The 53,951-nt window shown below is 70.0% G+C and carries 61 protein-coding genes and 4 tRNA genes (2 of these 65 cut by a window edge); 22 read left to right on the top strand and 43 right to left on the bottom strand.

Features of this window, described 5'->3' with window-relative positions; genetic code table 11:
* The 8 genes from nusG to ACFVW6_RS03760 form a co-directional block, all read right to left on the bottom strand.
* Positions 1 to 260 carry the 5' portion of a transcription termination/antitermination protein NusG gene (nusG, locus tag ACFVW6_RS03795; RefSeq protein WP_355273838.1) on the bottom strand. 535 nt of this gene lie to the left of the window's left edge, so the window shows 260 of its 795 coding nt (coding positions 1–260); its start codon is at positions 258 to 260; its stop codon lies off the left edge, out of view.
* A gap of 112 nt (positions 261 to 372) precedes the next feature.
* Positions 373 to 744 carry a preprotein translocase subunit SecE gene (gene secE, locus ACFVW6_RS03790; RefSeq protein ID WP_378823860.1) on the bottom strand — a complete coding sequence of 124 codons (372 nt, stop codon included), beginning with the start codon at positions 742 to 744 and terminating at the stop codon, positions 373 to 375.
* A 31-nt stretch (positions 745 to 775) separates the two neighbouring features.
* Positions 776 to 848: transfer RNA gene (locus tag ACFVW6_RS03785), tRNA-Trp, on the bottom strand.
* 197 nt (positions 849 to 1,045) lie between these two features.
* Complete coding sequence (locus ACFVW6_RS03780) at positions 1,046 to 2,113, bottom strand: fused (3R)-hydroxyacyl-ACP dehydratase subunits HadA/HadB (RefSeq protein ID WP_378823862.1); 1,068 nt, start codon at positions 2,111 to 2,113, stop codon at positions 1,046 to 1,048.
* A 144-nt stretch (positions 2,114 to 2,257) separates the two neighbouring features.
* Positions 2,258 to 2,428, bottom strand: a complete 171-nt coding sequence (gene rpmG / locus ACFVW6_RS03775; protein ID WP_019049401.1) for a 50S ribosomal protein L33 — start codon at positions 2,426 to 2,428, stop codon at positions 2,258 to 2,260.
* Positions 2,429 to 2,464: 36 nt separating this feature from the next.
* Positions 2,465 to 2,540: transfer RNA gene (locus ACFVW6_RS03770), tRNA-Met, on the bottom strand.
* A gap of 58 nt (positions 2,541 to 2,598) precedes the next feature.
* A tRNA-Thr gene (locus ACFVW6_RS03765) sits at positions 2,599 to 2,671 on the bottom strand.
* Positions 2,672 to 2,981: 310 nt separating this feature from the next.
* Positions 2,982 to 3,064 (bottom strand) — tRNA-Tyr (locus tag ACFVW6_RS03760).
* A 177-nt stretch (positions 3,065 to 3,241) separates the two neighbouring features.
* On the opposite strand from ACFVW6_RS03760, the gene ACFVW6_RS03755 reads away from it, so the two are divergent.
* Complete coding sequence (locus ACFVW6_RS03755) at positions 3,242 to 3,733, top strand: YajQ family cyclic di-GMP-binding protein (RefSeq protein WP_316576178.1); 492 nt, start codon at positions 3,242 to 3,244, stop codon at positions 3,731 to 3,733.
* Positions 3,734 to 3,751: 18 nt separating this feature from the next.
* Here the strand turns inward: ACFVW6_RS03755 and htpX are convergent, their stop codons facing one another.
* Together htpX and ACFVW6_RS03745 are read right to left on the bottom strand one after the other, a co-directional pair.
* A complete protein-coding gene (htpX, locus tag ACFVW6_RS03750) occupies positions 3,752 to 4,615 on the bottom strand; it encodes a zinc metalloprotease HtpX (protein WP_378823865.1) in 864 nt (287 codons plus the stop codon).
* Between the two features lie 37 nt (positions 4,616 to 4,652).
* On the bottom strand, positions 4,653 to 5,675 hold the full coding sequence (locus tag ACFVW6_RS03745) for a polyprenyl synthetase family protein (protein WP_355273851.1): 1,023 nt from the start codon (positions 5,673 to 5,675) through the stop codon (positions 4,653 to 4,655).
* A gap of 145 nt (positions 5,676 to 5,820) precedes the next feature.
* Between ACFVW6_RS03745 and ACFVW6_RS03740 the strand changes: the two genes are divergently transcribed.
* Genes ACFVW6_RS03740 through ACFVW6_RS03730 form a run of 3 tightly spaced genes read left to right on the top strand, consistent with a single transcriptional unit; the run spans position 5,821 to position 7,981 of the window.
* Positions 5,821 to 7,086 (top strand): geranylgeranyl reductase family protein, encoded by a 1,266-nt coding sequence (locus tag ACFVW6_RS03740; RefSeq protein ID WP_378823867.1) that lies wholly within the window; start codon positions 5,821 to 5,823, stop codon positions 7,084 to 7,086.
* Between the two features lie 7 nt (positions 7,087 to 7,093).
* Positions 7,094 to 7,555 (top strand): AraC family transcriptional regulator, encoded by a 462-nt coding sequence (locus tag ACFVW6_RS03735; RefSeq protein WP_357342603.1) that lies wholly within the window; start codon positions 7,094 to 7,096, stop codon positions 7,553 to 7,555.
* A gap of 9 nt (positions 7,556 to 7,564) precedes the next feature.
* Positions 7,565 to 7,981, top strand: coding sequence for a VOC family protein (locus ACFVW6_RS03730; RefSeq protein ID WP_378823869.1), 417 nt, complete (start codon positions 7,565 to 7,567; stop codon positions 7,979 to 7,981).
* Positions 7,982 to 8,023: 42 nt separating this feature from the next.
* Here ACFVW6_RS03730 and ACFVW6_RS03725 read toward each other — a convergent pair whose 3' ends face one another.
* On the bottom strand, positions 8,024 to 8,521 hold the full coding sequence (locus ACFVW6_RS03725) for a DUF2505 domain-containing protein (protein WP_355273860.1): 498 nt from the start codon (positions 8,519 to 8,521) through the stop codon (positions 8,024 to 8,026).
* A gap of 117 nt (positions 8,522 to 8,638) precedes the next feature.
* Between ACFVW6_RS03725 and ACFVW6_RS03720 the strand changes: the two genes are divergently transcribed.
* From ACFVW6_RS03720 to ACFVW6_RS03705, 4 genes are all read left to right on the top strand, one after another.
* Positions 8,639 to 8,986: a DUF3592 domain-containing protein gene (locus tag ACFVW6_RS03720; protein WP_378825598.1), complete on the top strand. Its 348-nt coding sequence runs from the start codon at positions 8,639 to 8,641 to the stop codon at positions 8,984 to 8,986.
* 72 nt (positions 8,987 to 9,058) lie between these two features.
* On the top strand, positions 9,059 to 10,201 hold the full coding sequence (locus ACFVW6_RS03715) for a glycosyltransferase family 1 protein (RefSeq protein WP_355273863.1): 1,143 nt from the start codon (positions 9,059 to 9,061) through the stop codon (positions 10,199 to 10,201).
* Positions 10,202 to 10,234: 33 nt separating this feature from the next.
* Positions 10,235 to 10,948: a demethylmenaquinone methyltransferase gene (locus ACFVW6_RS03710; protein WP_355273866.1), complete on the top strand. Its 714-nt coding sequence runs from the start codon at positions 10,235 to 10,237 to the stop codon at positions 10,946 to 10,948.
* A gap of 185 nt (positions 10,949 to 11,133) precedes the next feature.
* The gene (locus ACFVW6_RS03705) at positions 11,134 to 15,357 is read left to right on the top strand and encodes a molybdopterin-dependent oxidoreductase (RefSeq protein ID WP_378823872.1); all 4,224 of its coding nucleotides are present in this window, start codon (positions 11,134 to 11,136) and stop codon (positions 15,355 to 15,357) included.
* Here ACFVW6_RS03705 and ACFVW6_RS03700 read toward each other — a convergent pair whose 3' ends face one another.
* Positions 15,358 to 16,401: an aldo/keto reductase gene (locus ACFVW6_RS03700; RefSeq protein WP_365008358.1), complete on the bottom strand. Its 1,044-nt coding sequence runs from the start codon at positions 16,399 to 16,401 to the stop codon at positions 15,358 to 15,360.
* An 82-nt stretch (positions 16,402 to 16,483) separates the two neighbouring features.
* Here ACFVW6_RS03700 and ACFVW6_RS03695 point away from each other — a divergent pair, with 82 nt between their 5' ends.
* Entirely contained in the window at positions 16,484 to 17,095 is a 612-nt protein-coding gene (locus tag ACFVW6_RS03695; protein ID WP_378823874.1) for a TetR/AcrR family transcriptional regulator C-terminal ligand-binding domain-containing protein, read from the top strand.
* A 6-nt stretch (positions 17,096 to 17,101) separates the two neighbouring features.
* Here the strand turns inward: ACFVW6_RS03695 and ACFVW6_RS03690 are convergent, their stop codons facing one another.
* Together ACFVW6_RS03690 and ACFVW6_RS03685 are read right to left on the bottom strand one after the other, a co-directional pair.
* A complete protein-coding gene (locus tag ACFVW6_RS03690; RefSeq protein ID WP_378823876.1) occupies positions 17,102 to 17,860 on the bottom strand; it encodes a hypothetical protein in 759 nt (252 codons plus the stop codon).
* Positions 17,861 to 17,903: 43 nt separating this feature from the next.
* A complete protein-coding gene (locus ACFVW6_RS03685; protein ID WP_378823877.1) occupies positions 17,904 to 18,503 on the bottom strand; it encodes a TIGR03086 family metal-binding protein in 600 nt (199 codons plus the stop codon).
* A 156-nt stretch (positions 18,504 to 18,659) separates the two neighbouring features.
* Between ACFVW6_RS03685 and ACFVW6_RS03680 the strand changes: the two genes are divergently transcribed.
* On the top strand, positions 18,660 to 18,899 hold the full coding sequence (locus ACFVW6_RS03680) for a hypothetical protein (RefSeq protein WP_378823879.1): 240 nt from the start codon (positions 18,660 to 18,662) through the stop codon (positions 18,897 to 18,899).
* 10 nt (positions 18,900 to 18,909) lie between these two features.
* Here ACFVW6_RS03680 and menD read toward each other — a convergent pair whose 3' ends face one another.
* From menD to ACFVW6_RS03665, 3 genes are all read right to left on the bottom strand, one after another.
* The gene (gene menD / locus ACFVW6_RS03675; protein ID WP_355273884.1) at positions 18,910 to 20,541 is read right to left on the bottom strand and encodes a 2-succinyl-5-enolpyruvyl-6-hydroxy-3-cyclohexene-1-carboxylic-acid synthase; all 1,632 of its coding nucleotides are present in this window, start codon (positions 20,539 to 20,541) and stop codon (positions 18,910 to 18,912) included.
* A 264-nt stretch (positions 20,542 to 20,805) separates the two neighbouring features.
* The gene (locus tag ACFVW6_RS03670; protein ID WP_355273887.1) at positions 20,806 to 21,117 is read right to left on the bottom strand and encodes a hypothetical protein; all 312 of its coding nucleotides are present in this window, start codon (positions 21,115 to 21,117) and stop codon (positions 20,806 to 20,808) included.
* Positions 21,118 to 21,494: 377 nt separating this feature from the next.
* Positions 21,495 to 21,941, bottom strand: coding sequence for a DUF6918 family protein (locus tag ACFVW6_RS03665; protein ID WP_378823880.1), 447 nt, complete (start codon positions 21,939 to 21,941; stop codon positions 21,495 to 21,497).
* 141 nt (positions 21,942 to 22,082) lie between these two features.
* Here ACFVW6_RS03665 and ACFVW6_RS03660 point away from each other — a divergent pair, with 141 nt between their 5' ends.
* The 5 genes from ACFVW6_RS03660 (at position 22,083) to ACFVW6_RS03640 (ending at position 26,680) form a co-directional block, all read left to right on the top strand.
* Positions 22,083 to 22,976, top strand: coding sequence for a 1,4-dihydroxy-2-naphthoyl-CoA synthase (locus ACFVW6_RS03660; RefSeq protein WP_355273893.1), 894 nt, complete (start codon positions 22,083 to 22,085; stop codon positions 22,974 to 22,976).
* A gap of 14 nt (positions 22,977 to 22,990) precedes the next feature.
* Positions 22,991 to 23,383, top strand: coding sequence for a VOC family protein (locus ACFVW6_RS03655; protein ID WP_378823882.1), 393 nt, complete (start codon positions 22,991 to 22,993; stop codon positions 23,381 to 23,383).
* Between the two features lie 279 nt (positions 23,384 to 23,662).
* Positions 23,663 to 24,796 carry an o-succinylbenzoate--CoA ligase gene (gene menE / locus ACFVW6_RS03650; RefSeq protein ID WP_378825600.1) on the top strand — a complete coding sequence of 378 codons (1,134 nt, stop codon included), beginning with the start codon at positions 23,663 to 23,665 and terminating at the stop codon, positions 24,794 to 24,796.
* 76 nt (positions 24,797 to 24,872) lie between these two features.
* Positions 24,873 to 25,859: an ATP-binding cassette domain-containing protein gene (locus ACFVW6_RS03645; protein ID WP_378823885.1), complete on the top strand. Its 987-nt coding sequence runs from the start codon at positions 24,873 to 24,875 to the stop codon at positions 25,857 to 25,859.
* Positions 25,856 to 26,680 (top strand): ABC transporter permease, encoded by an 825-nt coding sequence (locus ACFVW6_RS03640; RefSeq protein WP_378823887.1) that lies wholly within the window; start codon positions 25,856 to 25,858, stop codon positions 26,678 to 26,680. Before ACFVW6_RS03645 ends, ACFVW6_RS03640 begins: the two co-directional genes overlap by 4 nt.
* Before the next feature lie 30 nt (positions 26,681 to 26,710).
* Here the strand turns inward: ACFVW6_RS03640 and ACFVW6_RS03635 are convergent, their stop codons facing one another.
* Positions 26,711 to 30,397, bottom strand: coding sequence for a BTAD domain-containing putative transcriptional regulator (locus ACFVW6_RS03635; protein ID WP_378823889.1), 3,687 nt, complete (start codon positions 30,395 to 30,397; stop codon positions 26,711 to 26,713).
* Positions 30,398 to 30,513: 116 nt separating this feature from the next.
* On the opposite strand from ACFVW6_RS03635, the gene ACFVW6_RS03630 reads away from it, so the two are divergent.
* Positions 30,514 to 30,972, top strand: a complete 459-nt coding sequence (locus tag ACFVW6_RS03630) for an SRPBCC family protein (protein WP_378823891.1) — start codon at positions 30,514 to 30,516, stop codon at positions 30,970 to 30,972.
* Between the two features lie 28 nt (positions 30,973 to 31,000).
* Positions 31,001 to 31,870 (top strand): 1,4-dihydroxy-2-naphthoate polyprenyltransferase, encoded by an 870-nt coding sequence (locus ACFVW6_RS03625; RefSeq protein WP_378823893.1) that lies wholly within the window; start codon positions 31,001 to 31,003, stop codon positions 31,868 to 31,870.
* Here the strand turns inward: ACFVW6_RS03625 and ACFVW6_RS03620 are convergent.
* From ACFVW6_RS03620 to ACFVW6_RS03595, 6 genes are all read right to left on the bottom strand, one after another.
* Positions 31,867 to 32,253, bottom strand: a complete 387-nt coding sequence (locus ACFVW6_RS03620; protein WP_218716646.1) for a phage holin family protein — start codon at positions 32,251 to 32,253, stop codon at positions 31,867 to 31,869. The two genes, ACFVW6_RS03625 and ACFVW6_RS03620, sit on opposite strands and share 4 nt — an antisense overlap.
* 62 nt (positions 32,254 to 32,315) lie before the next feature.
* Positions 32,316 to 32,891, bottom strand: coding sequence for a Clp protease N-terminal domain-containing protein (locus ACFVW6_RS03615; protein WP_378823897.1), 576 nt, complete (start codon positions 32,889 to 32,891; stop codon positions 32,316 to 32,318).
* Positions 32,891 to 33,112 carry a helix-turn-helix domain-containing protein gene (locus tag ACFVW6_RS03610; protein WP_378823899.1) on the bottom strand — a complete coding sequence of 74 codons (222 nt, stop codon included), beginning with the start codon at positions 33,110 to 33,112 and terminating at the stop codon, positions 32,891 to 32,893. The genes ACFVW6_RS03615 and ACFVW6_RS03610 overlap by 1 nt, the downstream gene beginning before the upstream one ends.
* A gap of 50 nt (positions 33,113 to 33,162) precedes the next feature.
* Positions 33,163 to 33,705, bottom strand: a complete 543-nt coding sequence (locus ACFVW6_RS03605; RefSeq protein WP_355273916.1) for a dihydrofolate reductase family protein — start codon at positions 33,703 to 33,705, stop codon at positions 33,163 to 33,165.
* A 51-nt stretch (positions 33,706 to 33,756) separates the two neighbouring features.
* Positions 33,757 to 34,842: a PLP-dependent cysteine synthase family protein gene (locus ACFVW6_RS03600; protein ID WP_355273919.1), complete on the bottom strand. Its 1,086-nt coding sequence runs from the start codon at positions 34,840 to 34,842 to the stop codon at positions 33,757 to 33,759.
* On the bottom strand, positions 34,839 to 35,165 hold the full coding sequence (locus ACFVW6_RS03595; protein WP_355273922.1) for a DUF4229 domain-containing protein: 327 nt from the start codon (positions 35,163 to 35,165) through the stop codon (positions 34,839 to 34,841). Before ACFVW6_RS03595 ends, ACFVW6_RS03600 begins: the two co-directional genes overlap by 4 nt.
* 165 nt (positions 35,166 to 35,330) lie before the next feature.
* Here ACFVW6_RS03595 and ACFVW6_RS03590 point away from each other — a divergent pair, with 165 nt between their 5' ends.
* From ACFVW6_RS03590 to ACFVW6_RS03580, 3 genes are all read left to right on the top strand, one after another.
* Positions 35,331 to 35,540 (top strand): BldC family transcriptional regulator, encoded by a 210-nt coding sequence (locus ACFVW6_RS03590; RefSeq protein WP_019049435.1) that lies wholly within the window; start codon positions 35,331 to 35,333, stop codon positions 35,538 to 35,540.
* A 115-nt stretch (positions 35,541 to 35,655) separates the two neighbouring features.
* Entirely contained in the window at positions 35,656 to 35,850 is a 195-nt protein-coding gene (locus tag ACFVW6_RS03585) for a hypothetical protein (protein ID WP_355273925.1), read from the top strand.
* 70 nt (positions 35,851 to 35,920) lie between these two features.
* A complete protein-coding gene (locus ACFVW6_RS03580) occupies positions 35,921 to 36,577 on the top strand; it encodes a hypothetical protein (RefSeq protein ID WP_355273928.1) in 657 nt (218 codons plus the stop codon).
* 205 nt (positions 36,578 to 36,782) lie between these two features.
* On the opposite strand, the gene ACFVW6_RS03575 is transcribed toward ACFVW6_RS03580, so the two are convergent.
* The 8 genes from ACFVW6_RS03575 to hemL form a co-directional block, all read right to left on the bottom strand.
* Positions 36,783 to 36,998, bottom strand: a complete 216-nt coding sequence (locus ACFVW6_RS03575; RefSeq protein ID WP_378823904.1) for a hypothetical protein — start codon at positions 36,996 to 36,998, stop codon at positions 36,783 to 36,785.
* Positions 36,999 to 37,120: 122 nt separating this feature from the next.
* The gene (gene ccsB, locus ACFVW6_RS03570) at positions 37,121 to 38,086 is read right to left on the bottom strand and encodes a c-type cytochrome biogenesis protein CcsB (protein ID WP_378823906.1); all 966 of its coding nucleotides are present in this window, start codon (positions 38,084 to 38,086) and stop codon (positions 37,121 to 37,123) included.
* Positions 38,086 to 39,720 (bottom strand): cytochrome c biogenesis protein ResB, encoded by a 1,635-nt coding sequence (locus tag ACFVW6_RS03565; RefSeq protein ID WP_378823910.1) that lies wholly within the window; start codon positions 39,718 to 39,720, stop codon positions 38,086 to 38,088. The genes ccsB and ACFVW6_RS03565 overlap by 1 nt, the downstream gene beginning before the upstream one ends.
* On the bottom strand, positions 39,720 to 40,532 hold the full coding sequence (locus ACFVW6_RS03560) for a cytochrome c biogenesis CcdA family protein (RefSeq protein ID WP_357342562.1): 813 nt from the start codon (positions 40,530 to 40,532) through the stop codon (positions 39,720 to 39,722). The genes ACFVW6_RS03565 and ACFVW6_RS03560 overlap by 1 nt, the downstream gene beginning before the upstream one ends.
* Positions 40,532 to 40,699, bottom strand: a complete 168-nt coding sequence (locus ACFVW6_RS03555) for a hypothetical protein (protein ID WP_355273943.1) — start codon at positions 40,697 to 40,699, stop codon at positions 40,532 to 40,534. The genes ACFVW6_RS03560 and ACFVW6_RS03555 overlap by 1 nt, the downstream gene beginning before the upstream one ends.
* A 56-nt stretch (positions 40,700 to 40,755) precedes the next feature.
* Complete coding sequence (locus ACFVW6_RS03550) at positions 40,756 to 41,397, bottom strand: TlpA disulfide reductase family protein (RefSeq protein ID WP_378823913.1); 642 nt, start codon at positions 41,395 to 41,397, stop codon at positions 40,756 to 40,758.
* Positions 41,394 to 42,020, bottom strand: a complete 627-nt coding sequence (locus tag ACFVW6_RS03545; RefSeq protein ID WP_355274646.1) for a histidine phosphatase family protein — start codon at positions 42,018 to 42,020, stop codon at positions 41,394 to 41,396. The genes ACFVW6_RS03550 and ACFVW6_RS03545 overlap by 4 nt, the downstream gene beginning before the upstream one ends.
* A 107-nt stretch (positions 42,021 to 42,127) precedes the next feature.
* Entirely contained in the window at positions 42,128 to 43,426 is a 1,299-nt protein-coding gene (hemL, locus tag ACFVW6_RS03540) for a glutamate-1-semialdehyde 2,1-aminomutase (RefSeq protein ID WP_378825602.1), read from the bottom strand.
* A gap of 253 nt (positions 43,427 to 43,679) precedes the next feature.
* Between hemL and ACFVW6_RS03535 the strand changes: the two genes are divergently transcribed.
* A complete protein-coding gene (locus ACFVW6_RS03535) occupies positions 43,680 to 44,066 on the top strand; it encodes a hypothetical protein (protein WP_365008417.1) in 387 nt (128 codons plus the stop codon).
* Here the strand turns inward: ACFVW6_RS03535 and ACFVW6_RS03530 are convergent.
* The 6 genes from ACFVW6_RS03530 to ACFVW6_RS03505 all read right to left on the bottom strand — a co-directional run bounded on the left by ACFVW6_RS03530 (position 44,063) and on the right by ACFVW6_RS03505 (position 48,060).
* Positions 44,063 to 44,284 carry a hypothetical protein gene (locus tag ACFVW6_RS03530; protein WP_355273954.1) on the bottom strand — a complete coding sequence of 74 codons (222 nt, stop codon included), beginning with the start codon at positions 44,282 to 44,284 and terminating at the stop codon, positions 44,063 to 44,065. The genes ACFVW6_RS03535 and ACFVW6_RS03530 overlap by 4 nt on opposite strands.
* Before the next feature lie 83 nt (positions 44,285 to 44,367).
* Positions 44,368 to 44,637: a hypothetical protein gene (locus ACFVW6_RS03525; protein WP_355273957.1), complete on the bottom strand. Its 270-nt coding sequence runs from the start codon at positions 44,635 to 44,637 to the stop codon at positions 44,368 to 44,370.
* Positions 44,634 to 45,074 carry a hypothetical protein gene (locus tag ACFVW6_RS03520; RefSeq protein ID WP_378823918.1) on the bottom strand — a complete coding sequence of 147 codons (441 nt, stop codon included), beginning with the start codon at positions 45,072 to 45,074 and terminating at the stop codon, positions 44,634 to 44,636. The genes ACFVW6_RS03525 and ACFVW6_RS03520 overlap by 4 nt, the downstream gene beginning before the upstream one ends.
* Before the next feature lie 278 nt (positions 45,075 to 45,352).
* On the bottom strand, positions 45,353 to 45,865 hold the full coding sequence (locus ACFVW6_RS03515; protein ID WP_355273963.1) for a hypothetical protein: 513 nt from the start codon (positions 45,863 to 45,865) through the stop codon (positions 45,353 to 45,355).
* Positions 45,862 to 46,839, bottom strand: coding sequence for a porphobilinogen synthase (gene hemB, locus ACFVW6_RS03510; RefSeq protein WP_355273966.1), 978 nt, complete (start codon positions 46,837 to 46,839; stop codon positions 45,862 to 45,864). Before hemB ends, ACFVW6_RS03515 begins: the two co-directional genes overlap by 4 nt.
* Before the next feature lie 42 nt (positions 46,840 to 46,881).
* A complete protein-coding gene (locus ACFVW6_RS03505; RefSeq protein ID WP_378823921.1) occupies positions 46,882 to 48,060 on the bottom strand; it encodes a serine hydrolase domain-containing protein in 1,179 nt (392 codons plus the stop codon).
* Between the two features lie 222 nt (positions 48,061 to 48,282).
* Between ACFVW6_RS03505 and ACFVW6_RS03500 the strand changes: the two genes are divergently transcribed.
* Positions 48,283 to 48,567 (top strand): hypothetical protein, encoded by a 285-nt coding sequence (locus ACFVW6_RS03500; protein WP_355273972.1) that lies wholly within the window; start codon positions 48,283 to 48,285, stop codon positions 48,565 to 48,567.
* A gap of 56 nt (positions 48,568 to 48,623) precedes the next feature.
* Here the strand turns inward: ACFVW6_RS03500 and ACFVW6_RS03495 are convergent, their stop codons facing one another.
* The 5 genes from ACFVW6_RS03495 to ACFVW6_RS03475 form a co-directional block, all read right to left on the bottom strand.
* Positions 48,624 to 50,195: a bifunctional uroporphyrinogen-III C-methyltransferase/uroporphyrinogen-III synthase gene (locus tag ACFVW6_RS03495; protein WP_355273975.1), complete on the bottom strand. Its 1,572-nt coding sequence runs from the start codon at positions 50,193 to 50,195 to the stop codon at positions 48,624 to 48,626.
* A complete protein-coding gene (gene hemC, locus ACFVW6_RS03490; RefSeq protein ID WP_355273976.1) occupies positions 50,192 to 51,262 on the bottom strand; it encodes a hydroxymethylbilane synthase in 1,071 nt (356 codons plus the stop codon). The genes ACFVW6_RS03495 and hemC overlap by 4 nt, the downstream gene beginning before the upstream one ends.
* On the bottom strand, positions 51,259 to 52,656 hold the full coding sequence (locus ACFVW6_RS03485; protein ID WP_355273979.1) for a glutamyl-tRNA reductase: 1,398 nt from the start codon (positions 52,654 to 52,656) through the stop codon (positions 51,259 to 51,261). Before ACFVW6_RS03485 ends, hemC begins: the two co-directional genes overlap by 4 nt.
* The gene (locus tag ACFVW6_RS03480; protein ID WP_378823925.1) at positions 52,653 to 53,522 is read right to left on the bottom strand and encodes a redox-sensing transcriptional repressor Rex; all 870 of its coding nucleotides are present in this window, start codon (positions 53,520 to 53,522) and stop codon (positions 52,653 to 52,655) included. Before ACFVW6_RS03480 ends, ACFVW6_RS03485 begins: the two co-directional genes overlap by 4 nt.
* Before the next feature lie 206 nt (positions 53,523 to 53,728).
* Positions 53,729 to 53,951: the 3' portion of a glutaredoxin family protein gene (locus tag ACFVW6_RS03475; RefSeq protein WP_355273984.1), read on the bottom strand. Its footprint extends 59 nt past the window's final position; only the last 223 of its 282 coding nucleotides appear in the window; its start codon lies beyond the right edge, outside the window — the gene reads right to left on this strand; its stop codon occupies positions 53,729 to 53,731.

The following is a 53,951-nucleotide window of genomic DNA, read 5'->3' as shown; positions in this document are numbered from 1 at the left end:
GTCTCGAGGTTGGTCTTGACCTTGTTCTCGTAGCCGGCGTAGGAGTGCACGACGTACCAGTCGCCGGGGACGCGGCGCAGCTTGGCCTTCATCGACTCGACCGGGTCGGCTTCGGGGTCTTCCTCGGTGGCGACGGCCTCGACGACGGTCTCGTCGGCGTCAGCGAGCTCGGTGGTGGCCTCGACCTCGTCGGTGGCGTTCTCCGCCACGGCGTCGTCGACCGGGAACTCGTCGTTTGTTTCGTTCTCCGGGGTGCTCACTGGGGCACTCGCTTCCTGTGTCGTCACTACATCCTCTGGGCCGGGTCGGGGGCGCGGAGCGCACACTCCGCCGTTCCGGCCCGGGATCGGCTACCGGCGTCGGTGTCGGCGATCAGCCGAACAGCCAGTCGACACCCTTGATGAACGCCGTATCCAACCCGAATATGAACGCGACCATGAAGACCACGAACACCAGAACGACGGTCGTGTAGGTGACCATCTGCTTCCGGTTGGGCCAGATCACCTTACGCAGTTCCGCGATGACCTCTCGCAGGAACTTGATCAGCCGCTTGAACGGGTTGCCCGTGGACTTCCCCGCAGTCTTGTCCGCCTTGCGAGAGGACCGATCCAGCGTGGCCACCGAACCGGTGTCCACCGGCGCATCCGACGTGCGCGCACGGCGAGCTGTCCGCTTGCCGCTCGGCCGAGTGGCAGCGGCGGTATCGTCGCCGTCTTCGGCGCGAGTATCCCGCTCGTCGCTCACGTCGATCCTTCCTCGTCGCTGGCATTCAGGGCAGGGGCGACAGGACTTGAACCTGCAACCTGCGGTTTTGGAGACCGCTGCTCTGCCAATTGAGCTACGCCCCTTCGGTTGGACCAGCCTGAGCTGTAGTGCCCAACCACAGTCGATATTCGATTATCGAGCTCTGGTGCCACACAACATGCGCGCCGCTTCCATGGGGATCAGATCCCCGGGAAGATCAGCGCGCAGCAGCCGGTGACCCCAGAGTCCCGAGTGTACGTTACCGCGTGCGGTATTTGCCAATCCGGGACAGCCGACCAGGTCAGGACAGCTGAACGGTAGCCGTGGCCCGCCCGAAGATCTTCTTGCCCGCTGACTTCGCCGTGATGGCGACGACCGCGGTCCTGGTCTCCGGATCGACCGACTTCACCTTACCGGTGAACTCGACCTCGGCCGGTGCGTCGGACCCGACGTAGACCGGGCTCGTGAAGCGGACGTTGTACTCCTTGACCGCGCCGGGATCGCCGAGCCAGGAGGTGACGAAGCCGCCGCCGAGACCCATCGTGAGCATGCCGTGCGCGACCACGTCGTCGAGGCCGACGAGCTTGACGATCTCGTCGCTCCAGTGGATCGGGTTGGCGTCGCCGGAGACACCCGCGTAGTTCACCAGATCGCCACGGGTGAGCCGGACGGTGCGCGGGGGCAGTTCATCGCCGGCCGTCACGCTGTCGAAGGACAGGGCGTTGGCACTGAAGAACGGCTCCGGCTGCTTGGTGACCGGATCCGGGGTGATCTCGGTGGGCAGGTCGGCGGGCGCGTGATGCGCGGGCTCCTCGAGGCCGTGCATCAGGATGTTGCGCACCGCGTCCGACATCGTGGGATCGATGTCACCGCCGCTGCGGCCGATGAGCGTGGTGTAGGTGGTGAGCACCAGCTCGTCGTCCTGCGCGGTGACGATGTTCTTGGTCACGATGATGTCGCCGCCGAAGGCCTGCCGGAAGGAATGCAGGTACACATCACAGGTCAGCTGGTCGCCCACCCGGATGGGGCGGTGGAATTCCAGGATCTGGTCGGTCTGCATGATCTGGCTCAGGTCGTAGCCCGTGACGATCTGCTCGAACAGCTTGCGCTGGGCCAGGATGCCGACCAGCGAGATGAAGGTGAGCGGGGCGAGCAGGCCGTCGTGGCCGTGCTCGCGCGCGACCTCTTCCTCCCAGTGCACCGGGTGGTAGTCCTGGACGGCACGGGCGTATTCGCGCACCTTCTCGCGGCCGACCTCGTAGTAGTCGTCGACGCGGTAGTGGTGGCCGACCATCGCTGCGGCGTGCGCGGCGGGATCGACCGGTGCGGCGGCTGCGGCGGTGACCGCTTCGTCGGTTCCGGTGTTCACTGTCACACCGTGGACCTTACTCACACGTAGCCGGGTCACAACGTCGAGCGGGGTGTATTCACCCGCTCGGCCGGGTACTGTATCGCCCCCGCAAACGCACGAAAGGCCGGACTCTCGTCCGGCCTTTCGGCAAAGCTTGGTGAATCAGCGCGACTCGCGGTGCGCCCGGTGGGTTCCGCAGTTCGGGCAGAACTTCTTCAGCTCGAGGCGGTCCGGGTCGTTGCGCCGGTTCTTCTTGGTGATGTAGTTGCGGTGCTTGCACTCTTCGCAGGCCAAGGTGATCTTTGGCCGGACATCGGTGGACTTCGCGGCCACGATTTGCCTTCTTTCCGGTCTGGGCTGAGTCGTTATTGGTAGCGATGGCCGGACTTGAACCGGCGACACAACGATTATGAGTCGTTTGCTCTACCGACTGAGCTACACCGCCACGGCGGACCTGTTACGGTGGGCCGGCGGGAATGTCGGTCACCACCGGCAATCCGGCGAGCCCCCTAACGGAATCGAACCGTTGACCTTTTCCTTACCATGGAAACGCTCTGCCGACTGAGCTAAGGGGGCATGACTACGTGGCACAAGGTGTCTTGGCCGGCGAACCGATCCGAGCGACCCCGTGCTCCGGCGTCCTGAAAGAGATTACACACTTCCACCGAAGAGCACCAAATCGCCAGGTGAGACCCTATTTTTACCCCCTCGCAACCCACTGATCACGCACGAACATGGGTAACTCCCCCACCACCTCGCCCCCAGCGAGAACGACGCGAGCCCGAGAACGAACAGTCGACCTACCGGAAGACCCGCAAAATCTCGGAGAGGCGGGCCAGCACATACCAAAGAACCCCGCCGATCTGATGATCGACGGGGTTCGATGTGGCAGATGTAGGATTCGAACCTACGTAGGCTTTCACCGACAGATTTACAGTCTGCTCCCATTGGCCGCTCGGGCAATCTGCCTTGTGCGCCGTTTCCGGTGCGCTGAGCAGCTTACAACGAACCCACACCCACAATGCAAACCGCCTGCACAACGACCCTGCGAGCACGGTCGACGGGGGCATACGGGTACAACTGTCTCGGTGGCCGGCACACCTGTCGGCCCACCCGTTGGCAGACCGTGAGGGACAGGAGCGCAGTGTGGCTGATTCGTCATTCGACGTGGTGAGCAAGGTCGATCGTCAGGAGGTCGACAATGCGCTGCACCAGGCGGAGAAGGAGCTGAACTCCCGCTACGACTTCAAGGGCACCGATGCGGCGATCGCGTGGTCGGGCGAGGAAGCCATCGTGCTGACCGCGAACGCCGAGGAGCGGGTCAAGGCCGCGCTCGAGGTGTTCAAGGAGAAGCTGATCCGCCGCGACATCTCGCTGAAGGCGTTCGACGCGGGCGAGCCGCAGGCCTCGGGCAAGGTGTTCAAGATCACCGGCACGCTGGTGCAGGGCATCGACACCGAGAAGGCGAAGAAGATCTCCAAGAAGATCCGCGACGAGGGTCCCAAGGGCGTGAAGGCGCAGATCCAGGGCGAGGAGCTGCGGGTCAGCAGCAAGAAGCGCGACGACCTGCAGGCCGTGATCTCGCTGCTCAAGGGCGAGGACTTCGGCATCGCCCTGCAGTTCGTGAACTACCGATAGTCGGCGGCACGGCGGCGCTCAGTGCCGGTGGGTGCCGCCCGCCATCTCTTCCAGTCGCTTGATCCGCTCCGCCATGGGCGGGTGCGTCGAGTACCAGCGGGCGATGCGGTCGCCGGCGCGGAACGGGTTGGCGATCATCAGGTGCGATTCGCTGGTGAGTTTGGGGTCCGGCGGCAGCGGGGCCACCTGGACGCCGCGTTCGATCTTGCGCAGGGCCGAGGCCAGCGCCAGCGGGTCACCGGTGAGTTCGGCGCCGGACTGATCGGCCTGGTACTCGCGGGAGCGGGACACGGCCATCTTGATCAGGCCCGCCGCGATCGGGCCGAGCAGCGAGACCAGCAGCACGGCGATGATGTTCGGGCCCTGTCCGTCCCGGCTGCCGAACGAACTCGCGAAGAAGGCCATATTGGCCAGACCGGTGATGATCGAGGCCATCGCGCCCGCCACCGACGAGATCAGGATGTCGCGGTTGTAGACGTGCGAGAGCTCGTGCCCGAGCACCGCGCGCAGCTCCCGCTCGTCGAGCAGCTGCAGGATGCCGCTGGTACAGCACACCGCGGCATGGCGGGGATTGCGCCCGGTCGCGAACGCGTTGGGGGCGTTGGTCGGGCTGATGTAGAGCCGCGGCATCGGCTGCCGGGCCGTGGTCGCCAGCTCGCGCACGATCCGGTACATGACCGGCGCTTCCAGTTCGCTGACCGGTTGCGCGTGCATCGCCTTGAGCGCCAGTTTGTCGCTGTTGAAGTAGGCGTAGGCGTTCATGCCGACGGCCAGCACGATCGAGATGATCAGGATCGTCGGGCTGCGGAACATCGCCCCGATGGCGACGATGAGCGCCGACAGCCCGACCATCAAACCGAAAGTTCTGATCCCATTGGGCATGATCGGAGAACGTGTCTGCGGCCGGGATAGTTCCTGGTCAGCCGACCCGTTCGATGGTGTAGCGGACAAGGCGGGTGAGGGCCTCGTTGGCCGGGCCGGCCGGGAGGGCGGCCAGTTCGGCGTCGGCGAGGTCGGCGTATTCCTGGAGCTTGGCCTTGGCCTTGGCCATGCCGGGTGAGCGGCGCAGCAATTCCAGCGCCTCCTCGACCTCGGCGTCGGTGTCCAGCGGGTGGTCGAGCAGCGTGCGCAGGCGGTCGCTGTCGGCGCCGGACTCGCGCAGGGCGTAGAGGACGGGCAGGGTGTGCACGCCCTCGCGCAGGTCGGTGCCGGGGGTCTTGCCGGACTGCTCGGCCGAGGACGAGATGTCGATGATGTCGTCGGAGATCTGGAAGGCGGTGCCGACGGCGTCACCGAGGCGGGCCAGCCGCTCGACGTGCTCGGGGCCCGCGCCGGAGAAGGTGCCACCGAAGCGGCCCGCGGCGGCGATGAGCGAGCCGGTCTTCTCCCAGACCACGCGCAGGTAGTGCTCGACCGGGTCCTGGGTCTGCTTGGCACCCATGGTTTCCCGCATCTGGCCGGTGACCAGCTCGGCGAAGGTCTCGGCGATGATCCGGACCGCGTCGGGGCCGAGCGTCGAGGTGAGGCGGGAGGCGTGGGCGAACAGGTAGTCGCCCGCCAGGATCGCGATGTTGTTGCCCCACCGCGCGTTGACGCTGACCGCGCCACGCCGCTGGGGCGCCTCGTCCATCACGTCGTCGTGGTAGAGCGTGGCCAGGTGCACCAGCTCCACCACCGTGCCCGCGGTGACCAGGGCCGGATCGGTGGGATTGGGACCGAGCTGACCGGTGAGCACGGTGAACAGCGGCCGGAAGCGCTTGCCGCCCGCGCGCGCGAGATGCAGCGCCGCTTCCTGCAGGAATTCCGCACCGTCGGAGAGTTCGTCGACGAGCAGTTTCTCGACCGCGGCCAGCCCGTCGCGCACGGTGGCGGCGAGTTCGGGATCGACGAGATCGACCCCGGCAACCACGGTGCTCTCGTCGCTCACAGCCGATGTGCTCATTATCTTCTCCCAGCGATGCGTCCGACCCCGACGGGTAGCAACCTAGCGTGTTCCGGCGCCAGGGCCGATGAACACGGTCACACAGTGACTATTCCCGGTGTACCCGACACTCTCGCACAGCGGCCGGGGGTGCCAGTATTGAGCCATGGGTTCACCGGATCTCACCCCCGCCGACCACGCGCCGCTGCCCGCCCACGTCGAGGTGCTGGTGGTCGGGGCCGGACCAGCGGGATCGGCGTCGGCGGCCTGGGCCGCGCGGGCCGGACGCGATGTCCTGCTGCTCGATTCCGCGGTCTTCCCCCGGGACAAGACCTGTGGTGACGGCTTGACACCGCGGGCGACCGCCGAGCTGGAGCACCTGGGTCTGGGCGAGTGGCTGCGCGCGCACACGGTGAACCACGGGCTGCGGATGGCCGGCTTCGGCCGGGAGGCGCTGCTGCCCTGGCCGGGCGGGTCGTTCCCGACCTACGGGAGTGCCGTTCCCCGAACCGAACTCGACGACAAACTGCGCGAGACCGCGATCAAATCGGGTGCGCGGATGGTCGACGGCGCCAAGGTCACCGAGGTGCTGCGCGAGGGCGAGCGGGTCGGCGGGGTGACCGTGCGGATCGGCGAGACCACCCACACCGTGCACTGCCGGGTGCTGGTGGTGGCCGACGGAGTGCGCTCCCCCATCGGAAAACAGCTGGGCCGCACCTGGCATCGGCGCTTCGCCTACGGCACCGCCGCGCGCGCCTACATCAAGTCGGGGCGCAGCGACGATCAGTGGATCTCCTCGCACCTGGAACTGCGCAATGCCGCCGACGAGCTGGTCCCCGGCTACGGCTGGATCTTCCCGCTGGGCAACGGCGAGGTGAATATCGGCGTCGGCTCGCTGGCCACCGAGCAGCGGCCCTCGCACATCGCGCTCAAGCCGCTGATCGAGCACTACACCCGGCTGCGCCGGGAGGAGTGGGAGCTCGAGGGCGAGCTGCGCGCGGTCGCGTCGGCGCTGCTGCCGATGGGCGGAGCGGTCTCGACGGTGGCCGGGGTGAACTGGGTCCTGGTCGGCGATGCCGCGGGCTGTGTGAACCCGCTCAACGGCGAGGGCATCGACTACGGCCTCGAAGGCGGGCACCTGCTGGCCGGGCTGCTCGACGAGCCCGATCTGAGCCGGGTCTGGCCGCGTCTGCTGCGCGAGCGCTACGGCCGGACCTTCTCGGTGGCGCGCAGGCTGGCCGGGCTGGCCACGCACCCGAAGATGGTCCCGCTCGGCGGCCCGCCGGTGATGCGCTCGAAGTACCTGCAGCGCACGGCGGTTCGGGTGATGGGCAATCTGGTGACCGACGAGGACGTCGACCTCACCGCGCGCGCCTGGCGAGCCGCGGGCCTGGCCTCGCTGCGCGCCGACGAACTGCCACCGTTCAGCTGACAACGCCGTGAGCGGGACGGCGCGTCGACCGGTCCTGGCCCTGCTGCCGCATCTGCGCAGGGCCCGCGATCTGATCGATCAGCGCTACGCCGACCCGCTCGATCTGGACGACCTCGCCCGCGCCGCCGGGGTCTCCAAGTACCACTTCCTGCGCGCGTTCACGGCCGTGTACGGGCGCACGCCGGGCGCCTATCTGGCCGAACGGCGGATCGAGCGGGCCCAGGATCTGCTGCGGGCGACCAACCTGACCGTCACCGAGGTGTGCATGCTGGTCGGGTACTCGAGTCTCGGCTCGTTCAGCAGCAGGTTCCGTCAGCTGGTCGGGGTCACGCCGAGTGAGTATCAGGCCAGGTTCGCCGACGGCGCGCCGCACATTCCGGGCTGCTACGTCTTCATGCACGGGCTCTCCGACCGGGTCCGGCCCGACACCGCAATTTCGGAGAAGCCCGGCGGCACCGGCCCGTCCTAGCCTCGGGTCATGACAACGATCACGAACGTTTCCCTGGTCACCGTGTATGTGACCGATCAGGACGCCGCCAAGCAGTGGTACGTCGACAAGCTCGGATTCGTCGAGACGGCGGATGTGAGCATGGGCGACAACGGCTTCCGCTGGGTGACCGTCGCCCATCCGGAGCACACCGAACTCGAGGTCACGCTGATGGTGCCAGGGCCGCCGCTGACCGACGACCTGGCCGAGGCGATCCGGCGGGCCCTCGCCGACGGCACGCACGGCGCGCTCGGGCTGCGCACCGCGGACTGTCAGAAGACCTTCACCGAGCTCACCGCCAAGGGCGTCGAGTTCATCCAGCCGCCCGCCGCGCGGCCGTACGGCACCGAGGCCATCATCCGCGACAACTCGGGCAACTGGCTGGTCCTGGTCGAACCGAGCGCGTGAGCGCGGTGCCGCCCGGCCCGGCGGGCGGCACCTTCCGACGATCTATTTGGTGGCGAAGCGGTTCTCGATGAACTTGCGTTCACTGTTGAGGACGCGCTGGTGCAACTGCTCGGCCAGCGGCTCGATCGCGCCGCCGACCAGCGGCACCTTCACGGTGACGGTGCCGACGACCTCGATCTCACTGCCCTCGGCGGTGGGACGCAGTTCGTAGGTGCCCGACATCTCGGTATTGATGCCGCCGGTCTTGCCGGTGAAGCTGCCCTTGGCGATCTCGCCCTGCAGCGGCTGCCAGTTGTCGGTCCTGGACAGCACCAGATCGCTCTTGAGCACCTTGCGGACCAGGCCGGGGACCTTGTCCCGGCCGGGCGTTTCAGTCATATGGAGGCGAATCGAACCCGGCCCGTCGGGATGGGAGAGTTCGAGGGTCGCGGTCTCGGCGGCAGCGAATCGCTCCTGCCAGACCGCATCGTCGACGAGTGCCCGGTGGAGATCTTCGACCGGGACTGCGTAGGGCACGGTGAAGCTGAATTTTCGGGACATGGCGGCAACGGTACTGTGTGCCGGGTGTCGGATGTGAGCCTGTCGGAGCGGCGGACCAAGCGCCTGCGACGGGCGCGGACGTCGGTGCTGGGCGTGGCCACCGTGATCAGCGTGCTGATGGTGCTGCTGGTTCTCGCGGCCTGGCGCAACGACTTCGAGATCGAGCATCATCGCGGCACCACCTCCGGTGAGGTGCTCTCGGCGGGCAGACTGCGGTCGGCGGTCATGTACGTGACGCCCGACAGCGTCACGCACAATCCGAAGGTCGGCATCCTGTATCCGACCAATCTGACGGCCGGGCAGCGGATCAATGTCGAGTACAGCACCCGCGACCCCGATCTGGTCCGGGTCGCCGGGCGCGACGCCAGGGTGGCGATCATCCCCGCGGCGTCGGTGATCGTGGTGGTCTGGGCGCTGGCGCTGCCGGTGCTGTGGCTCCTCCGGCGCAAGCAGCGCGAGGCGTAACTTCGCCTGCTGTTCGTCCCGGCTTCACGTCGGTGTGGGGGTGTCGCGCGGTGTGGCGGTCACCCTGAGGTGGTGCGCGTAGCCATCGTGGCGGAGTCCTTCCTGCCGAACATGAACGGCGTCGTCAACTCCGTGTTGCGGGTGTTGGACCACCTGGACCAGCACGGACACGACGCGATGATCGTGGCACCCGACACCCTGCGCGGCGCGCCACCCGCACCCCGCTTCCACGGCCGCTTCCCGGTGCACCGCGTGCCCGCGATGATGGTGCCGAAGGTCAGCTCGCTGCCGGTGGGGCTGCCGCAGCCCGGGATCACCGCCGCGATCGCCGCCTTCGATCCCGATGTGGTGCATCTGGCCTCGCCGTTCCTGCTCGGCGCAGGCGGGCTGGCCGCGGCGACCCGGCTCGATCTGCCCTCGATCGCGGTGTATCAGACCGATGTCGCCGGTTTCGCCAAGAGTTACGGCCTCGGCCTGGCCGCCCGCGCCGCCTGGGCGTGGACGCGCCGGATCCACGAGGGCGCCACCCGCACGCTGGCGCCGTCCTCGGCGGCCGCCCAGGACCTCGCCGAGCACGGCATCCCCCGGGTGCACCGGTGGGGACGCGGCGTCGACATCGATCGGTTCAATCCCGCCGCGCGCAGCGCCGACCTGCGGGCGAGCTGGCTGGGCGGCGAGGACCGGCTGGTGGTCGGCTTCGTGGGCAGGCTCGCCCCGGAGAAGCACGTCGACCGGCTCGCGGCGCTGGCGGGCGATCCGTCGATCCAGCTGGTCGTGGTGGGTGACGGCCCGGAACGGGCGCGGCTGAGCAGGCTGATGCCCGGCGCGGTGTTCACCGGCGAGCTCGGTGGCAGCGAACTGGCCACGCATTACGCGAGCCTGGACGTGATGGTGCATCCGGGCGAGCACGAGACGTTCTGCCAGGGCGTGCAGGAGGCGCTGTCCTCCGGTGTGCCCGTGATCGGCCCGGACGCGGGCGGGCCGCGCGATCTGATCGCGCACTGCCGCAACGGCTATCTGCTGCCGGTCGACCGCTTCGCCGAACTGCTGCCCAGCGCGGTGTCGGCCCTGCGCGACCAGGGCCAGCGCGCCCGGTTCGCGACGGCGGCCCGCAAGTCGGTGCTGCACCGCACCTGGCCCGCGATCTGCACCGAACTGATGACCCACTATGCCGAGGTGACCGGCATGCGGGACCGATTGCCGCGCTCGGCGTAGAGCGCCGGGACGCGCGCCGGATAAGCTCGAATCGTGGCGACAACAGAGCAGCGGGAACCGATTCGGGCATCGCTGGACAAGCAACCCCACGAGGTCGCGTCGATGTTCGACGGTGTGGCCAAGCGCTACGACCTCACCAACACGGTCATCTCCGCGGGCCAGGATCGATACTGGCGGTGGGCGACGCGGCGCGCGCTCGGATTGCGGCCGGGTGAGCGGGTTCTCGACCTCGCCGCGGGCACCGGCGTCTCGACCGTCGAACTCGGCAAGTCGGGCGCCTGGTGCGTGGCCACCGACTTCTCCCAGGGCATGCTGGCCGCCGGCCGGTTCCGCCAGGTGCCGATGGTCGCCGGTGACGCGATGGCCCTGCCCTTCGCCGACGACTCCTTCGACGCGGTGACCATCTCCTTCGGCCTGCGCAATGTCGCCGATATCGACCTCGCGCTGCGCGAGATGCTGCGGGTGACCAAGCCGGGCGGCCGGGTGGTGGTGTGCGAGTTCTCCACGCCGGTGTTCGGGCCGTTCCGCACCGTCTACATGGAGTACCTGATGAAGGCGCTGCCGCGGGTGGCGCGGGCGGTCAGCTCCAACCCCGACGCCTACGTCTACCTGGCCGAGTCCATCCGCGCGTGGCCGAACCAGCGCAGGCTGGCCCGGCGCATCGCCGACGCCGGGTGGGATTCGGTGCAGTGGCGCGACCTCACCGGCGGTGTGGTGGCGCTGCACCGCGGCTACAAACTGGGCTGAACCGCCCCGATCCCGGGGTGAGTCCCGTCACCCCGGGGCGGCCCGCGACGCTCGGCGGTGCACCGGAATGCGCCCTGATCAGGCCCGATATTCGCGGCCGGACCTCACGACCGAAATTTTGACGTGTGAGGTCGATTGTCACCTGGACATAACGTTCGGTAAATCGAGCGCAACGACAGGTGCGGATGATCGAAGGCATGACAGGGGAAGCTGACATCCGCGACACGGACACTGTGCGTTCACAGTGCTCGTACTGCGGCGTCGGCTGCGGCATCACCGTCCAGACCAAGACTGATCAGTCGGGCGCGCGGTTGATCGCCAAGGTCAGCGGCGACAAGCTGCATCCGGCGAACGCGGGCAGGCTGTGCACCAAGGGCGCGACGCACGCCGAGATGATGGCCGCCCCCGGCCGGATGGACACCGCCTACCACCGCCCCGAGCGCGGCCAGGTCCCCGTCCCGCTGCCGGTCGACGAGGCCGTCCACGAGACCGCCACCCGGCTGCGCGCCATCCTCGACGAGCACGGGCCCGACGCGATCGCCCTCTACGTCTCCGGGCAGATGTCGCTCGAGGCCCAATACCTGGCGACCAAGCTGGCCAAGGGCTACCTGCGCACCAAGCACATCGAGGCCAACTCCCGGCTGTGCATGGCCAGCGCGGGCACCGGCTACAAGCAGTCGCTCGGTGCCGACGGCCCGCCCGGCTCCTACGACGACTTCGAGCACGCCGACCTGTTCCTCGTCTCCGGCGCGAACATGGCCGACTGCCACCCGATCCTCTACCTGCGGATGGCCGACCGGCTCAAGGCCGGCGCCAAGCTGATCGTGGTCGACCCGCGCCGCACCGACACCGCTGCCCGCGCCGACCTGTTCCTGCAGATCGCGCCCGGTACCGACCTCGCGCTGCTCAACGGCCTGCTGCACCTGCTCGTCGCCGACGGCGCGATCGACACCGCGTTCATCGCCGAGCACACCGAGGGCTGGGACGCGATGCCGGAGTTCCTCGCCGACTACCCGCCCGCCCGGGTCGCCGAGCTCACCGGCCTGGCCGAGGCCGACATCCGGACCGCGGCGACGATGATCGCCGAGGCGGGCGAGTGGATGTCGCTGTGGACGATGGGACTCAACCAGTCGACCCACGGCACCTGGAACACCAACGCCCTGGTGAACCTGCACCTGGCGACCGGCGCGATCTGCCGCCCCGGCAGCGGCCCGTTCTCGCTCACGGGTCAGCCCAATGCCATGGGCGGACGCGAGATGGGCTACATGGGCCCCGGTCTGCCCGGCCAGCGCAGCCTGCTCTCCCCCGCCGACCGGACCTTCGTCGAGACCGCGTGGGATCTGCCCGCCGACACCCTGCGCACCGAGGCGGGCCCCGGCACCATCGACATGTTCCGCGGCCTGGCCGACGGCGAGATCAAGGCCGCGTGGATCATCTGCACCAATCCCGTCGCCACCGTGGCCAATCGCAAGACGGTGATCGCGGGGCTGGAGGCGGCCGAGCTGGTCGTGGTGCAGGACGCCTACACCGAGACCGCCACCAACGCCTACGCCGATCTGCTGCTGCCCGCCACGCTGTGGGCCGAGGCCGACGCGGTGATGGTGAACTCCGAGCGCAATGTCACCCTGCTCCAGCAGTCCGTCGATCCGATCGGCGACGCGCGACCGGACTGGCTGCTGATCGCGCAGGTCGCCACGGCCATGGGCTTCCCCGGATTCGACTTCGCCTCGAGCGCCGAGGTTTTCGCCGAGATCCAGCGGTTCACCAATCCGGCCACGGGCTACGACCTGAGCGGCATGAGCTACGAGCGGTTGCGCGAAGGCCCGATGCAGTGGCCGTGCAACGACAGCGCCGCACCGCGCAACCCGATCCGCTATCTCAACGACGGCGTCCACCAGCCGCTGCACGTCGAATCCGACGGCACCACACCGCGACTGGCGTTCGCGACCCCGAGCAGGCGCGCGGTGTTCTTCCCCCGCCCGCACCTGCCCGCCGCCGAACTGCCCGACGACGACTACCCGTTCCTGCTGAACACCGGCCGGTTGCAGCATCAGTGGCACACGATGACCAAGACCGGCAAGGTCGCCAAGCTGACCAAGCTCAACGGCGCTCCCTTCGTCGAAGTGCATCCCGAGGACGCGCGAAATCTGGATCTGCGGCCCGGCGACCAGCTCGAAATCGCCTCGCGCCGTGGCCGTGCCGTGCTGCCGGTGCAGATCAGCGATCGGGTCCGGCCCGGCGATTGCTTCGCTCCTTTCCACTGGAACGACGAACAGGGCGAATACCTGACGATCAACGCCGTCACCAACGACGCGGTGGACCCCGCCTCGCTACAACCGGAGTTCAAGGCGTGCGCGGTGGCGCTGCGCCGGGTCGGGCCCGCCGCCGCCCCCGAGCAGGCACCGGCCCAGCCCACCCAGCTGTCCGCCCCGCCGAGTACGCATCCGCTGGCCGGGATCCTCGGCCTCGACGCGGGCGCCTCGCCGACACTCAGCGAGACCGAACGCATCTACCTCGGCGGATACCTCGCCGCGTTGCAGTCGCTGCCGGTGTCCGGGCAGCCGGTGCTGCCTGCGAGCGCGCCGCTCTCGGCCCAGTCCCGTCTCTGGGTCGACGGGCTGCTGGCCGGGATGTACTCCCGCACCTCCGGCGCCAGCGCCGACGCTCCGGCCGCCGATGCTCCGGCGGCCGCCCCGGTGACGGTCCTGTGGGCATCGCAGACCGGCAATGCCGAGGAACTCGCGGCCACCGTCGCCGCGCGCCTGTCCGACGCCGGATTCCTGCCGTCGCTGCTCGACATGGATTCCTGTGAGCTGTCGGCACTCACCGGCGACATCCTCATCGTCACCAGCACCTTCGGTGACGGCGGCCCGCCCGACAACGGCGCCGACTTCTGGAGCAGGCTCGAGGACAGCATCGTCCGGCTCAACGACGTCCGCTACGCGGTCTTCGCCCTCGGTGACTCCTCCTACGACGACTTCTGCGGCCACGGCCGCAAACTCGACCGGCTCTTCGCCGCGCGCGGCGCCAAGCCGCTGGCGCCCCGCGTCGACAGCGAACCCGACTTCGCCGATGCCGCCGAGCAGTGGCTCGACGACGTCCTCGCCGCACTCGGCGGGTCGACGCCCGGCGACGACACCCCGCCCGAGGGGCCGGGCATCGATGCCCCGGAGCCGCACCAGGTTTCCGGCTCGTCGCTGCCGCAGCCGACCGGTCGCGGCGGCGCGATCGTGCTCGATCGCCCGCTCGCGCCGGCGCCCACCCGGGTCAAGCGCACCGCGCCCGCGCCCTTCACCCGCCAGTCCCCGGTCCGCGCGATGCTGATGCGCAACGAGATCCTCAGCGCGCCAGGTTCGCCGAAGGAGGTGCGCCGCTTCGGTTTCGACCTGCACGACCTCGACGCCAGCTACGAGGTCGGCGATTCGCTGGGCGTCCTGCCCGCCAACGGCCCGGAGCTCGTCGAGGAGTGGCTCACCGCGACCGGCCTGGACGGCCGCCGCGTGATCGAGCTCGACGACCGCGAGCTCACCCTCGCCGAGGCACTGCGCACCCACTACGACATCACCAAGGTGAGCCAGGACCTGCTCGGCTTCATCGCCGAACGCAATCCGCACCCGCAGCTGGCCAAGCTGCTGCGGCGCGACAACCGCAACGAACTGGCCAACTACCTGTGGGACCGGCAAGCCGCCGACGTGCTGCGCGACTTCCCGGTGCGCACCGATCTGGTCGACTGGCTCGGCACCATGAAAAAGCTGCAGCCGCGACAGTATTCGATCTCCTCCAGCCCGCTGACCACCCCCGACGAAGTGCAGCTGACCGTCGGCGTCGTCCGCTACGGCGAGCCGGCGGGCAACTCCGCCCGGCGTGGCGGCGTGTGCTCGACCTTCCTCGCCGACCGGGCCGGCGCCGAGGTGCCGATCTTCCTGCAGCGCGCGCCGCACTTCCGTCCGCCGCTGGACCCGAACGCGCCGATGATCATGGTGGGTCCGGGCACCGGTATCGCCCCCTTCCGTGGATTCCTGCACGAACGCCGGGCCATGGGCGCGACCGGGCGCAATTGGCTGTTCTTCGGCGACCAGCACGCCGCCCAGAACTTCTACTATCGAGCCGAGCTGGAGGACATGTTCCGCTCCGGCTTCCTCACCCGGCTGGACCTGGCCTTCTCCCGCGATCAGCGCGAGCGGGTCTACGTCCAGCACCGGATGATCGAGCACGGCGCCGAGCTGTGGTCGTGGCTGCGCGACGGCGGCCACTTCTACGTCTGCGGCGACGCGGCCCGGATGGCCAAGGACGTCGACGACACCCTGCTGCGCATCGCCCAGATCCACGGGAAGCTGGACGAGGCCGGTGCCCTGGCCTTCAAGAAGCAGCTGGTCGCCGAGAAACGCTACGTCCGCGACGTGTACTGATCACGCCGCCCGGACGGTCGGCGGATTCAGCCGGGTGAAGTCGGGCAGCCGGTGGTACGGGTAGTACGGGTACGGCGGCGTGGTCGCGCTCGCGGCGTCGAGGGCGGCCCGATGCTCCGGTTCCAGCTCCCAGCCCACCGCGCCGAGGTTCTGGCGCAGCTGTTCCTCGTTGCGGGCGCCGATCAGCACGCTGGCGACGGTGGGGCGGGTGAGCAGCCAGTTGAGGGCGATCTGCGGGACGCTGCGGCCGGTCTCGGCGGCGATCCGATCGAGGACGTCGACGATGTCGTAGAGGTGTTCGTCGTCCACCGGCGGACCCGCCTGCGCGGTCTCGTGCAGCCTGCTGCCCGCCGGTAGCGGCTGGCCACGACGGACCTTGCCGGTGAGCCTGCCCCAGCCCAGTGGACTCCAGACGATCGCGCCCACGCCCTGATCGGCGGCTAGCGGCATGAGCTCCCACTCGTAGTCGCGGCCGACCAGTGAGTAGTACACCTGGTGCGCGACCGGCTTTTCCAGGCCGAGCGCCTCGGCGGTGGACAGCGTCTTCATCAGCTCCCAGCCGGCGAAGTTGGAGACGCCGACGTAGCGGATCTTGCCCGCGCGCACGAGATCGTCGAGGGCCGTGAGGGTTTCCGCGAGCGGGGTGCCCGCGTCGAAGGCGTGCAGCTGGAACAGGTCGAGGTAGTCGGTGCCGAGCCGGCGCAGCGAGGCATCGACGGCGCGGATCAGCCGGGCCCGGCCCGCACCGGCCTCGTGGGCGCCCGGCCCGGTCGGCAGCGCGGACTTGGTCGACAGCAGCACCTGCTCGCGCCTGCCCTTGATCGCCGCGCCGAGCACCTCCTCCGAGGCACCGTCGGAATACACGTCCGCCGTGTCGAACAGGGTGACGCCCGCCTCCAGGCTGATGTCGACCAGGCGCCTGGCCTGCGCCGCGTCGGTATCACCCCAGGCACTGAACAGCGCGCCCCGTCCGCCGAACGTGCCCGCGCCGAAACCGAGCGCGGGAACGTGCAGACCCGATGCGCCGAGCCGCCGGTACTCCATGAGAACTCCTAAAGGGTCTATAGTTCCGTTAACACTTCGGACAGTACACCCGTTGCGCGCTAAATGAAACTGGAGTTCCGTTATGGATCACGACATCGCCTGGCCTGGGTCCGTTCGCCCAGGTGGACGCACCGCCCGAGTCCGCGAATCGGTCTTGCAGGTGGCGGGCGATCTGATCGCCGACCGGGGCTTCGTCAGCCTCGATCTGGCGGAGGTCGCCGCGACGGCGGGCGTCGGCAAGACGACGGTCTACCGGCGCTGGCGCACACCGGCGGGCCTGGTCGCCGATCTGCTCGTGGACATGGCCGAGCAGTCGCTGCCGCGCGCCGACACCGGCGCCCTGCTCGACGATCTGACCGCCAATGCCCGGCTGGTGGCGAAGACGCTCGCCGACCCGCGCCAGGGCAATCTGTTCCGCGCCGTCATCGCCGCGGCCACCGGCGACGAGGTCACCGCCACGGCGCTGCACACCTTCTACGACACCCGGCTCACCGAGTGGGCGCCCTGCGTCGAGGACGCCGTGGCGCGCGGCGAGGCGCCCGCGGGCACCGACGCGCGCGCGGTCCTGTCGGCGGTGTCGGCGCCGCTGTACTACCGGCTGCTCGCCAGCGGTGACCCCATCGACGACAGCGCCGCCGACCAGTCGGCGCGGGCGGCCACCCTCGCCACGATCGGCGGCGCCTTCGTCCGCTGAACCGGCCTACTTCGAGACGAATTCGGCCAGCGCGCGCTGGTATTCGGCGAGATCGGGCTCGGTGTGGATCTTCGGGTTGTCGCCCTTGGTGAGCGCCGAGAACGGGCAGTCGGGCGTCGACTTGCCCGCCAGCTCGACGGTCCCGACCTCGCGGCCGGTCCGCGCCTCGCGGATGGTCACGTCGTAGCGGCCCTGATAGAGCGGCAGCGTGCTGCTGGTGAACTTGCAGTCGGTGAGGAACTTGCCGTCCTCGGCCTCGTCGAGGCAGGCGATGAGCTGCACGTCGGCGGGTTGCAGCCCGCGGCCGCCCCACTCGCGCGGCGCGTCGGAACCGCCGATCTCGGCCTCCGAGACCCCGCCCACCTGCTCGTCGACGAACGCGACCACCGGATGCGGTGCGGGCCCGCCGAATTCGGCCGCGGACGGGAAGAACTTGCCGCCCATGTCGTGGCAGGCCGACTCCATGTCGCGCACGTTCGCCAGCTGGCCCTCGTACTCCTTCGGCGTCCAGAAAGTCCAGTACACCGCGTAGCCGACCGCCCCGATGACGGTCACCAGCGCGATCACCCCCACCACCCTGGACTGCTTGCCGAACAGCGGACCGGTGGCCCCGGTTCGCTTGCGCACCATGGCGACCACGATCGCGATCAGCGGCGCCAGCGCCAGCAGCGCGAAGATCACGGCGACGACCACGCTGCCGTTGGTGAAGGCCATCCAGGAGAACAGCCCGGCCAGGGCCATCAGGATCAGAACGAGTTGCAGCACAACGAAACCCCCCAGGTTTACCGTCAAACGTGCTGCGACCGTATCAAACCCGCCGGTCCGCTGCGATCGGAGCAGGATGCCAGCCCGGATCACGTCCGGTCAGTCCGAGCAGACGATCGAACGCGGGTGCCGCGTCGGGCACGGCGACGACCGGACCGAACAGCCCGGGGGTGCCGTCCGGGTCGGTGTCGCGCAGGAAGTCGAGCAGGATCGCCAGGTGGTCCGGGTCGACCGTGACGGACTGGCCCGTGGCGACCGCGAGATCCCAGGCGTGCACGGTGACCTCGTCGAGCGCGACGGTGGCCATGATCGGCGCGGGCAGCACGATGCCACCGGCCTCGGCGTCGCCGTCCCAGGCCGCGGGGACCCGCCAGGCCGCGGTGAGCGCGGCGAGCTGGGCGGGGATCAGGGTGCGCCAGTCGGCGGCCAGCGGGCTGTCCAGGCTCGGCGGTTCCGAACGGCCGACGGACTCCTTGGTGGCGGCCTGCCGGAAGGCCTCGGTCAGCCCGACGACGTGGGCGAGCACCTGGCGCACGGTGGTGTCCTCACACGGCGTCAGGGCGTCGAGCCGGTCGTCGGGGATCCCGGCGACGACGTCGGCGAGGGTGCGGGCGGCGAGGGCGAAGTCGAATTGCGGTTCCATGGACGCTCCTGGGCGAGGACGGACTCGTTCACCAATGCAGACGACGCGAGCCGCGCGATCTCATCGGCGCGCGGGTTGCCGAGCGCTGCCGATCGGCGCACGCTGGATGGCGGAACGATCAGCGACACCGTGCGAGGCGACAACCGAGGAGCACCGATGATCGACTACGACACCGCCCGGCCGCTCGACGAAGTCCCCGAGGCCGACCGGATCGAACAGGAACAATCGGCCTTCGCCGCCGACGATCCCGACGACCCGGCGTTCTCCGATGCCGCTCGGTACTCCGACGAGATGGCGGCCACCATCGACCGCGACGCCGACACCGCGAACGCCGCCGATGTGATCGAGCAGACGATCCCGGTCCCCTACGAGGACGAATTCGTCGAGGAGCCGTGACCGGCCCCGCCTAGCCCGCGATCTTGGCGCGCACGGTGGCGTGCAGTTCCCGCAGGCTGGAGCGCTCCGTCGCGACCTCGAGCACGCGCAGTCCGTGCGCGTCGCCCGCCAGCTCCACAGCCAGCTCCGCCGGGTCGACCTGGCGGTGCGGGATGCGGTAGGCCGCGCACAGGGCGGCCAGGTCCATGCCGTGCGGGGTGCCGAAGACCCGCTCGAACACGCCCGCGTACTGCGGATCACCCTGTTCGAGCAGCTCGAAGATGCCGCCGCCGTCGTCGTTGGCGACGACGATGGTGAGGTTGTCGGGTCGCGGCTCGCCACGGCCGATCAGCAGGCCGGACGCGTCGTGCAGGAAGGTCAGGTCGCCCATCAGCGCGACGGTGCGGCCGGGATGGGCCAGTGCGGCGCCGACCGCGCCGGAGACGGTGCCGTCGATGCCGGCGACGCCGCGGTTGGACAGCACCCGGACGCCGGGGCGCGGATGCGAGACCAGCGCCGCGTCGCGGACCGGGTTGGACGCGCCGAGCAGCAGCTGATCACCCTCGCGCAGCGCGTCCATGACGACGGCAGCGACGTGCAGGCCGGTGGCCTTCGGGTGGGTGGCCAGCTCGGCGCGCACCACCGATTCCGCCTGCCGGTTCAGATCGGCGCAGCGCGCCAGCCACTCCGGTCGCGGCGCGCCGGTGGTGACCGCGCGGGTACCGGTGCCGACGACATTGCCGGAGACATCGGGCCAGCGCGGGCCGGTGGTGAGCGCGAAGACGGTGACATTCGGGTCGGCGAGCACCCGCGAGACCTGCCGGTGCAGGGTCGGGCGGCCGGTGATGATCGCCTGCGTCGGCTTCAGCAGCGGCAACGCGAGCGGATGCAGGGCGGGACCGTGCATCGGCGCCGTCGGCTCGGCCACGGTCGGCAGCTCGGCGAGTTCGGGCAGCAGGCGCGCGCCGTGGCCGGAGATGACGACGGTGTCGGGCGTCAGGTCGATGTCGAGCGGCACGTCGAGGGTGGCGTACTGGGTGGCGGTCCAGGGCTGTTCGCCGTCGCGGCCGGTGGGCAGCGGATCGTCGGAGAGCTCGGGCACCAGCGGCTCGCGCAGCGGGATGTCGAACTGCACCGGACCGGCATTGCCCGACCTGGTGCCGCGCGCTGCGGCGAGCACCCGGCACACCGAGGAGCGCCAGACGCTGTTCTGGCGCGGATAGGCCGACTCCCCCGCCTCCGCTTCGGCGAGCCCGAGGCTGATGGTGGCCCGCACCTGGCTGCCGAACAGGCCGAGCTGCTCGACCGTCTGGTTGGCGCCGGTGCCGAGCATCTCGTACGGCCGGTTCGCGCTGACCACGATCAGCGGCACCCGGGCGTAGTTGGCCTCCAGCACGGCGGGGCCCAGATTGGCGACGGCGGTGCCCGAGGTCATCACGACCGGCACCGGCCGCCCGGACGACACCGCGAGCCCGACCGCGAGGAAGCCCGCGGTGCGCTCGTCGATGCGCATGTGCAGTCGCAACTGTCCGGCCACGTCCGCCGCCTGCAGCGCGAAGGCCAGTGGGGCGTTGCGCGATCCGGGGCAGAGCACGACCTCGCGGACGCCGCCGCGCACGAGCTCGTCGACGACCACTCGTGCCTGCGCAGTTGACGGATTCACAATCCCAGAGTGTCAGACCGGACCACACGCGTCTGCCCCCGGCCCGCGTTGTCTGCGTCACCGGCCGGGCGGACCGGCCACCGCAACCGGCGGATCGGCGGTACGGTCACGTGTTTCGACCGCCCGATATCGGCACTCGTCGAAGCGTTTCCGTAATTACGTGGGAGTTATTCGGCAACCGGTTGTCCGATATGCCGAAAAAGGGGAATTCGGCGACAGATTCACCACTGCCGCCGAATTCCGGAAAAACACGCACAGATCAGCTCAGGACGCGGCGGGCGCGGGGAGCAGACCGTTGATACCGGTGATCAGGTCGATGACGTTGACCAGTGCCGAGGTACCGCCGTCGAGCGCCGAGCTGCCCGAGTCGAGCACGCCGGCACCGGCGGCCGAACCGGTGGTCAGCGCGGCCGAACCCGAGGACAGGTCGGCGGAGCCACTGGCCAGATCGGCGGAGCCACTGAAGGATCCGGTCGCCGAACCCGAGTCGGCGCTCGCGACGGCGACGGGACCGAGGAACATCACGGCGGCGGCCGCGGCAGCACCGGTGGCGGCGAGAGTCTTGCGAGAGATCATGGGACCGAACTTCCTTCTCGAACCGAACCGAGCGGAAAGGACATATTCCGCGTCGCGGTAATTCGCCTTCCGAATCACCTGAAATCGAACGTAATCGATTCGGAACGGAAAGAGTCAATCGCGCGGAACCGTCGCGGCGCGTCCGGAATTGTCGGCAACCTTCGATTTTCCAGCTGTTCACCGACGGCGTTGCCCGGCTCACAATCGCAGCTCCGGAATTTACCGCCGACCGGGAAATGCTGTGGCGGCGACCGCCCCATCCCCCGTTACGTGAGTGTGGTCACCCACCGACGCGAAAGGCCGGTGCGGACGGGTTCGCACCCGGGCCGCACCGGCCTCACGTTCGATCTGACGCGGGGGCTACCCCGCCATGGGACTCAGCCCGCGTGCTTCTGCACCAGGTCGGCCACCCGCGGCAGGGCCTCGACGACGTGCTTCTTGGCCGAGCCACGCATGGAGGAGTACACCTTCTGCAGGGCGGGACGGCTCGACGCGTCGGCGCGGGCGTCGGTGACGGCCAGCAGCGACTCGGCGACCTCATCGGACTTCGAGGTCAGCAGGTCGGCGAAGGTGCCCGCACCCGAGGTGGTGTATTCGGTCCAGTACGGCTGGAGCTGCTCGAGCAGCTTCGGCGCCAGCGAGGCCAGCGCATCGGGAACGATGGTCGGGCTGATCTTCTTGACCGCCGCGTAGCCACCCTTCACGGCCAGGCCGGACGCACCACCTTTGTCCGAGACCTCGGCGTCGAGAACTTCGACGGCGTCGGCGAGAAAAGCCGGACGCTTGGTGTCGTCGAGCAGGGATTCAGACAGCGCTGCAACCACTTTCAGGTTCCTCCGGATCGGTTCGTTGAACGAGCAGCCGCAACTATACGCACCGGGTCCGGGAAACACGCGCCGACCGCTCGAGCTGCGGTGTTACGACCTCGTACCGGTCCGCCGGACGGTAGGGCAATAATCAGGGTCGTGACTTTCGATCCGAAGCTGTGGCGGCCCGTCCCCGGGTTCGAGGACCTGACCGACATCACCTACCACCGACATATCGAGCAGGGCACGGTGCGGGTGGCGTTCGACCGGCCGGAGGTGCGCAACGCGTTCCGTCCGCACACCGTCGACGAGCTCTACCGCGCGCTCGATCACGCGCGGATGTCACCCGATGTCGGCGCGGTGCTGCTCACCGGCAACGGCCCCAGCCCCAAGGACGGCGGCTGGGCCTTCTGCTCCGGCGGCGACCAGCGCATCCGCGGCCGCAACGGCTACCAGTACGCCGAGGGCGAGACCGCCGACACCGTCGACACCGCGCGCGCGGGCAGGTTGCACATCCTCGAGGTCCAGCGGCTGATCCGCTTCATGCCCAAGGTCGTCATCGCGCTGGTGAACGGCTGGGCGGCCGGTGGCGGGCACAGCCTGCACGTGGTCTGCGACCTGACGCTGGCCTCGCGCGAGCACGCGCGGTTCAAGCAGACCGACGCCGACGTCGGCTCGTTCGACGGCGGCTACGGCAGCGCGTACCTGGCGAAGATGGTCGGGCAGAAGTTCGCCCGCGAGATCTTCTTCCTCGGCAGGCCGTACACGGCCGAGGAGATGCACCAGATGGGCGCGGTGAACAAGGTCGTCGACCACGACGAGCTGGAGAACGTCGCGCTGGAGTGGACCGCCGACATCAACGGCAAATCCCCGCAGGCCCAACGGATGCTGAAATACGCTTTCAACCTGCTCGACGACGGCCTGGTCGGCCAGCAGCTCTTCGCCGGCGAGGCGACCAGGATGGCGTACATGACCGACGAAGCGGTCGAGGGCCGCGACGCGTTCCTGGAGAAGCGCACGCCCGACTGGGCGCCCTACCCCTGGTACTTCTGAGAACGGACGGCCCCATGGACATTCTCAACAGCCGGATCATCCTGCGGCCCAGCGACTACGCCGACACGCTGGCGTTCTACCGGGACGGCCTCGGCCTGGCGATCGCGCGGGAGTACCCGGGCGGCACCGTGTTCTACGCCGGACAGGGCCTGATCGAGGTCGCCGGGCACGGCGGCAGCGGCGAGCCGGGCCGGTTCGACGGCGCGATCTGGCTGCAGGTGCGCGATGTCGCCGACGCGGCGGCGGAGTTGGCGCTGAAGGGAATTGCGATCGAGCGCGCACCCGAGCTCGAGCCGTGGGGACTGTGGGAGATGTGGGTGCGCGACCCGGACGGCATCGCGATCGTTCTGGTACAGGTTCCTGCCGAACATCCGATCCGGCGGGATCCGCGCTGGTCGGCGGAGTGAACGAGTGGTTATCGCGGCGGACCCGAGTTGCCGATCCGGGTCCGGCCGCGCACGATAGCTGCGAGCAAGCGCCCGACCGCCGTCGTCCGGAGCGCAGTGCGAGTCGTCGTCCATCTACTGAATCGCAGTCGCTATGCCTGCCTTGTGGCGAACGTTATCCCGGCAAACCGACCCGTTGGCCGGGTCTCGGCCGTCGCATGACACGATCGAAGCCGTGAGGGAGCGCAGCAAGCTGTATCCGGAGGTGGTGGCGTGAGTAGAACCCTGCGGACGCTGCAGATGCCGACCGGTTCCGGTGTCGGCGAAGTGCTTCCCCACCTGCGTCAGGCGCTCGACGGCAACGGCCCGGCGTGGCTGCCGATCCCGACCACCGATCGCCGCGAGGCGCGCAGGCTCTCCGACGCGCTCAAGCCCGGCGATCCGATCGACGACGACGTCGCGCTGGTGGTGACCACCTCCGGCACCACCGGTATCCCCAAGGGCGCGCTGCTCGGCGCCGAAGCCCTGCGGGCCAGCGGTAACGCCACCCACGACCGGCTCGGCGGACCCGGCAGCTGGCTGCTGGCCCTGCCGACCCATCACATCGCGGGCATCCAGGTGCTGCTGCGCAGCATCCTGGCAGGCACCGAGCCGACCGTGCTCGACGTGTCGGGCGGATTCCTGCCCGAGGCGCTGGCCGGCGCCGTGGCCGCCATGCGCGGGCCGCGCCGCTACACCGCGCTGGTGCCCACCCAGCTGATCAAGTCGCTGGATTCGCCGGTGGCGGCCAAGGCGCTGGCCGAACTCGACGGCGTGCTGGTCGGCGGGGCGGCGACACCGCTGCCGGTCTACGAACGCGCGCGCGAGGCGGGCATCACCGTCGTGCGGACCTACGGTATGAGCGAGACCTGCGGCGGCTGCGTCTACGAGGGCGTGCCGCTCGACGGCACCGAAGTGCGGATCGAGGACGGCCGGGTGCTGCTCGGCGGCGCCATGATCGCGCACGGGTACCGCAACCTGCCCGATCATCCGGCCTTCGCCGAACCCGGCTGGTTCCGCACCGAGGACGCCGGCGCCTACGAGGACGGCGTGCTCTCGATCAGCGGACGCCTCGACGAGGCGATCATGACCGGCGGTCTGCTGGTGATTCCGCAGGTGGTGGAGGCCGTGCTGGCCAACCATCCCGGGATCAGGGAGTGCATCGTGCTCGGGTTGCCCGACGAGCGGCTGGGTCAGCGGGTCGCGGTCGCGATCGTGCCGACGCCCGGCGCCGCGCCGACGCTGGACGAGATCCGGGCCCACGTGGTCGCCGAACTCGATTCCATCGCCGCGCCGCGTGAGCTGGCCGTGCTGACCGAGATCCCGCTGCGCGGCCCCGGCAAGCCCGACCGCGCCGCCCTGCGCGAACACCTGCTGGCCAACACCGGGAGCTGACGCTCACCGGCCCCTTGCGTGGCCACGCCATCGCGACGCAAGGGCCGTGCAAGGCGGGCCGGACACCGTAGGTCCCATGACTTACACACCCACTGCAGCCCTCGCCGTCGAGGCGGACGGTCTGGTCAAGGTGTTCGGCAAGCAGCGCGCCGTGGACGGGGTGAGCCTGGCGGTGCCGCGCGGCTCGGTCTACGGGGTGCTCGGACCGAACGGCGCGGGCAAGACGACGACCATCAAGATGCTCGCCACGCTGCTGCGGCCCGACGGCGGCAGCGCGCGGATCTTCGGCCACGACGTCGTCGAGCGGCCCAACGCGGTTCGCTCGCTGATCGGCGTCACCGGGCAGTACGCCTCGGTCGACGAGGAGCTCTCCGCCACCGAGAACCTGATCATCTTCGCCCGCCTGCTCGGCCTGAGCAGGCCCGACGCCCGCCGCCGTGCCGCCGAACTGCTCGACGAGTTCGACCTCACCGAGGCCGCGAACAAGCCGCTCAAGAACTTCTCCGGCGGCATGCGCAGGCGCCTCGATCTCGCGGCCAGCCTGATCTCCACCCCGCCGCTGCTGTTCCTCGACGAACCGACCACCGGCCTCGATCCGCGCACCCGCGCCCAGATGTGGGACACCATCCGCAGGCTGGTCACCGAGGGCGCGACCGTGCTGCTCACCACCCAGTACCTCGACGAGGCCGACCAGCTGGCCGACCGGATCGCCGTGATCGACCACGGCCGGGTGATCGCCGACGGCACCGCCGACCAGCTCAAAGCCTCCATCGGCGGTTCCTCGGTGCACCTGACGCTGCTCGATCGCGAACAGCTCGAGGAGGCCAAGCGCATCGTCGGCGACTTCCTCGGCGTCGCCGCGCAGATCAGTCCGGAGGCGGGCAGGCTCTCCGCGCCGCTGCCCGATCCGAACCTCACCGCCGACCTGCTGATCCGCCTGCGCGACTGGGAGATCGGCGTCGAGGAGATCACCGTCTCCAAGCCGACCCTCGACGAGGTCTTCCTCACCATCACCGGCCACCCGGCCGACGAATCCGACGACACCGAACGGAGCGCGGCATGACCGCTGTCCTCACCGCTCCCGCAGCTACCTCCGACGTCGCTCAGGTCAGCGACCGGGTCGGCCTGCGCGAGACGATCTCCACCTCGTTCACCATGGCCTATCGCGGCCTGCTCAAGATCAAGCACAATCCCGAGCAGCTCTTCGATGTGACGGTGCAGCCGATCCTGTTCACCGCGCTGTTCACCTACATCTTCGGCGGCGCGATCTCGGGCAGCGTCGAGGGCTACCTGCCCGTCCTGATCCCCGGCATCCTCGTGCAGACCGTCGTGCTCACCTCGGTGGTCACCGGCACCCAGCTGCGCGAAGATATGGACAAGGGCGTCTTCGATCGCTTCAAATCCCTGCCCATCGCCCGGGTGTCGGCCCTGGCCGGCGCGCTGCTGGCCGACATGGTGCGCTACGGCATCGCCTCCACGCTGACGATCATCGTCGGCCTGTGCCTGGGCTACCGGCCCGGCGGCGGCGTCGCCGGCGTCGTCGCGGCCTGCCTGGTGGTCGTGGTCTGCTCGTTCGCGATCAGCTGGGTGTGGGCGCTGGTCGGCGTCACCGGCAAGAGCGCCGCTTCCGTGCAGGGCATCTCGATGATGGTGATGTTCCCGCTGACCTTCATGTCCGGCGCGTTCGCCCCGGTGAGCACCATGCCGGGCTGGATGCAGGCGATCAATCACGCCAACCCGGTGTACTACATGGTCAACACCTGCCGGGACCTGATGAACGCCAACGTCTACAGCAGTGACCTGCTGTGGTCGCTGGTCGGTTCGCTCGTGGTCATCGCGGTGTTCGCGCCGCTCACCGTGCGGGCCTACATGCGCAGGGCCTGAACCCGCGCGGGCACAACGGCATCCGATCCGTCAGGGTCGGGTGCCGTTGTCGTGTCCGTCCAGGTGCGTGACCAGCTCGACGATGCGGGTGGCGGCCGCGAGCCTGCGCACCCCCGCCGCCGCGCGCTCGGCCCGGGCCAGCGCGTCCGCGCCCACCCGGTCCCGGTGCAGGGCGCGGTGGCGGGCCAGTTCCATCGACGGATAGTCCTGCCTGGCCGCCGAAGCCGCGGCGAGCGTGAACAGTTCGAGTCCCTCGGGCCGCCGCGGATCGGTCGTCAGCAGGTAGGAGCCGACCGCGCAGGCCACCGCGCCGATCTGCGGCAGGTCCAGGTACTGCGAGAGCCTGCGATCGGTGGTCGCGACGATCTGCGCCACCAGATCGTCCGCCGCGCCCGCCCGGCCGTACAGCACGTGGGCACTGACCGCCGCCGCCGACACCATCAGCGCGCCGGGACCTGGACTGAGCTCGAAATCGGGCCAGCCGAGCAGCTCCAGCGCCCGGCGGTAGTGCCGGAGACCGGCGTCGATGTCACCGTCGGCCAGCTCCAGCTCGGCCACCGCGGTCGCGACGGTCGAGAGCCGGTGATTGCGGCGGATGGTGGGATCGTCGACCTGGCCCAGCCCCGAATCCGCCGACCGCAGGACGAAATCGAGCTCGGCGCGGGCCTGCTCGCGCTGGCCGGCGCCGATCAGGACGGCCGACAGGAAGCACCGTCCCTCCAGGATCTCGTCGTCGACCCGCAGGCGGCTCATCTGCGTCAGCGCCCGGCGGTAGTGGGTGGCCGACTCGGCGTATCGGGCGGATTGACCGCACAGCTGGGCGAGATGCTGGCTCATCATCGCCGCGCCCCAGACGTCCCGCGACTCCATTTCGTCCAGCGCGCGCAGCGCGTCGCGGGTCGAGCCCGCCACGTTCCCCGCGTTCTCCCAGAAGTTGGCCCGGGCGGCCAGTGCGGCCACCCGCGCGCTGCGCTCCGGCGCGTGGGCGCCCTCGGCCAGCAACCGGCCGAGGCGGAAGCCGTGCGGCCGCACGGTGATCAGCGCGCCGAGCAGCCGCAGCCCCGGATCGAGCCCGGGATGCTGCAGCAGCCTGCGGGCGCGCATCCGCGCCAGCGCCACCGGGCGCGCGTCACCACCGTTGTGGAACATCAGGTGCAGGCAGGTCAGCATGTGGGTGACCATCTGGAGGTCGGCGGCCACCCCGGAGACGGGCCGCGGCGGCGGGATCGCGACCAGCCGCACCGCCCAGCCGATGAACTCCAGGTGCGCGCCCCGCATCACCCACAGCGTCGCGACCACCGGGAACACGGTGTAGACCGTGTCGGCGTCGGCGTGCGCGGTGGCCGTGCGCAGGACCGCGACCAGATTGTCGAGCTCGGCGGTCACCGCGAGCACCACCGGCACCTGGTCGACGGCGGGGTAGTCGCGGACGGCGCCGAGCACGAATTCCCGTGCCCACCCGGCCATCCGCTCGCGGACCAGCGTGGTCTCGGCGCCGTCGGTCACGGCGTCGACGGCGGCCAGCTGCTCGGCGCCGAACTCCCGCACGGTCTCGAGCATGCGATACCGGATGCCGGTGCCGTCGGGATCGTCGAGCACGGTGAGCAGCGACTGGCCGACCAGCCCGTCGACCGCGGCGGCGACATCGGCGACCTCGGGTCCGGCCGCGACGACTTCGGCCGCGGACAGGATGAAGCCACCCGGGAACCGGGACAGCCTGCGCAGCACGATCTGCTGATCGAGGTCGAGCAGGTTCCAGCTCCACGCGATCACCGCGTGCAGTGTGCGATGCCGCTGCGGAGCGGCCCGATCGCCGCTGCGCAGCAGGGCGAATCGATGTTCGAGCCTGGCTTCGATCTCGGCGACGCTCATCGTGCGCACCCGGGCCGCGGCCAGTTCGATCGCCAGCGGCAGGCCGTCCAGGGTGCGGCACAGCCGGGCCACGATCTCGGGATCGAGCCGGACATCGGGGCGCACCGCCCTGGCCCGCGCGGTGAACAGGTCCGTGGCGGGCGAGCCCGCCGCGTCGATCGCCAACGGGGCCAGCGGATAGACGGATTCGGCGGTGATCGCCAGCGGGGAGCGGCTGGTCGTCAAAACGGTCAGCTGGGCACAGCTGCCGACCAGATCGGCGACGACCTCGGCGGCCGCCTCGATCACGTGCTCGCAGTTGTCCAGGATCAGCAGGGTCGGCCGGGCGGCCAGCGCGTCACGCAGTCGGGTGCGCTGGTCGACCTGCCGTCCCAGGCGGAGACCGCCCGGCTCACGGATCACCTCACCCAGGCCCATCACGTGCCCGATCGCCGCTTCGATGTCGACCACGGCCTGCGCACCCGTCGTCTCGGCCCGCGCGCCTGCCGACTCGGCCCGCACGCTAGCCGACTCAGCCTGCGCGCCCGCCGACTCGGCCTGCACCGGGGCCAGCTCTACCAGCACCACCGGCATGGTGCCGGTGAGTCGTTCGCCGACCGCGTTCGCCACCCTGGTCTTGCCGGTGCCGCCGGGGCCGAGCACCGTCGTCACCCGCGACCGGCGCGCCAGGTCGGTGATCGCGTCGAGATCGGCCGCGCGACCGAGCAGTTCGTTGGGGGCGGCACGCAAGCCGAGGGAGGTGGGCGGGAGGGTGCGCGGTTGGCCGTTGACACGGTCGGCGATCGGAGCGACCGCGCTGCCGGGTAGTCGTGCCGCGGGCGTGTCCCAGGTGCTCGCCGACCAGCCGTCCCGGGACCCCGGGTCGGTCGCGCCGGTGGCGCCTGCCCACGCCGTGGGGTCGGCGATCATTGGGTCGGCGGCCGGTGTTCGGTCACCCATGCCCGGGTTCGCCGGTGCCGACCCCGCGGCATCGTGCTCGGGGATGCCGGTCGCGGGGTGCGGCGAGTCGGGTGGCCCGCCCGGTCGATGCCTGGCGCCGGGGAGCTCGATCGGATCGCCACGCAGCACGGCGGTATTGAGCGCGAGCAGGGTCGGTCCCGGGTCGGCGCCGAGTTCCTCGATCAGCCGCAGCCGGTAGATGGCGAAGGTTTCCAGCGCGTCGCCGGTGCGGCCTGCGGCGGCGAGCAGGCGGATGAGCGTGGTGTGGGCAGGCTCGTCCAGGGGGTGGGCGGCCGCGTCGGCGGCGGCCAGCGGGAGGGCGGCGGCGACGTCGCCCCGCGCGGTGTGGGCGGCGAGTTCGGCGCGGTCGAGGTCGCGGCGCAGCTGATCGGCAGCGGCGCGCAGGTCGTCGGCGGGACCGGATTCGGGCAGGTCGGCGCCCGGTTCGCCGCGCCACAGCGCCCGGGCGGCGGCGATCGCGGCGAGGCTCGCCGCGGTGTCGCCGGTCGCGCGCAGGTCGTCGGCGCGGTGGACCAGGGCGGCGGCCGCGGTCAGGTCGACGCTGTCGGCGGGCAGGGTCAGCCGGTAACCGGCCGGGCCGATCTCCAGCGCGCCGTCGGGCAGCAGCGCCCGCAGCCGCGACACCTGCGTGTGCAGGGCGTTCATCGGCGCGCGTGGCGGCTGGTCGCCCCACACCTCGTCGACGAGCGCCTGCGCGCTGCGGGCCCGGCCGGGACGCACGGCCAGCGCGGCCAGCAGCAGCCGCGCCCGCGCGCCGGGCAGCGCGCGCAGCGTCGCGTCGTCGCGGCGGATCGCGATCACGCCGAGCACCCCCACGACGATGGGGGCAGCGGCCACCGCGACGGTGGGAGGCGGCCCGTCGGGGCCGAGATGCTGTGCAGACATGCCGCAAGTCATCGTAGGCGAGCACGGCGACCGGCTCCTGTTCCACGCGGACGACCGGCGCGACACCACCGCCGCACGCCGCGAAAATGTCGGTACCCCGGCCTAGGCTGACCCGCATGGGCGACTTCGAGGTGACCCGGCGCACGACCATTGCCGCCGAACCCGCACGCATCCACGGTTTCATCGACGATTTCCGCCAGTGGCGACTGTGGTCGCCGTGGGAGGACGCCGATCCCCAGCTCGCCCGCACCTACACCGGGCCCGAGTCCGGCGTCGGCGCGCGCTACACCTGGCGCGGCAACCGCAAGGCGGGCGCAGGCGCGATGGAGATCAAGGCCGACGCCGCGCACGAGATCGGCATCGAGCTGGCGTTCGAGAAGCCGTTCAAGGCCACCAACTTCGTCACCTTCACCCTCACCTCGAGTGGCGCCAACACCGAGGTGACCTGGCGGATGACCGGCACCCACTCGGGCCTGATGGGCGTGCTCGGCAAGGTCTTCCCGATCGACAACATGATCGGCAAGGACTTCGACAAGGGGCTGGCCCGGCTCAAGACCATCGCCGAATCCGCCTAGGACACCGGCCGGGGCTAGGCTTCGATCCATGGCTACAGCAGCGGAATGGATCGAAGGCGCCCGGCCGCGGACGCTGCCGAACGCGATCGCCCCGGTACTCGCCGGGACCGGCGCGGCGGCGTCGATCGACGGGGCCGTCTGGTGGAAAGCGCTGCTGGCGCTGCTGGTTTCGCTGGCGCTGATCGTCGGTGTCAACTACGCCAACGACTACTCCGACGGCATCCGCGGCACCGACGACGTGCGCGTCGGCCCACTGCGGCTGGTCGGCTCGAAACTGGCCTCCCCCACCGCCGTCCGCAATGCCGCGGTGCTCAGCCTGGCGATCGGCGCGGTCGCGGGCCTGATCCTTGCCGTGACGACCGCATGGTGGCTGGTCGTGATCGGCGCGGTGTGCCTGGCCGGTGCCTGGTTCTACACCGGTGGCAGCAAGCCCTACGGCTACAGCGGTTTCGGTGAGATCGCGGTGTTCGTGTTCTTCGGCCTGATCGCGGTGCTGGGCACCCAGTACGTGCAGGCACTGCGGGTGGACTGGGTGGGGCTGCTGCTGGCGATCGGCGTCGGCGCGTTCTCCAGCGCCGTGCTGGTCGCCAACAACCTGCGCGACATCCCCACCGACACCGAGGCCGGGAAGGTCACCCTCGCGGTGAAACTCGGCGACGCCCGCACCCGCACGCTGCACCTGGTGCTGCTGGTCGCGCCGTTCGTGATCAGCCTCGCGCTGGTGGCCCGCACCCCGTTGGCACTGGCCGGACTGCTGGCGTTGCCGCTGGCGATCCGCGCCAATGCCCCGGTGCGCACGGGCAAGGGCGGGCTGGAACTGATTCCCGCCCTGCGCGATTCCGGGCTCGCGCTGCTGGCCTGGTCGGCACTGAGCGCACTCGCCGTCGGACTGGCTTAGTCGTCGCCGTCCGGCACGAGGATGCCGAGCGCCCAGTTGACCAGCGAGATGATCACACCGCCCCAGAACGCCGCCCAGAAACCGTCGACCCGCAGACCGTAGTCGGACAGTTCGGTGATCTTCGCGGTGAGCCAGAGCATGCCCGCGTTCACCAGCAGCAGGAACAGCCCGAGCGTGAGGATCACGAACGGCAGGGACAGGAGCTTCACGATCGGCTTGATGACGGCGTTCACCGCGGTGAACACCGCCGCGACGATCAGGATCACCAGGGCTTTGCCCCAGTTGCCCGAATCGGCCGGGACCAGGATGTCGATCTTGTCGATCCACGCCGCCGCGGCCCAGATGGCAATGGCGTTGATGACCAGTCGAATGGCTAGCTGCATAGAGCCATGCTAGGCCGGGAATCGGACATTGCGGCGGGTCTGACACACACCCGACACGGAATTCACGCTGCGCGGTCGAGCATTCCGTAGACGTCGGCGCGCAAGGCGGCGGCCCCGTCGCGGCCGCCGAGCAGGTCGGTGGTGGCCGGGTCGGCGCCGCGCAGAATGCCGAGCAACAGGTAGGCCGTGGAAATTTCGCGTTCCTTGCGGTGGATCGCCTCGCGCAGTGCGAGTTCGAGCGTCTTCTTGGCCGGGTTGGTGAACGGGATGTGCCCGGCGCCGAGCAGCCGGCCGAAGACGCCGCGCCGGACCTCCGGTTCGGCCCGGTCCCAGGCGTCGGGGCCGAAGTTCTCGGTGACGCTGGCCCGCACCGCGTCCAGGTCGATGCCGATCGAGCGCAGGGCCTCGGCGTCGTCGGCACCCAGCGGTGGCGTGCCCGTCCGGGCGGCGAGCGCGGCCCGCGTCCCGTCGGCGGTGATGCCCCGCGCGTCGAGCACTGCCCGCAGGCCTGGTTCGGCGTTCGTGATCACGCCGAGCAGCACGTGCTCGGGACCGATCCGGTCGGCGCCGAGTTCCTTGGCGTCGTCCTGGGCACTGACGACCGCCACCCTGGCCTGTCGGCTGAACTTCTCGAACATCAGCGGGTACCGCCCTTTCGATTGTGTTTCTGATGCACCGCCTGCTTGCTCACCTCGAGCGCTTCGGCAATCGCCTGCCACGACCAGCCATGGGCCCTGGCATTGGCCACCTGGATGGATTCGAGCCGGTCGGCCAGCCCGCGCAGGGCGAGTACCGCGCGCAGGCCGACCGCCGGATCGGGATTGCCCGCCGCCGAGGCGAGCGTTGTTGCATCGGTCATGGCGTCAATTTTGATTGACAATTCCGGTGGTGTCAACAAAAATTGACGAATCAGCGCAATCGGTAGACGAGCTTGGCGAACTGACCCAGCTGCTCGACCTCGACCAGCCGCAGCCGATCGGAGAGCAGGCGGCGCGGCAGCAGCGGGGCGCCGCCGCCGAGCGTCACCGGCGCGACGCCCACGATCACCTCGTCGAGCAGCCCGGCATCGGCGAACTGCCCGGCGAGATCCCCGCCGCCGATGATCCAGATATCGCGGTCACCGGCCGCGGCGACCATCTCCGCGTGCACCGACTCGACCCCGCCCGCGACGAAACGCACATTCGCGCCAGGGAACTCGGGCAGCACGCGATGGGTGAACACCCAGGTCGGACGGTCGCCGTAATTGTCGTGCCAGGACTCGGGCGGTTCGTTGGCCGCCATCCACTCGTAGGTCGTCGAACCGAGGCACAGCGCGCCGACGCCGAGCAGGAATTCGCCGACATCGCCGGTCGCGGTGCCCGCGTCGGGGACGGCCATCAGCCAGTCCAGCGAATTGTCGGGGTCGGCGATGTAGCCGTCGAGGCTGGTAGCGGTGTAGTAGCGGGTCGTCATGGACATCGATCCTGACAGCGAAACCTGACACCTTCGGTCAGGTTTCGCCGGTCAGCCGTGCCAGCGACCGGTGGCGGCGAATTCGGTGAGCACGGCGGTGGGTCCGGCCAGGTCGAGGTGCTGGGCGTCGACCCAGGCGTCGTCGAAATACGTTCCGGCATACCGATCGCCGCCGTCGCACAGCAGCGTCACGACACTGCCGCGACGGCCGGCGGCGAGCAGCTCGGAGACGAGATGGAAGGCGCCCCACAGGTTCGTTCCCGTCGAACCGCCGACCCGTCGGCCCAGCACCGTGCTGGCGTGACGGGCCGTCGCGACCGAGGCCGCGTCCGGGACGACGATCATCCGGTCGACGACCTGCCCGACGAAGGACGGCTCCACCCGCGGCCTGCCGATGCCCTCGATCCGCGACGGCATCCCGGTCTCGTAGCCCGCGTCACCGGTCTCGTAGCCGCCGAAGAACGCCGAGTGCTCGGGGTCGACCACGGCCAGCCGGGTCGCGTGCCTGCGATAGCGGATGTAGCGGCCGATCGTGGCGCTGGTGCCGCCGGTGCCCGCGCCGACCACGATCCACTCCGGGATCGGATTGGTCTCCAGGGCCAGCTGCTGGAAGATGGATTCGGCGATGTTGTTGTTGCCGCGCCAGTCGGTCGCGCGCTCGGCATGGGTGAACTGATCCATGAAGTGCCCGCCGGTCTCGGCGGCGAGCCGCTTGGCCTCGGGATACATGTCGGGTGCCCGCTCGACGAAATGACATCGGCCGCCCTGGGCTTCGATCAGCGCGATCTTCTGCGGTGACGTGCTCGCCGGCATCACCGCGATGAAATCCAGACCGAGCAGCTTCGCGAAATACGCCTCGCTCACCGCCGTCGACCCCGACGAAGCCTCCACCACCGTGGTGCCCTCGGTGACCCAGCCGTTGCAGATCGCGTACAGGAACAGCGAGCGCGCCAGCCGGTGCTTGAGGCTGCCGGTGATATGGGTGGACTCGTCCTTGAGGTACAGCTGCACCGGCCAGCCGGCGGGCAGCGGGTACCGCAGCAGATGGGTGTCGGCGGAGCGCTGGGAGTCGGCGTCGATCAGCCGGACGGCATTGTCGACCCAGTCACGCGGGGCGCTGCGGTCGAGGTATTTCACGCGGTCGGCCCGTCGTCGTCACCTCGCAACCGGGCCCGCAGCTGCGCCTTGTCCTGGCGGCGGCGCGCGTCGACGACGGCGATGTCCTCGTTGACCTTCGTGCGCAGCTTCTTGAACAGGGTGAGCGAGAGCGGCATCGCGACGATCAGCGCGAACAGCGCGGCCACGATGATCGGCACCTCGACGCCGATGAGCTTGGCGACCCCGACGATCACCGCCGCGATCAGCACGACCAGCCCGAGCCGGGCCAGCGTGTAGAGGGCCAGATTGCGGACCAGCCGCTTCCCCGCGCCAGAACCTTGCTGACCAGTTGCTTCACTCACGCCCAACAGCCTAACCCCGCCGCGGCCTGGCCCGATGCAGCCCCGTTCGCGGCTTTTGTCTATTACTTCCCCTTTACCAACAGTAGGTGGTTCGACTACGTGGGGGTCGCAGTGCGACGATGGCGCCATCTGATGAGGGAACTGTCGAGAACGGAGAGGTTAGCTATGACTGCGATCACCGTCGGCGGCCAGGACACTCTGCTGACACCAGGCCAAGTAGCCGCAATGTTCCACGTAGACCCCAAGACCGTCACCCGGTGGGCTCATGCGGGCAGGCTCGGTTCGCTGCGCACGCCGGGCGGACATCGCCGATTCCGCGAGTCCGAGGTTCTGCAGTTGCTGAAATCGCTCACCACGGAGGCAGCACCCCGCTGACCCCACCGGCCGGCGCGAGTCCGCCACGGGCTCGCGTTTGCCGGGAATTTCCCTTCCGTTACGGATGTGCACACGGCGCGGACACGGCTACCCTCGATAGCAGGAGGTGAGCGACGTGACGTACCTGTTGGCACTCATCGCGATCGTGGCCGTCGCGGTGTTGTGCTGGAAGGCGTTCGGCCCGGAGAAGATCGGCCCCAGTTCCGGCCCGCCGTCGCGCCGGCCGATCCTCGGCCCCGACGACGACCCGGAGTTCCTCTGGCGACTCGGTAAGCAGCACCGCGACGATTCGGGTCAGTCCGACTCGTGATCCGCGCGCGTGACCTTACCCACATACCCCCCGATGCACCGCGAAAAACCCGGGTAGATAACGTATTCCGGTGATCGATGTGCAGCAGAGTTCCATCCCGACCACCTGGCGCGCGGCCGACGGCAGCGCCGTGACGTTCACCGAGGCACGGTCGGCGTGGACTCGCGCGGCACACGAGGTGCTCGCCGACACCGCGACCAGGTTCAACAACTTCATCGTCAACACCGAGTTGGCCGAGCTGGTCCAGGAGGAATCCGGGATCCGCACCCAGGTGAAGTGGCAGCACTGGCTGCCGGTCGTGCTGGACAAGGTCGCCGAGCACTGTCACAAGAACAACGAGCCGCCGCTGAGCGCGCTGTGCGTGCGCAAGAACCAGACGGTGGGCACCGGCTACCGCTACATCCTCGAGCTCGCGGGCCTGCCCATCCCCGACGACCTCGAGATGCACGCCGCCGCCGCCCGCTGGCAGTGCTACCAGCACTACGCCACCGACCTCCCCGCCGACGGCGGCCTCCCCACCCTCCCCCCGAAGGTCGCGGCCCTGCGCCACCAGACCTCCCAGGATCTCGCCACCGCCGAAGCGGCCGAAGCCGCCGCCAAGCCCAAGCGCACCTCGACGTCCGCCCGCCGCAGCGTCACCGTCCCCAAGCCGGAACCGGTCCGCAAGCCCGTCTGCCTCAACTGCCACGTCGAACTCCCGGCCAACAAGATCTGCTACTACTGCTGATCCCCGATCACCTCTGAAGGCCCGGCCGCTCCCCCGAGCACCGGGCCTTCGCCGTCGCGCCCCAGCCGCCGATCAGACCTCGATATCGGCCGTATGGACGACGAACCGGACCTGATCGGTGGTCGAGCTGGATCGACTGCGAAGACCTACGGCAGAGGCCCGATTGCTCGTTCAAGCAACCGGGCCTCGTTGTCCTGACCGGAGGTCAGACGCAGGTCGGCATCCCCATGGACACGCTGGTGCCGGTGCTCAGGCACCGCAGCAGCAAGCCGGGGAGCGCGGCCGAGCCCGAATCCGGATCCGCGGACGCGGTGTACGGGGTGGCCGAGCCCGAATCGACGGCAACCGGCTCTACCGCTACCGCGGGTGCGGCGGTCGCGATCGCCGCGCCCGACACACCGCATCCCAGCGAAATCGCCACGGCCGCAATCACGCTTACACTCCGACGACGCATGTCTTCCACCTCTCGAGCAACCAACAGACACCGAAACGGTAGCGCTGCCGGCCAAAAGTGAAACGCCCATACTTCCGTGGGCGGTACGGCTAGTTCAGGCCCGCGTAGCTGTGCAGGCCCGAGATCACCATGTTGATGATGAAGAGGTTGAAGAGCATGGCGACGAAGCCGGCGATGTTGATCCAGGCGGCCTTGGTGTCGCGCCAGCCGGAAGTCGCCCGGGCGTGCAAATACGCCGCGTAGAGGACCCAGGCGATGAAGGAGCAGGTTTCCTTGGGGTCCCAGCCCCAGAAGCGGCCCCAGGCGGCTTCGGCCCAGATGGCGCCGAGGATGACGCCGGCGCCGAAGAGGGGGAAGCCGATGATGGTGGTCTTGTAGGCGAGCTGGTCGAGGGTGCGGGCGTCGGGGAGGCGGCGGGCGATGGTGCCGAAGATCGAGGTCGACTCCTCGCCCGCGGGCTGACGCATGCGGTACAGGTAGAGCAGGCTGGCGACGCCGGAGACCAGGAAGACGCCGCTGCCGACGCTGACGATGGTGACGTGGATCGGCAGCCAGAACGAGCGCAGCGCGGGGACGACGGGCGCGGCGTCGGCGTAGAGGACGGTGCCCGCCAGGAACATCAGGATCAGCACGGGGACCAGCAGGAAGACCCACATGGACCGGTAGCGCTGATCGCGCAGGAAGTACAGGCCGATCACCACGGCGGCCGCGGTGGCCATGGTGGTGAACTCGTACATGTTGCCGAGCGGGAAGCGGTGGGTGGCGAAGCCGCGCAGCACGATCGAGCCGACGTGCAGCACCGCGCCGACCAGCAGCACCGAGAACGCCATGTTGCCGAGACGCTCGGAGGTCGGCTTGGCGGCCGGTGTCTCGATGCGGCCGGGCAGCGACGGGTCGACGGGCGCGCCCGCGGTGACCAGCTCGCGCGCCGCGACCTTGTTGGCGCGCGCCGAGGCGTACTGCACCAGCAACAACACCAGCGCCAGGGCGTAGATCGCCATGGCCGACATGAAGGCGAAGTCGCTGTAGCGCGCCACCGTTTCGTCGATCGGCATCAGTTCTCCGTTTCCGCGTCCAGTACCCGCGCGCGCAGCCGGTCGAATTCGCCGCCCCAGCCCGCCTGATCGCTTCTGGCCAGACCGCCCATTTCTACTACGGTCCGTCGTTGATCCACGGTACCCGCCCCGGTCTCGGCGGGGTACGCCCGGATCCAGATTCGGCGCCGCTTGACCAGCAGCGACACCAGCAGACCCGCCATCATCGTCAGCGCGCTCACCAGCACCCACTGCTGCGCCGGATCGTGCGAGACCTGGAGGTTCACGAACTCCTTGGCACCGTCGAAGGTGACCTTCGCGCCGTTGGGCAGGGTGGTCGACTCGCCCGGCCGCAGGTTGACCCGCGCTTCCTTGGTGAGCCTGCCCTGCTTGATCATCTCCGGGTCCAGCGCGAACAGCGACTGCGACCGGCCGGTGTCCAGACCGGTGTTGCCGCGGTAGATGTCGACCGCGACGGCCGGATCGTCCATCGTCGGGAACGACGAGGTGAGCAGGCTGCCGTGGAACAGGGCCGTCGGCGCGAACAGGCCCTCGATGGCGATCTGGTTCTGGCGGCGCTCCTCGTCGGTGGCGTACATGCCGCCGGGCGGGTCGATCCGCAGGACGCCGCTGGACAGGAAGGTCCTGGCGTCGTCGGGGCGCCACTGGATGGTCTCGGTGCGGGTCTGCCCGTTCGGGAAGGTGACGGTGAACGTCGGCGCGAAACCGTGGCCCTGCAGGTAGACGCGGTCACCGGCGACGCGCAGCGGATGGTTCACCCGCAGCTCGGTGGAGCGCCAGGTGTCGGTGCTCAGGTCCTGGCCCGCCTGGTACTCGATGTTCGAGGTGAACATCTCGGCCTGGCCGGTGGGCAGGTAGTCGGCCTTGAAGTCCTTGACGCGCACGCACAGGGGGGTCATCCCGGTGCCGTCGTTGACATTGCCCGCGCGGAACGAGTCGAACACCGCGGGCGAGGTGGTGCAGAAGCCGGCGCCGTTGTCGGCGATCACGATGACATTGCCCTCGTAGCCGAACAGCTTGCCCAGCGCGATCGAGGCCAGCAGCCCCACCAGCGACAGGTGGAAGACCAGGTTGCCGAACTCGCGCAGGTAGCCCTTCTCGGCCGACAGCGTGACCTCGCCGGCGCGCTTGCCGGGCCGCACCTCGGTGCGCCAGCCGCGCAGCTGCCCGCGCGCCTGCTCGACGACGGCGTCGGCGTCGCGGTCGACGGTCTCGCTGAAGTGGTGCGGCAACCGGCCCAGGTTGCGCGGCGTCGGCACCGGCGGGGTCCGCAGGGCCCGGTAGTGGTCCAGGCAGCGCGGCAGGATGCAGCCGACGAGTGAGATGAACAGCAGCGCGTAGATGGCGGTGAACCAGAAGCTGCCGAACACGTCGAACAGCTCGAACCGGTCCATCCACGGGCCCAGCGTGGGGCGGTCGGCGATGTACTGCTCGACCTTCTGCGTGTTCAGGCTGCGCTGCGGGAGCAGGGCGCCGGGAATGGCGGCCAGGGCCAGCAGGAACAGCAGCACCAGGGCGGTGCGCATGCTGGTGAGGCCGCGCCAGGTATTGCGGACCAGGGCCCAGGCCCGGCCCGGCAGGGACTGCCGGACGGGCGGGTTGGGGGTGGTCGGCGGAGTCAGTGTGTCAGTCATCAGATCGGGAGAGTCACCTCGGAGACGAACCCGTCACGCACCCAGCTGACGAACTGGTCCCATGCCCCCGTGACCAGCGCGACGCCGACGGCGACGAGCAGAACACCCCCGATTACCTGAATGGTGCGCGAATTGCGCCGCAACCAGCCGACCCCGCGCAGAGCCCCGGCCGAGCCGAACGCCAGCACGACGAACGGCAGCCCGAGCCCGAGGCAGTACGCCACGATGAGCACGACACCGCGCACCGCGGTGGTGCCCTCGGTCCCCGCGGACACCGCCATCACCCCGGACAGCGTCGGCCCGAGGCACGGCGTCCAGCCCAGCGCGAACACCCCGCCCAGCAGGGGCGCGCCGACGATGCTGGTGAACCGGCGCGGTTCCATCCTGGTGTCGCGCTGGAGCGCGGGCACCAGGCCGATGAAGACCAGACCCATCAGGATCGTCACCACACCGCCGATGCGCTGCAGCAGCTCCCGGTTGACGTTGAGGGTCTGGATCACGCCGAACACGGTGGCCGTGGCCAGCACGAACACCACCGTGAACCCGGCGACGAACAGTCCGGCGGCACCGGCCACCCGCATCTTGGCACTACGGCGCTGCGCGGTGAGCGTGCTCACCTGCGCGGCGCTGGCCGGTGGCGCCTCGGCGCCGACCAGCCCGGCCAGATAGGACAGGTACCCCGGCACCAACGGCACGACACACGGTGAAGCGAACGACACCAGGCCCGCGAGCAGGCAGGCACCCAACGCCAACAGCAACGGACCCGATGCCGCCGTCTGCTGGAAGGAATCCCCGACTGCGGCGAGCACCATCACTCGGAGGTGTCCTCGTCACGCTGCTCGTCGCGGGGCAACGACAGGGTGCGCTCGGTCTCGGCCGGTTCGGCCGGGCCGAAATCGAACAGGCCCGCACCGGCGACGCTGCGCGGGACGGTCGCGATGCCCGCCCAACGATCGTCGACGGTCCACCCCGCTCCCATGCGGCGCGCGCCCTGACGGGGGCGACACGCGGTCAGATTTCCGGGACGACGACGGCTCACTGCTTCTCCTCGGCGGCGATGCGCTCGACCACGGGCTGCAGATCTTCTGCCAATAGCGAGCGAAGGAAGACCGCGGCGACCCGGTGTTGACGATCCAGGATCAACGTGGTCGGAATGACACTGGTGGGAAAGTTTCCGCCGAGAGCGAGCAAGGTTCGCATCGACGGGTCGTAGATGGACGGGTATTCGATCTTGTTGTCCACTACGAAGTCCTGGGCTTTGTCCCGCTGATGGTCGCGGACGTTGATTCCCAGAAACGCGACGCCCTTGTCCTTGGTCGCCGCGTAGACCTTTTCGAGTGCGGGTGACTCGGCGCGGCACGGGCCACACCACTGTCCCCACAGATTCACGACCACGATCTGGTTCGGGAAATCGTCGACCGAGACGGTCTTTCCCTCGTTCATCAGATCGGGCCCCGAGAGCTTGCCGATCGTCCCGCGCGTGGCGGGCGGGTCGTAATAGATATCGGTTCTACCACCGGGCGACACGAATTCGAAGGTGCCGCCGCCGGTTGCCACCGCATCGGTACCTGTCGAGCAGCCGGCCGCCGCGACGATCACGAACAGCGCGGACAGGACGGCAGTGATCGCCCGCAGCCGCTGGCTGCGGGCGGGGCCCGACGCGGTGGAGCGTGTCATGCGCCGTGAACCGAAGGGTCGGAGGCGCCCGCTGGTTCGGAGTACACGATGTCCACCAGGGTATCCCCGTGGTAGACCAGCGAGGTCAGCGAGGCGAGCGAGCACTGCCGGTTGCGCGGGTCGTGCCAGAGCCGCTGGCCTTGCAGGAACCGGCGCAGCGTCCACACGGGCAGCTGATGCGAGACCAGCACGACCTCGTGCCCCGCGCCCTCGACCCGCGCCTTGTTGACCGCGGCCAGCATGCGGTGCGCGATCTGCAGGTACGGCTCGCCCCAGGACGGGGTGAACGGGTCGCGCAGCTTCCACCAGTGCCGGGGCTTGCGCAGCGCGCCGTCACCGACGGACACGCGCAGGCCCTCGAAGGTGTTGCCCGCTTCGATCAGGTTCTCGTCGGTGCGCACGATGACGTCGTGGGCGGCGGCGATCGGAGCCGCGGTCTCCTGGGCGCGCTGCAGCGGGGAGGCGATTACCAGGGAGACGTCGTGGTCGGCCAGCGAGCGCGCGACGGCGGCGGCCTGCGATCGGCCGGTCACCGAGAGGCTGAAGCCGGGCAGGCGCCCGTAGAGGATGCCGTTGGGATTGTGCACCTCGCCGTGGCGCAGCACGTGCACGATGGTTTCCACGGTCGCGGGGTCGTCGTCGAGGGCGGGCGGCGCGGCGGCGGGCGTGGGATGCGGCGCCTCGTCACCGTCGACCTGGGTGGCGAATTCTGCGTCGGGCTGGTCGGAGCTCACGCTAGGGATCCTTCGGGGGTTGCGGCCGCGGCCGCGAGGGCGGCGGCGGGCAGAGCGGCGGCGATACGGTCGAACGCGTCCTCGTCGAGCGCCGCGGAGACGAACCAGGCCTCGAACGCGCTCGGCGGCGCGTACACGCCCGCGTCGAGCAGGGCGTGGAAGAAGGCTGGGTAACGCCAGGTCTGGCTCGCCTTGGCGGCGGCGTAATCGGTCACCGGGCGGTCGGCGAAGAACACGCTCACCATATTGCCTGCGAACTGCACTTGATGCTCGACCCCGGCCTCGGTCAGGGCTTTCGCGAACAGACCACCGAGCCGATCGGCGTTGCGGTCGAGGGCCGCGTACACCTCGGCGTCGGCGGCGCGCAGCGTCGCCAGCCCGGCCGCGACGGCGACGGGGTTACCGGAGAGCGTGCCCGCCTGATAGACCGGGCCGAGCGGGGCGAGGTTGTTCATGATCTCGGCGCGACCGCCGAACGCGGCGGCGGGCAGGCCACCGCTCATCACCTTGCCGAAGGTGTAGAGATCACCGGCGACGCCCTCGCGGCCGTACCAGCCCGACGCGCTGACCCGGAAGCCGGTCATCACCTCGTCCATGATCAGCAGCGCGCCGTTGTCGTGGGCCAGCGTGCGCAGGCCCTCGTTGAAGCCGGGCAGCGGCGCGACCGCGCCCATGTTGCCCGCGGCCGCCTCGGTGATGACGCACGCGATCTGGCCGGGGTTGGCCTCGAACGCGGCCGCGACGGCGGCGAGGTCGTTGTAGGGCAGCACGATGGTGTCGGCGGCCTGGGCGCCGGTGACGCCGGGCGAGGTCGGCAGGCCGAGGGTCGCGACACCCGAGCCCGCGTCGGCCAGCAGCGCGTCGACGTGACCGTGGTAGCAGCCGGAGAACTTGACGATCTTGGACCGGCCGGTGAAGCCGCGGGCCAGCCGCACCGCGCTCATGGTGGCCTCGGTGCCGGAGTTGACCAGCCGGACTCGCTCGACCGGCTCGACCCGGGCCGCGATGGCCTCGGCCAGCTCGATCTCCGCCTCGGTGGGCGCGCCGAACGACAGCCCGCCGATGGCCGCCCGCTGCACCGCTTCGACGACGGCGGGGTGCGCGTGGCCCAGGATCATCGGACCCCAGGAGCAGACCAGATCGACGTAGTCCCGGCCGTCGGCGTCGGTCAGCGTGTAGCCGTTCGCCGAGGCGATGAACCGCGGCGTCCCGCCGACCGAATTGAACGCACGGACCGGGGAATTGACACCACCCGGGATCACCGAAGCGGCCCGCTCGAAGAGCCGAGCGGACATCGGAACCTGCGACGGACTGGCCTCGGCCGCGCGCGGAGAAGAACTCACGGATTCCAGTCTCTCAGCTCGCCTCGGCGCGCCGGACGACAGGGTGGAGCACAGTGACCCAGACCGCAGCGACCCACCGGCGACACGCCCGACACGCCGCCCCCAGGCGCGGATGATTTCGATCCGGGTGCGCTGGCCTGCGGCTACGCTGCGGGCTGCTCAGGCACTGAGCGGTAGACATCAGCTATCAGCGGAAGGGTATTTCATGCGTTTCGGCGTCACCAGCACTGCCCTCGGCGTGGGTTTCGCCGCGGCCGGAGTGGTCTTCGGCGCGGGCTCGGCCACCGCCTTCGCACCGCAGGTCCAGCCGGACCGGATCGGCGCCCAGCTGAGCCACGAGGAGACCGTCGCGCTCGGCGCCGGTCCGATCCCGGCGCTCACCGCGATGTTCGTCCCCGCCAACCGGATCGGCGCTGGGCTGCACGGGGACACGAACCTGCACCGCGACGCCGACGGCGGCATCCGCGCCACCCTGCGTCAGGTGGTGACGGAGGCGGCGAGCCATCCCGACGGCACCGTCACCGTGTTCCTGAACGCGCCGGGCACGCGCGGCGGCCGCGTCGTCGACGTCTACCAGCAGTGGGCCGGCTAGGTGTACATGCAGGGGACCTCGGCCGAGATCGTGTGCAGCTGGCACATGATGCCGTTGTAGATACCGCTCGAGCCGGTCTCCGGGGCGAAGCCACCGGCGGCCGGCTCGGCGATCATGGGGGTCAGGGGCAGGCCTGCGGCCTGGGCGGGTGCCGCTGCCAGGGCGATCGCCGCCGTGGCCGCGGCCGCGGTACAAAATCCTGCGATGAGCTTGGTCATCGATGGTCCTCCGTGGTGCCCGCCGAGGCGGGCGGTCGAGATGTGTCCCGAATCCCCACGCGCGCATCGGGATTCGGCTGCACTCAGGACATCGGTTCGGCGGACCGCAGTGCTACAGATCCGGTCACGACCCGGGCGACGGCGTCGATCGCCAGCACCCCGGCGACGATGACCAGCGCCGTCGCGAGCAGCAGCAGGGGCGGCACGTAGCGAACGGCCTCGAATCCCGGGTGCTCGTCGGAGGTGACGAAGCCGGTGACCCGCCGCGCGTGGCTCCAGCTGTAGACCGCACCGGCCAGGCAGATCACGGCGAGGCCCAGTTCGCACAGCGCCGTGGCGATCCAGCGTCTCATCCTTGCGATCCTGCCAGGGCCGAGCCGAGTGCGGCGCGCAGCCCGGTGTGGTCGATCGCCCATGCCTGCACGATCCGGCCGTCGACCAGGCGCAATCCGATGCCGCGACGGCGCCGCGGCACGCCGCTGAGGGCGCCGAGCGCGCGGCCGTCGGCGGCGTCGTCGTCATCGGTGGGCAGCACGGCGGCGATCTCGGTCAGCGCCATCGACTCGACGCCCTGATGCAAGGTGGTACCGGTCAGTTCGACCCGGGCGTGGGTGCGGCCCGCGATCACCTGCAGCACCGTGAAACCACCGATGGCGACGGCGCAGAAACCGAGGGCGAACCCGTGCAGGGTGCTGCCCGCGAGCCACTCGACCAGCAGGATCACCGCGCACAGCAGCGGGCCGTAGGCGACCGCGCGCCACCGCGCGCCGGGCTCGGAGAACAACACCATGGGAGGACCGCGGCGCCGGGGCGCCCGAGGATCAGCCGACCAGGCTCGGCAACAGGATCAGGGCGATGGTGACGACGGCCAGCAGGACCATCAAGCCGATGACCAACAGGTCGCGCCGCAGGCGGTGCTGCTGCTCGATCACCACGCGCATCATTGCCTCCGAATCCCCCGGTTCTTCCACCGGTCACATCACCGGGATTACCCCAAATCCCTGTGATCATGCTCACCATACACTGTGGCGTGTCAGTGACCAAAGACGTCGGTGTTCAACCTCGCGTTCACCGACGGTTCAGCTGGAAGTACTTCGTCGATTCCGGCCGGTAACTCAGGTACGCGGCGCCCACCGCCAGCACGCCCTGCACGATGGCGGTGCCACCGGCGATCATCGTGGCCACCGAGGTGTCGCCGGAGAAGGCGAACATCGTGGCCACCGCGCCCATCCCCAGCCAGACCGCGACAACGGTGAGCACCGTGCGCGCCCAGGACTTGCCCTTGCCGAGCTGCTGGGCGATCAACACGGTGACCCCGGCGAGCACGAGCCCGACGACCGCGGTCAACCCGAAGGCGAGCAGCACCATCACGTCGACCGTGGACGCGGGGAAATTCGGGTCGCTCTTGTGCATCTCGTCGAGGAACTGCTTGCTCAGCTCGTCGCGCTGCCCGGTCATGGTGGCGATGCCGGCGCCGGTGTAGACGACCCCGAGCCCGGACACGGCCCACCACAGCTGACGTGCGGTGCCGACATCCTCGGGCATCGGGCGGGATTCGGGTTTCTGCGGTGGAACGATCACGACAGCCAGTGTGCAGCCTCGGTCGCCCAATAGGTGAGCACGATGTCGGCGCCCGCCCGGCGGATGCCGATCAGCGACTCCAGGACCGAGGCCCTGCGGTCGATCCAGCCGCGCTCGGCGGCGGCGGTGATCATCGCGTACTCGCCGGAGATCTGGTACGCGGCGACCGGGACCGTGGAGCGGTCGGCCACGTCGCGCAGGATGTCGAGGTAGGACATCGCGGGCTTGACCATCACGATGTCGGCGCCCTCGGCGAGGTCGAGATCGAGTTCGCGCAGGGATTCGCGACGGTTGGCCGGGTCCTGCTGGTAGGTGCGGCGATCGCCTTCCAGCGACGAGCCGACGGCCTCGCGGAACGGGCCGTAGAAGGCGGAGGCGTACTTGGCCGCGTAGGCGAGGATGGCGGTGTCGGTGCGCCCGACCGCGTCCAGGCCCCGCCGGATCGCGCCGACCTGGCCGTCCATCATGCCGCTGGTGCCGAGCAGGTCCGCGCCCGACTCGGCCTGGGCCAGCGCCATCTCGACATAGCGATGCAGGGTGGCGTCGTTGTCCACCGCGCCGTCCGCGCCGATGACGCCGCAGTGACCGTGATCGGTGAACTCGTCCAGACAGGTGTCGGCCATGACGACGGTCGCGTCGCCGACCTCCTCGGCCAGCGCGCGCAGCCCCCGGTTGAGGATGCCGTTCGGATCGCTGGCCTGGCTGCCGGTGGCGTCCTTGTCCTCGGGCAGCGGCACGCCGAACAGCATCAGGCCGCCGACCCCGGCGGTCACCGCTTCGACCGACGCCTTGCGCAGCGAGTCCAGTGAGTGCTGATACACGCCGGGCATCGAGCTGATCTCGCGCGGTTCGTCGATGCCGTCGGCGACGAACATCGGCAGCACCAGCTGACGCGGCTCCAGCGTGGTCTCGGCGACGAGCCGACGCAATGCGGGTGTCCTGCGCAACCGCCGCGGGCGGTCGAAAGCGGTCATAGACCGCAGAATACGCCTGGCCACGCAGGCCCGCGACGGCGCCTACGCGGGGTCGTCCGCGCGGGCCACCTCGCCCAAGATCGACTCGAACGTGGCAAACACCGGGAGCGGTCCGGCCGAGTTCCAGGTCTGGTTGGTGAGCAGGATTCCGGTCACCGCGCCGTCATTGGACCAGGTGGAGCCGAGGCCGCCGGACCAGCCGTAGGAGCCGGCGCGCGGGCCGTCCGGCAGGTCGCTGAGCTGGACACCGACGCCGTAGCCCCAGCCCGCGCTGCCGTCCGGGTTCGGCCCGCCGCGCGCGAGCTGTTCGGCGGTGAGGTGGTCGCGCGTCATCGTGGCCACCGCCGCCTCGGACAGAATCCGCTCGCCGTCCAGGACGCCGCCGTCGCGCAACATCCGGGCGAACCGGTGATAGTCGGCGAGGGTGGAGACGAGTCCGTCGCCACCGCCCTCGAACGCGGGTGGCGTGCTCCACTGTCCGTCGACGGGGTCGAAGACGACGCGTGTGTCATCGCGGTCGGCGTAGTGCGGACCGAAGCGGTCGAGCTTGTCGGCGGGGACGGCGAAACCCGTGTCGTCCATGCCGAGCGGACGCAGCACTCGCTCGGCCAGGAACTCCGAGAACGGCTTGCCCGCGGCCCTGGCGACCAGGAAACCGAGGATCGGCGCGCCGACGTGATAGAGCCAGCGCTCCCCCGGCTGGTATTGCAGCGGCAAGGTGCCGAGCCGGGCCAGCCAGACATCGGGCGACGGCAGCCGGGCCGGGGTGGGCGGACCCCAGCCGAGGCCGAGTTCGCTCCAGGCCGCGTCCAGCGGCTTGGGCGTGAAGTCGGTGAAGTCCATCCCCCAGCCGAGCCGGAAGGTGAGCAGGTCGTCGACGGTGATCGGGCGCCGGGCCGCGACGGTGTCGGTGATCTCGGCGGCCGGATGCGTCAGTACGCGGCGGTCGGCGAGTTCGGGCAGCAGCCGGTCGACGGGTTCGGCCGGGTCGAGCACGCCGTCCTCGATCAGGATCGCGGCGGCCACGGCGGTGAGCGGCTTCGTCATCGAGGAGATGCGGAAGATCGTGTCGGTGCGCACCGGGGCAGCGCGCGACTCGTCGAGATGGCCCGCCGTTCCGGTGCGCACCTCGTCGCCGACCGCGACCAGCCAGGCCAGGCCGAGCAGTTCCCCCGCCTCGACGTGCGTGCCGAGCCGTTCGCCGATCCCGTCCACCGTCATCGTGTCTCCTCCCGTGACATCGGTGCCCACTAGACCACACGGGTCCGACAGCCGCCCGGCGGCAGGCCGTCGCGACCCTGTGGATAACATCGAATCCCACTGGAGCTCAATGGCTTCCGCGAGAGATCGGCGAAACTTGTCGGACCCCCTCGCTACAATCGAAAGCGTGTTCGAGGGTTCCCGACGATCGGGGGCGGGACCCATTCGCGACGGGAGGACGCCATGAACGCCATTGCCGCAACGTCGAAGTCCGGTTTCATCACCGCACCGTATGTGCCGCTGGAGAAGAAGCGGCTGCCCGCGGGCAGGCCGCGGCGCTGGTACGTCACGCACAACCGCAGGCTCAAGGCCATGCGGTTGACGATCGCGCTGCTCGATTCCGGTGTGTACCTGCCGAATCAGGCGACCAACGAGACGATCCGCCGCACCGCCGACCAGATCGAGCTGCGCCCGCCGTCGGATGCCACCTGCCGGCTGGTCCGCACGCTGCTGCGCTACAGCCGATGATTCCGATACGCCGAAGGCCCGCCACGGTGGGCGGGCCTTCGGGCGGTCTCGGCAGGCTAGCGGCTGCTGCTGCGGCGGCTCTTCTTCCGCGGCGGCGGCAGCAGGCCCTCCGCGCGCAGGCGCGAGGCGTGCTCGGCCAGCGCCTCCACCAGCGGACCCACCTGCGCGGTCTCGGGCTGCACGTCCACGCGCAGGCCGAACTCGATCGCGGTCTCGGCCGTCTTCGGGCCGATGCAGGCGACGATGGTGCGCGCGTGCGGCTTGCCCGCGATACCGACCAGGTTGCGGACCGTGGAGGACGAGGTGAACAGGACCGCGTCGAAACCGCCGGTCTTGATCATCTCGCGGGTCTCCGCAGGCGGCGGCGACGCGCGCACGGTGCGGTAGGCGGTGACGTCGTCGATCTCCCAGCCGCGCTCACGCAGGCCCTCGGCCAGGGTCTCGGTGGCGATGTCGGCGCGCGGCAGCAGCACCCGGTTGACCGGGTCGAACACGTCGTCGTACGGGGGGAAGTCGGCCAGCAGGCCCTCGGAGGACTGCTCACCGCTGGGCACCAGTTCGGGGTTGATGCCGAAGGAGCGCACCTTCTCCGCGGTGGCCTCGCCGACGCAGGCGATCTTCACGCCGGAGAACGCCCGCGCGTCCAGGCCGAACTCGGCGAACTTCTCCCACACCGCGCGCACCGCGTTGGTGGAGGTGAACACCACCCACTGGTAGCGGCCGTCGACCAGGCCCTTCACCGCGCGCTCCATCTGCGCGGGGCTGCGCGGCGGCTCGACCGCGATGGTCGGCACCTCCATCGGGATGGCGCCGTGGGTCACCAGCCGCTCGCTCATCTCGCCGGCCTGGTCCTTGGTGCGCGGCACCAGTACGGTCCAGCCGTAGAGCGCCCGCGACTCCCACCACGACATCTTCGAACGCTTGTCGACTTCCTTGCCCACGGTGACGACCAGCGGGCCGACCAGCTCGGAGGCGGCGTTGTTCAGCGTGGCCAGGGTGGCCTCGATGGTGCGCTGCTGCCGGGTGGTGCCACGCACCGTCACCGCGACCGGGGTCTGCGGGGCCAGCCCGTGCTCGACCAGCGCGCTCGCGGTCTCGGCCAGGTGGCCGGAGGTGGCGCTGAGCACCAGCGGACCGGGGGCGGCGGCCAGCGCCGCCCAGTCGACCTCGCCGCGCACATCGGCCTCGGTGTGCCCGGAACCGAGGGCGATGCCCGCGTAGCTGGGCACCGCGGAGCCGTTGGGCAGGCCAGGCAGCACCTCGAACACCATGTGCGAGCGGGTGACGGCGTTGACCTCGTTGATCACCGAATCGGTGGTCAACGGATCACCGGCGACGACGCGCACCACATCGTGGCCGTTGCGGGCCTCGGCGATCAGCGTCTTGGCCACCTCGGCGGGCTCGCCGAGCGCGGGCCGCACGTCCACCGGACGCTCGCCGTCCTCGGCCGCCTCGACGCCGATGCCGATCAGCGCGAGCACGCCCTTGTCCACGTCGGGGTCGGTGAACGCCAGCGTCGCCCGCTCGAGCACCTCACGGGCGCGCACGGTCAGCAGGGCCGGGTCGCCGGGGCCGGATCCGACGAAAAGGATCCGCCCTGGTTGCTTCTTGGTGCCTCGGCTGCTCATCGGTTGTTCTCCATCGGGCTGGAATTGGTGAAGTCTGGGGCGGGAGTGTTCACCGCCTGTGTGGGGGAACCGACCTCCGGTTCCGGCTCGTCCGCGACGCTCAGCAGTGCGCGAGCGCCCAGATCCAGCAGTTCGCGCGCGAGCGTGCGGCCGAGCTCCTCGGCATCGGCGGGCGCGCCGACGATCGAGGCGCGCAGCACGTCGGAACCGTCGATCGCGGCGGCACAGGCCCGCAGCGACAGCTCCTCGAAGATCCGGCCGTCCTCGTCGATCGACTCGACGACCTCGGCGATCGCGCCGATCGGAGCGGTGCAGCCCGCCTCGAGCTCACCGAGCAGCGCGCGCTCGGCCACGACCGCGGCCCTGGTCGGCGCGTCGTCGAGGCCGGTGAGGATCTCGATCAGCTCCGGGTCGTCGCTGCGGCACTCCACCGCGAGCGCTCCCTGCGACGGCGCCGGCAGCATCTGCACCGGCTCGAGCGACTCGGTGATCGCGTCGGTCCGCTCGATCCGGGACAGGCCGGCGCGGGCGATCACGATGGCGTCGAGCTCGCCCTCGCTCACCTTGCGCAGCCGGGAGTCGATGTTGCCGCGCAGCGGGACGATGTCGAGACCGAGGCCGAGCGCGCGCAGCTGGGCGGCGCGCCGCGGCGCGGAGGTGCCGACCCTGGCGCCCGCGGGCAGCTCGCCGAGGACCAGGCCGTCGCGAGCCACCAGCGCGTCGCGCGGGTCCTCGCGGGGCGGGATCGCGGCGATGGTGAAGCGGGGGTCCTGGGCGGTGGGCAGGTCCTTGTAGGAGTGCACCGCGATGTCGATGCCGCCCGCGGCGAGCTCGTCGCGCAGCGCCGAGGTGAACACGCCGACGCCGATCTTCTGCACCGGATCCGACGACAGGTCGCCCGGCGTCTTGATGACGACCAGCTCGGCGGGCTGACCCGCGGCGATCAGCGCGTCACGGATGGTGCCCGCCTGGGTCAGGGCGAGCAGGCTGCCGCGCGTGCCGATCCGCCACGGCGCACGAATGCTGCCTGCGGTCACGGTGTCCTCTTCCTGCACTGTCGTGGTCATGATGCGTCCTGCCCGTCGCCGAGGTGTCCTGCGGTGAAGTCGTCGGCCAGCGCGGACTCCGCCGCAGCGACCTCCATGGGAGCGGCAACCGCTTGCACCGCACCGGGTTTCAGTTCGAACAGCTCACGCAGCGCCTCGGCGTAGCTGTCGCCGCCCGGCGTGGAAGCCAGCTGCTTGACGCGCACCGTCGGCGCGTGCAGCAGCTTGTCGACGACGCGGCGCACGGTGCGCGCTACCTCGTCGCGGGCCGGGTCGGCCAGGTCGGGCAGCCGCGAATCCAGCCGCAGCAGTTCGGCTTCCACCACTTCGGCGGCCCGCTGCCGCAGCGCGGCCACCGTGGGGGTGACCTCCGCCATGCGTTGCCCGGCAAGGTATTTGGCGAGTTCGTCGGCGACGATCTGACGCGCGGCGGCGGTGTCGTCGGCCGCGGCGCCCGCGGCCGGATCGCGCTGCAGCGATTCGATGTCGATGACGGCGACGCCGGGCAGCCCGGCCACGGCGTGTTCCACGTCGCGCGGCAGGCCGAGGTCGCAGAAGACCAGCGGCCGGTCGGCGGCTTCGGTGTTGACCCGCCCGGCGAGCGCGCGGTGGGTGTCGGCCAGGGTGACGACCGCACCGACCGCGCCGGTACAGGTGATGACGACATCCGCGGCTGCCATCGCCTCGGTCAGCCGCGACATCTCCACCGCTTCGGCATCGACGCCGTGCATGCTGCGGCCGGTCTCGGCCAGGCGCTGGGCGCGGTCGAGCGTGCGGTTGACGACCACGATCCGGCCGATCCCGGCCCGCGACAGATGCGCGACGGCCAGGCCGCCCATCGCGCCGGCGCCGAGCACCACCGCGGTGCGCCCGGCCAGCTCGCCGACAACGCCGCGCGCCCGGTCCAGCGCCACCGACACCACCGACGCGCCCGCCCGGTCGATGCCGGTCTCCGAGTGCACCCGCTTGCCGACCCGCAGCCCGTGCTGGGCCAGCTCGTGCAGGGTGCGCCCGACCGCCTGCTGCCCGTCGGCGCTGGCGTAGGCACTGCGGATCTGGCTGAGCACCTGCTGCTCGCCGACGACCATCGAGTCCAGGCCGCTGGCGACCGCGAACAGGTGCTCGGCGGCGGCCTCGCTGTAGCGCACGTAGGCGTGCCGGGTGAGATCGCCGAGCGGCAGCCCGGAATGCTTGGTGAGCAGTTCGCTGACCTCGCCGAGCCCGCCGTGGAAGGCGTCGACCACGGCGTAGACCTCGACGCGATTGCAGGTGGAGACGATCATCGCCTCGGACACGTGGCTGGAGGCGAGCAGCCGGTCGACCAGCTTCGGGCGGTCGGCTTCGCTGATCGCGACCTTCTCGAGCACCGAGACCGGCGCACTCCGATGAGAAATTCCGACGAGCAGGACACTCATGGCGTGATCACCGATCCCTTGGTGCTTGGCTCCGTTGCCGAATGCGGGGTGGCCGAGTGCGGCGCGGTGCGTCGCGTGGGCCTGCCGCGCGCCGGTTCGACCGGCGCGGGGTGCGTGAGGGCGGGATGGTTCTGCGCCGGTACCCGGCGCGCGATCCGGCCGGATCCGGCCTGGGCCACCTCGGGCAGGGCGGGCGCGTCGTTGCGAGCGGCGTCGAAGGAGAGCATCTGCAGCTCCATCGCCAGGTCGACGCGGCGGACCTCCACGTGGGCGGGTGCGCGCAGTTCACACGGGGCGAAGCTCAGGATCGACGGGAGCCCGGCGGCGACGAGCCGGTCGCACACGTCCTGGGCGGCCTCGTCCGGTACGGCGAGGACCGCGATGGTCGGCGCGAGCGCCGGGATCTGCTCGGCGAGCTGGTCGACATCGCGCACGACGAGACCGGCGTACGCCTGGCCGATCACCGCGGAGTCGTTGTCGAAGATCCCGACCACGGTGAAGCCACGTACCCCGAAACCGCCGTAGCCGACCAGGGCGCGGCCCAGATTGCCCGCACCGATCAGCACCACCCGATGTCCCTGTGACAGACCGAGCACATCTTCGATCCTGGTGCGCAACTTGGCTACGTCATAGCCGACACCCCGCACACCGTTGGGTCCGAGGAAGGAAAGATCCTTGCGCAGCTTGGCCGAATTGACACCCGCCGCGACAGCCAGTTCCTCACTCGATACGATGGCTACACCCTCGTCGGCCAACCCGGCGAGAACCCGGAGATAGGTAGCAAGACGAGTCACCGTGGCCTGGGGGATATCCCTCTGAAGAGCCTTGCCGGAGACGCCACCTGGCGTCTCATGCTGCTCTGTCACGTCGTCGGCTCCTCGTGCCGGGCCTGATCGCGGTCCGGTTCCTGTCGTTCGTTCACCGGTGGGGGTCACTGCGTCGCGAGAGCGCGACCGGTGCCATGGGGGGCTGTACAAACCCGGTCACCGCCGCTGCTGAGCGCGGCGGTGCGGATTGCGTGCCACCACCGTAACCGCTTGTGCAGGCGTTCACAAAGTCGGTGAAATTGGCCTCATTTTCCGCCGCGACCAGCGAAACGGCTCAGGTCGGCCCGCAAACGTGGCTCGTCGACGTCGAAATAGCTGTGTTCACGGCCATCCAACAGGACCACGGGCAGCCGATCGCCGTATTCTGCGCGTAGTCCGGGGTCGTCGGCCGCGGCCTCGTCGACGTCGACGGTGTGCACCGGGAGACCGAAATCACCACAGATCGTCTCCAATTGCGCCAGTGCCGTG

This window comes from Nocardia sp. NPDC058244 (assembly GCF_042882065.1).
In the GTDB taxonomy this organism is placed as follows: Bacteria; Actinomycetota; Actinomycetes; order Mycobacteriales; family Mycobacteriaceae; genus Nocardia.
Note: the sequence above shows the minus strand (reverse complement) of the source record. Positions and strands in the feature narration are given on the sequence as shown.

Coding starts and splice junctions, on each gene's coding strand:
- ACFVW6_RS03495 (WP_355273975.1), bottom strand. CDS start 50,195: ATGAGCAGCCGAGGCACCAAGAAGCAACCAGGGCGGATCCTTTTCGTC.
- ACFVW6_RS03625 (WP_378823893.1), top strand. CDS start 31,001: ATGGCTACAGCAGCGGAATGGATCGAAGGCGCCCGGCCGCGGACGCTG.
- ACFVW6_RS03530 (WP_355273954.1), bottom strand. CDS start 44,284: ATGACCAAGCTCATCGCAGGATTTTGTACCGCGGCCGCGGCCACGGCG.
- ACFVW6_RS03680 (WP_378823879.1), top strand. CDS start 18,660: ATGATCGACTACGACACCGCCCGGCCGCTCGACGAAGTCCCCGAGGCC.
- ACFVW6_RS03640 (WP_378823887.1), top strand. CDS start 25,856: ATGACCGCTGTCCTCACCGCTCCCGCAGCTACCTCCGACGTCGCTCAG.
- ACFVW6_RS03725 (WP_355273860.1), bottom strand. CDS start 8,521: ATGTCCCGAAAATTCAGCTTCACCGTGCCCTACGCAGTCCCGGTCGAA.
- ACFVW6_RS03655 (WP_378823882.1), top strand. CDS start 22,991: ATGGACATTCTCAACAGCCGGATCATCCTGCGGCCCAGCGACTACGCC.
- hemL (WP_378825602.1), bottom strand. CDS start 43,426: ATGTCCGCTCGGCTCTTCGAGCGGGCCGCTTCGGTGATCCCGGGTGGT.
- ACFVW6_RS03630 (WP_378823891.1), top strand. CDS start 30,514: ATGGGCGACTTCGAGGTGACCCGGCGCACGACCATTGCCGCCGAACCC.
- ACFVW6_RS03500 (WP_355273972.1), top strand. CDS start 48,283: ATGAACGCCATTGCCGCAACGTCGAAGTCCGGTTTCATCACCGCACCG.
- ACFVW6_RS03740 (WP_378823867.1), top strand. CDS start 5,821: ATGGGTTCACCGGATCTCACCCCCGCCGACCACGCGCCGCTGCCCGCC.
- ACFVW6_RS03645 (WP_378823885.1), top strand. CDS start 24,873: ATGACTTACACACCCACTGCAGCCCTCGCCGTCGAGGCGGACGGTCTG.
- ACFVW6_RS03550 (WP_378823913.1), bottom strand. CDS start 41,397: ATGACACGCTCCACCGCGTCGGGCCCCGCCCGCAGCCAGCGGCTGCGG.
- ACFVW6_RS03620 (WP_218716646.1), bottom strand. CDS start 32,253: ATGCAGCTAGCCATTCGACTGGTCATCAACGCCATTGCCATCTGGGCC.
- ACFVW6_RS03685 (WP_378823877.1), bottom strand. CDS start 18,503: ATGGAACCGCAATTCGACTTCGCCCTCGCCGCCCGCACCCTCGCCGAC.
- ACFVW6_RS03700 (WP_365008358.1), bottom strand. CDS start 16,401: ATGGAGTACCGGCGGCTCGGCGCATCGGGTCTGCACGTTCCCGCGCTC.
- ccsB (WP_378823906.1), bottom strand. CDS start 38,086: ATGCCGATCGACGAAACGGTGGCGCGCTACAGCGACTTCGCCTTCATG.
- ACFVW6_RS03525 (WP_355273957.1), bottom strand. CDS start 44,637: ATGAGACGCTGGATCGCCACGGCGCTGTGCGAACTGGGCCTCGCCGTG.
- ACFVW6_RS03535 (WP_365008417.1), top strand. CDS start 43,680: ATGCGTTTCGGCGTCACCAGCACTGCCCTCGGCGTGGGTTTCGCCGCG.
- ACFVW6_RS03745 (WP_355273851.1), bottom strand. CDS start 5,675: ATGAGCACATCGGCTGTGAGCGACGAGAGCACCGTGGTTGCCGGGGTC.
- ACFVW6_RS03695 (WP_378823874.1), top strand. CDS start 16,484: ATGGATCACGACATCGCCTGGCCTGGGTCCGTTCGCCCAGGTGGACGC.
- ACFVW6_RS03635 (WP_378823889.1), bottom strand. CDS start 30,397: ATGTCTGCACAGCATCTCGGCCCCGACGGGCCGCCTCCCACCGTCGCG.
- ACFVW6_RS03615 (WP_378823897.1), bottom strand. CDS start 32,891: ATGTTCGAGAAGTTCAGCCGACAGGCCAGGGTGGCGGTCGTCAGTGCC.
- ACFVW6_RS03505 (WP_378823921.1), bottom strand. CDS start 48,060: ATGACGGTGGACGGGATCGGCGAACGGCTCGGCACGCACGTCGAGGCG.
- ACFVW6_RS03590 (WP_019049435.1), top strand. CDS start 35,331: ATGACTGCGATCACCGTCGGCGGCCAGGACACTCTGCTGACACCAGGC.
- ACFVW6_RS03730 (WP_378823869.1), top strand. CDS start 7,565: ATGACAACGATCACGAACGTTTCCCTGGTCACCGTGTATGTGACCGAT.
- ACFVW6_RS03555 (WP_355273943.1), bottom strand. CDS start 40,699: ATGGGAGCGGGGTGGACCGTCGACGATCGTTGGGCGGGCATCGCGACC.
- ACFVW6_RS03485 (WP_355273979.1), bottom strand. CDS start 52,656: ATGAGTGTCCTGCTCGTCGGAATTTCTCATCGGAGTGCGCCGGTCTCG.
- ACFVW6_RS03705 (WP_378823872.1), top strand. CDS start 11,134: ATGATCGAAGGCATGACAGGGGAAGCTGACATCCGCGACACGGACACT.
- ACFVW6_RS03670 (WP_355273887.1), bottom strand. CDS start 21,117: ATGATCTCTCGCAAGACTCTCGCCGCCACCGGTGCTGCCGCGGCCGCC.
- ACFVW6_RS03560 (WP_357342562.1), bottom strand. CDS start 40,532: ATGGTGCTCGCCGCAGTCGGGGATTCCTTCCAGCAGACGGCGGCATCG.
- ACFVW6_RS03610 (WP_378823899.1), bottom strand. CDS start 33,112: ATGACCGATGCAACAACGCTCGCCTCGGCGGCGGGCAATCCCGATCCG.
- ACFVW6_RS03720 (WP_378825598.1), top strand. CDS start 8,639: ATGGTGCTGCTGGTTCTCGCGGCCTGGCGCAACGACTTCGAGATCGAG.
- hemC (WP_355273976.1), bottom strand. CDS start 51,262: ATGACCACGACAGTGCAGGAAGAGGACACCGTGACCGCAGGCAGCATT.
- ACFVW6_RS03565 (WP_378823910.1), bottom strand. CDS start 39,720: ATGACTGACACACTGACTCCGCCGACCACCCCCAACCCGCCCGTCCGG.
- ACFVW6_RS03605 (WP_355273916.1), bottom strand. CDS start 33,705: ATGACGACCCGCTACTACACCGCTACCAGCCTCGACGGCTACATCGCC.
- htpX (WP_378823865.1), bottom strand. CDS start 4,615: ATGCCCAATGGGATCAGAACTTTCGGTTTGATGGTCGGGCTGTCGGCG.
- menE (WP_378825600.1), top strand. CDS start 23,663: ATGCCGACCGGTTCCGGTGTCGGCGAAGTGCTTCCCCACCTGCGTCAG.
- hemB (WP_355273966.1), bottom strand. CDS start 46,839: ATGACCGCTTTCGACCGCCCGCGGCGGTTGCGCAGGACACCCGCATTG.
- ACFVW6_RS03520 (WP_378823918.1), bottom strand. CDS start 45,074: ATGGTGTTGTTCTCCGAGCCCGGCGCGCGGTGGCGCGCGGTCGCCTAC.